40 protein-coding genes, 2 tRNA genes and 1 other RNA gene (1 of these 43 running past the window's edge) are annotated in these 57,671 nt (G+C 72.1%); 29 read left to right on the top strand and 14 right to left on the bottom strand.

The features are described from left to right. From ilvC to B1H55_RS01650, 11 genes are all read left to right on the top strand, one after another. Positions 1-932, top strand: partial view of a ketol-acid reductoisomerase gene (ilvC, locus tag B1H55_RS01700; RefSeq protein WP_077239946.1) — the 3' portion only. The gene continues 100 nt to the left of window position 1, outside the view; 932 of the gene's 1,032 nt are visible here — the last part of the coding sequence; the start codon falls outside the window, past its left edge; it ends in the stop codon at positions 930-932. A gap of 203 nt (positions 933-1,135) precedes the next feature. After that, positions 1,136-2,197 carry a 3-isopropylmalate dehydrogenase gene (locus tag B1H55_RS01695; protein WP_073452373.1) on the top strand — a complete coding sequence of 354 codons (1,062 nt, stop codon included), beginning with the start codon at positions 1,136-1,138 and terminating at the stop codon, positions 2,195-2,197. 100 nt (positions 2,198-2,297) lie between these two features. After that, positions 2,298-3,473, top strand: coding sequence for a branched-chain amino acid aminotransferase (locus B1H55_RS01690; protein ID WP_073452449.1), 1,176 nt, complete (start codon positions 2,298-2,300; stop codon positions 3,471-3,473). A 37-nt stretch (positions 3,474-3,510) separates the two neighbouring features. Beyond that, positions 3,511-6,693 (top strand): bifunctional glycosyltransferase/CDP-glycerol:glycerophosphate glycerophosphotransferase, encoded by a 3,183-nt coding sequence (locus B1H55_RS01685; protein ID WP_073452371.1) that lies wholly within the window; start codon positions 3,511-3,513, stop codon positions 6,691-6,693. A 60-nt stretch (positions 6,694-6,753) separates the two neighbouring features. Further along, positions 6,754-8,046 (top strand): LCP family protein, encoded by a 1,293-nt coding sequence (locus B1H55_RS01680; RefSeq protein ID WP_231952571.1) that lies wholly within the window; start codon positions 6,754-6,756, stop codon positions 8,044-8,046. An 87-nt stretch (positions 8,047-8,133) separates the two neighbouring features. After that, positions 8,134-9,480, top strand: coding sequence for a UDP-N-acetyl-D-mannosamine dehydrogenase (wecC, locus tag B1H55_RS01675; RefSeq protein ID WP_073452369.1), 1,347 nt, complete (start codon positions 8,134-8,136; stop codon positions 9,478-9,480). 163 nt (positions 9,481-9,643) lie between these two features. Next, the gene (gene tagD / locus B1H55_RS01670) at positions 9,644-10,036 is read left to right on the top strand and encodes a glycerol-3-phosphate cytidylyltransferase (RefSeq protein ID WP_073452368.1); all 393 of its coding nucleotides are present in this window, start codon (positions 9,644-9,646) and stop codon (positions 10,034-10,036) included. A 44-nt stretch (positions 10,037-10,080) separates the two neighbouring features. Then, a complete protein-coding gene (locus B1H55_RS01665) occupies positions 10,081-13,782 on the top strand; it encodes a bifunctional glycosyltransferase/CDP-glycerol:glycerophosphate glycerophosphotransferase (protein WP_073452366.1) in 3,702 nt (1,233 codons plus the stop codon). 50 nt (positions 13,783-13,832) lie between these two features. Further along, positions 13,833-14,927: an XcbB/CpsF family capsular polysaccharide biosynthesis protein gene (locus B1H55_RS01660; RefSeq protein ID WP_077239949.1), complete on the top strand. Its 1,095-nt coding sequence runs from the start codon at positions 13,833-13,835 to the stop codon at positions 14,925-14,927. A gap of 11 nt (positions 14,928-14,938) precedes the next feature. Further along, positions 14,939-16,009, top strand: coding sequence for an XcbB/CpsF family capsular polysaccharide biosynthesis protein (locus B1H55_RS01655; RefSeq protein ID WP_073452362.1), 1,071 nt, complete (start codon positions 14,939-14,941; stop codon positions 16,007-16,009). Then, positions 16,006-17,886 (top strand): glycosyltransferase family protein, encoded by a 1,881-nt coding sequence (locus B1H55_RS01650; RefSeq protein WP_096519483.1) that lies wholly within the window; start codon positions 16,006-16,008, stop codon positions 17,884-17,886. The genes B1H55_RS01655 and B1H55_RS01650 overlap by 4 nt, the downstream gene beginning before the upstream one ends. A 71-nt stretch (positions 17,887-17,957) precedes the next feature. Here the strand turns inward: B1H55_RS01650 and B1H55_RS01645 are convergent, their stop codons facing one another. The 7 genes from B1H55_RS01645 to B1H55_RS01615 are packed head-to-tail and all read right to left on the bottom strand — an operon-like array spanning position 17,958 to position 27,108. Then, on the bottom strand, positions 17,958-18,722 hold the full coding sequence (locus B1H55_RS01645) for a DUF6270 domain-containing protein (protein ID WP_080461533.1): 765 nt from the start codon (positions 18,720-18,722) through the stop codon (positions 17,958-17,960). Continuing rightward, complete coding sequence (locus B1H55_RS01640) at positions 18,719-19,759, bottom strand: ABC transporter ATP-binding protein (protein WP_073452356.1); 1,041 nt, start codon at positions 19,757-19,759, stop codon at positions 18,719-18,721. The genes B1H55_RS01645 and B1H55_RS01640 overlap by 4 nt, the downstream gene beginning before the upstream one ends. Next, entirely contained in the window at positions 19,743-20,615 is an 873-nt protein-coding gene (locus tag B1H55_RS01635; protein ID WP_073452354.1) for an ABC transporter permease, read from the bottom strand. The genes B1H55_RS01640 and B1H55_RS01635 overlap by 17 nt, the downstream gene beginning before the upstream one ends. Continuing rightward, the gene (locus tag B1H55_RS01630) at positions 20,612-22,474 is read right to left on the bottom strand and encodes a glycosyltransferase (RefSeq protein ID WP_080461532.1); all 1,863 of its coding nucleotides are present in this window, start codon (positions 22,472-22,474) and stop codon (positions 20,612-20,614) included. Before B1H55_RS01630 ends, B1H55_RS01635 begins: the two co-directional genes overlap by 4 nt. Continuing rightward, the gene (locus tag B1H55_RS01625) at positions 22,467-23,798 is read right to left on the bottom strand and encodes a glycosyltransferase family 4 protein (RefSeq protein ID WP_080461531.1); all 1,332 of its coding nucleotides are present in this window, start codon (positions 23,796-23,798) and stop codon (positions 22,467-22,469) included. Before B1H55_RS01625 ends, B1H55_RS01630 begins: the two co-directional genes overlap by 8 nt. Then, a complete protein-coding gene (locus tag B1H55_RS01620) occupies positions 23,795-24,946 on the bottom strand; it encodes a glycosyltransferase family 4 protein (RefSeq protein WP_073452352.1) in 1,152 nt (383 codons plus the stop codon). The genes B1H55_RS01625 and B1H55_RS01620 overlap by 4 nt, the downstream gene beginning before the upstream one ends. Next, positions 24,943-27,108 (bottom strand): polysaccharide biosynthesis protein, encoded by a 2,166-nt coding sequence (locus tag B1H55_RS01615; RefSeq protein ID WP_073452350.1) that lies wholly within the window; start codon positions 27,106-27,108, stop codon positions 24,943-24,945. The genes B1H55_RS01620 and B1H55_RS01615 overlap by 4 nt, the downstream gene beginning before the upstream one ends. 341 nt (positions 27,109-27,449) lie before the next feature. On the opposite strand from B1H55_RS01615, the gene cimA reads away from it, so the two are divergent. Then, positions 27,450-29,135, top strand: a complete 1,686-nt coding sequence (gene cimA / locus B1H55_RS01610) for a citramalate synthase (protein ID WP_077239953.1) — start codon at positions 27,450-27,452, stop codon at positions 29,133-29,135. On the opposite strand, the gene B1H55_RS01605 is transcribed toward cimA, so the two are convergent. The 3 genes from B1H55_RS01605 to orn form a co-directional block, all read right to left on the bottom strand. Further along, positions 29,122-29,514 (bottom strand): DUF6463 family protein, encoded by a 393-nt coding sequence (locus tag B1H55_RS01605; protein ID WP_231952570.1) that lies wholly within the window; start codon positions 29,512-29,514, stop codon positions 29,122-29,124. The two genes, cimA and B1H55_RS01605, sit on opposite strands and share 14 nt — an antisense overlap. Positions 29,515-29,586: 72 nt before the next feature. After that, positions 29,587-29,659, bottom strand: a tRNA-His gene (locus B1H55_RS01600). 159 nt (positions 29,660-29,818) lie between these two features. Then, positions 29,819-30,445 carry an oligoribonuclease gene (orn, locus tag B1H55_RS01595; RefSeq protein WP_073452444.1) on the bottom strand — a complete coding sequence of 209 codons (627 nt, stop codon included), beginning with the start codon at positions 30,443-30,445 and terminating at the stop codon, positions 29,819-29,821. A gap of 141 nt (positions 30,446-30,586) precedes the next feature. Between orn and B1H55_RS01590 the strand changes: the two genes are divergently transcribed. Then, entirely contained in the window at positions 30,587-33,409 is a 2,823-nt protein-coding gene (locus B1H55_RS01590) for a serine/threonine-protein kinase (RefSeq protein ID WP_077239955.1), read from the top strand. A gap of 6 nt (positions 33,410-33,415) precedes the next feature. Here B1H55_RS01590 and B1H55_RS01585 read toward each other — a convergent pair whose 3' ends face one another. Next, a complete protein-coding gene (locus tag B1H55_RS01585; protein ID WP_073452342.1) occupies positions 33,416-36,361 on the bottom strand; it encodes an ATP-binding cassette domain-containing protein in 2,946 nt (981 codons plus the stop codon). Between the two features lie 186 nt (positions 36,362-36,547). Here B1H55_RS01585 and B1H55_RS01580 point away from each other — a divergent pair. The 4 genes from B1H55_RS01580 to B1H55_RS12630 all read left to right on the top strand — a co-directional run bounded on the left by B1H55_RS01580 (position 36,548) and on the right by B1H55_RS12630 (position 40,685). Further along, a tRNA-Arg gene (locus tag B1H55_RS01580) sits at positions 36,548-36,620 on the top strand. 102 nt (positions 36,621-36,722) lie between these two features. Next, on the top strand, positions 36,723-38,327 hold the full coding sequence (locus tag B1H55_RS01575; protein WP_073452340.1) for a GTPase domain-containing protein: 1,605 nt from the start codon (positions 36,723-36,725) through the stop codon (positions 38,325-38,327). Continuing rightward, positions 38,324-39,829, top strand: a complete 1,506-nt coding sequence (locus B1H55_RS01570; protein ID WP_073452338.1) for a GTPase — start codon at positions 38,324-38,326, stop codon at positions 39,827-39,829. The genes B1H55_RS01575 and B1H55_RS01570 overlap by 4 nt, the downstream gene beginning before the upstream one ends. A gap of 148 nt (positions 39,830-39,977) precedes the next feature. Then, positions 39,978-40,685: a single-stranded DNA-binding protein gene (locus B1H55_RS12630; RefSeq protein ID WP_077239956.1), complete on the top strand. Its 708-nt coding sequence runs from the start codon at positions 39,978-39,980 to the stop codon at positions 40,683-40,685. Here B1H55_RS12630 and B1H55_RS01560 read toward each other — a convergent pair. After that, positions 40,676-41,209, bottom strand: a complete 534-nt coding sequence (locus B1H55_RS01560; protein WP_077239957.1) for a TY-Chap domain-containing protein — start codon at positions 41,207-41,209, stop codon at positions 40,676-40,678. The genes B1H55_RS12630 and B1H55_RS01560 overlap by 10 nt on opposite strands. A gap of 209 nt (positions 41,210-41,418) precedes the next feature. Between B1H55_RS01560 and ftsE the strand changes: the two genes are divergently transcribed. The 5 genes from ftsE (at position 41,419) to ssrA (ending at position 45,514) form a co-directional block, all read left to right on the top strand. Further along, entirely contained in the window at positions 41,419-42,108 is a 690-nt protein-coding gene (ftsE, locus tag B1H55_RS01555) for a cell division ATP-binding protein FtsE (RefSeq protein ID WP_073452333.1), read from the top strand. A 12-nt stretch (positions 42,109-42,120) separates the two neighbouring features. Then, the gene (gene ftsX, locus B1H55_RS01550; RefSeq protein WP_073452331.1) at positions 42,121-43,038 is read left to right on the top strand and encodes a permease-like cell division protein FtsX; all 918 of its coding nucleotides are present in this window, start codon (positions 42,121-42,123) and stop codon (positions 43,036-43,038) included. 3 nt (positions 43,039-43,041) lie between these two features. Next, positions 43,042-44,322 (top strand): M23 family metallopeptidase, encoded by a 1,281-nt coding sequence (locus B1H55_RS12975; RefSeq protein ID WP_073452329.1) that lies wholly within the window; start codon positions 43,042-43,044, stop codon positions 44,320-44,322. A gap of 138 nt (positions 44,323-44,460) precedes the next feature. After that, a complete protein-coding gene (gene smpB / locus B1H55_RS01540; RefSeq protein ID WP_073452328.1) occupies positions 44,461-45,003 on the top strand; it encodes an SsrA-binding protein SmpB in 543 nt (180 codons plus the stop codon). A gap of 140 nt (positions 45,004-45,143) precedes the next feature. Then, positions 45,144-45,514, top strand: a transfer-messenger RNA (tmRNA) gene (gene ssrA / locus B1H55_RS01535). 182 nt (positions 45,515-45,696) lie between these two features. Here the strand turns inward: ssrA and B1H55_RS01530 are convergent. Further along, positions 45,697-47,679, bottom strand: a complete 1,983-nt coding sequence (locus B1H55_RS01530) for a solute carrier family 23 protein (RefSeq protein WP_077239958.1) — start codon at positions 47,677-47,679, stop codon at positions 45,697-45,699. 131 nt (positions 47,680-47,810) lie between these two features. Next, the gene (locus B1H55_RS01525) at positions 47,811-48,542 is read right to left on the bottom strand and encodes a FadR/GntR family transcriptional regulator (RefSeq protein WP_167370536.1); all 732 of its coding nucleotides are present in this window, start codon (positions 48,540-48,542) and stop codon (positions 47,811-47,813) included. A gap of 174 nt (positions 48,543-48,716) precedes the next feature. Here B1H55_RS01525 and B1H55_RS01520 point away from each other — a divergent pair, with 174 nt between their 5' ends. From B1H55_RS01520 to B1H55_RS01490, 7 genes are all read left to right on the top strand, one after another. After that, on the top strand, positions 48,717-50,351 hold the full coding sequence (locus B1H55_RS01520; protein WP_073452322.1) for an ABC transporter substrate-binding protein: 1,635 nt from the start codon (positions 48,717-48,719) through the stop codon (positions 50,349-50,351). Positions 50,352-50,578: 227 nt separating this feature from the next. Further along, on the top strand, positions 50,579-51,544 hold the full coding sequence (locus B1H55_RS01515) for an ABC transporter permease (protein WP_073452321.1): 966 nt from the start codon (positions 50,579-50,581) through the stop codon (positions 51,542-51,544). Next, positions 51,544-53,682 (top strand): dipeptide/oligopeptide/nickel ABC transporter permease/ATP-binding protein, encoded by a 2,139-nt coding sequence (locus tag B1H55_RS01510; protein WP_077239960.1) that lies wholly within the window; start codon positions 51,544-51,546, stop codon positions 53,680-53,682. The genes B1H55_RS01515 and B1H55_RS01510 overlap by 1 nt, the downstream gene beginning before the upstream one ends. Continuing rightward, the gene (locus B1H55_RS01505) at positions 53,682-54,530 is read left to right on the top strand and encodes an ATP-binding cassette domain-containing protein (protein WP_080461529.1); all 849 of its coding nucleotides are present in this window, start codon (positions 53,682-53,684) and stop codon (positions 54,528-54,530) included. Before B1H55_RS01510 ends, B1H55_RS01505 begins: the two co-directional genes overlap by 1 nt. A gap of 53 nt (positions 54,531-54,583) precedes the next feature. Then, positions 54,584-55,504 (top strand): dihydrodipicolinate synthase family protein, encoded by a 921-nt coding sequence (locus tag B1H55_RS01500; RefSeq protein ID WP_077239961.1) that lies wholly within the window; start codon positions 54,584-54,586, stop codon positions 55,502-55,504. A gap of 107 nt (positions 55,505-55,611) precedes the next feature. Continuing rightward, entirely contained in the window at positions 55,612-56,658 is a 1,047-nt protein-coding gene (locus B1H55_RS01495) for an ROK family protein (RefSeq protein WP_077239962.1), read from the top strand. An 89-nt stretch (positions 56,659-56,747) separates the two neighbouring features. Continuing rightward, positions 56,748-57,479 carry an N-acetylmannosamine-6-phosphate 2-epimerase gene (locus B1H55_RS01490; RefSeq protein WP_077239963.1) on the top strand — a complete coding sequence of 244 codons (732 nt, stop codon included), beginning with the start codon at positions 56,748-56,750 and terminating at the stop codon, positions 57,477-57,479. The last annotated feature ends 192 nt before the right edge of the window (positions 57,480-57,671 follow it).

The following is a 57,671-nucleotide window of genomic DNA, read 5'->3' as shown; positions in this document are numbered from 1 at the left end:
CCCTCAGCCTGCGCGACTCCGGGGTCGAGGTCGTCGTGGGTCTGCGCGAGGGCTCGAAGTCCGTCGTCAAGGCCGAGGAGGCGGGGCTCGCCGTCAAGCCGATCGCCGAGGCCGTCGCCTGGGCGGACGTCGTCGTGGTCCTCGCCCCCGACCAGGTCCAGGCCACCCTGTACTCCCAGGAGATCGAGCCGAACATCAAGCCCGGCTCCGCCCTCCTGTTCTCCCACGGCTTCAACATCCACTACGGCTACATCAAGCCCGGCGCGGATATCGACGTCATCATGGTCGCCCCCAAGGGCCCTGGCCACACGGTGCGCCGCGAGTTCGAGGCCGGCCGCGGAGTGCCCGTGCTCGTGTGCGTCGAGCAGGACGCCACCGGCGGGGCCTGGCCGCTCGTGCTGTCCTACGCCAAGGCCATCGGCGGCACTCGCGCCGGCGCCATCAGGACCACCTTCCGCGAGGAGACCGAGACCGACCTCTTCGGCGAGCAGACCGTCCTGTGCGGCGGCATCTCCAAGCTCATCGAGTACGGCTTCGAGACGCTCGTCGAGGCCGGCTACCAGCCCGAGATGGCCTACTTCGAGGTCTGCCACGAGATGAAGCTCATCGTGGACCTCATCAACGAGGGCGGCATCTCCAAGCAGCGCTGGTCCTGCTCCGACACCGCCGAGTACGGCGACTACGTCTCCGGCCCGCGCGTCATCACCCCGGACGTCAAGGAGCACATGAAGGAGGTCCTCGGCGATATCCAGAACGGCTCCTTCGCCAAGCGCTTCATGGATGACCAGGCCGCCGGCGCCCCGGAGTTCAAGAGGCTGCGGGCCGAGGGCGAGGCCCACCCGATCGAGGCCACCGGCCGCGAGGTGCGCTCCATGTTCGCCTGGCGCGCCGAGGTCGACTCCGACTACACCGAGGGCTCCGTCGCCCGCTGACCCGCCCATCCTCGCGAGACCGGTCGATAACGTCATCGAGACCGGTCGAAGTGGCGATCGAGACCGGTTCCACGCCGAGGCCCGCGGGGCCCGCCGAGATCATCGGCGGGCCCCGCAGCGCATTCCCGGCGCGCTCAGCCCCCGCGAGGCCGCAATATGAGATGCGCGCGGAGCTGGAACGAGACAGACCATAGGGTCCGACCATGACGCAGACCATCAGGCTCGCAGTGATCCCCGGCGACGGCATCGGCAAGGAGGTCGTCCCCGAGGGCCTCAAGGTCCTCGACGCCGCCCTGGCGGGCACCGGCACGACCATCGAGCGCACCGACTTCGACCTCGGCGCCGAGCGGTGGCACACCACCGGCGACACCCTCACCGACGAGGACCTCGCCGCCATCAAGGAGCACGACGCCATCCTCCTGGGCGCCGTCGGCGACCCCTCCGTGCCCTCCGGCGTCCTGGAGCGCGGTCTCCTGCTGCGCCTGCGCTTCGAGCTCGACCACTACGTCAATCTGCGCCCCGCCAGGCATTACCCGGGCGTGCCCACACCGCTGGCCGAGCCCGGGGACATCGACTTCGTCGTCGTGCGCGAGGGCACCGAGGGCCTCTACTGCGGCAACGGCGGTGCCGTGCGCGTGGGAACCCCCCACGAGATCGCCACCGAGGTCAGCGTCAACACCGCTTTCGGCGTCGAGCGCCTCGTGCGCTACGCCTTCGAGCAGGCCAACGCCCGCCGCCAGCACCTCACCCTGGTCCACAAGCACAACGTCCTCGTCCACGCGGGCCACCTGTGGCGGCGCACCGTCGAGGCCGTCGGCGCCGAGTACCCCGGCGTGAGCGTCGACTACTGCCACGTCGACGCCGCCACCATCTACATGGTCACCGACCCCTCCCGCTTCGACGTCATCGTCACCGACAACCTCTTCGGCGACATCCTCACCGACGAGGCCGGGGCCATCACCGGCGGCATCGGCCTGGCCGCCTCCGGCAACATCAACCCCGACCGCGCCCTCCCCTCCATGTTCGAGCCCGTCCACGGCTCCGCGCCCGACATCGCGGGCCAGGGCATCGCCGACCCCACCGCCACGATCCTGGCCGTCGCCCTCCTGCTGGAGCACATCGGCGAGCCCGATGCCGCCGCCCGGGTGAGCGCCGCCGTCGACGCCGACATGGCCGCCCGGGCGCGGGCCAACGAGGACGGCGGCCCACTCGCCCGCTCGACCAGCGAGATCGGGGACGCGATCGTCGCGGCGCTGCGGGCCTGAGCCTCTCGGTGCCGCGCCTACGGCCTCTGCGCGGCACCTCGAGCGAGACGGCATATGAGATCCCCTGTCCGGTCAATGAGAACCGACGTAGGGTGTGGCCATGCCTGAGACCACCGCTGCGACACCCTCCTCCCCGATCGACCTCCCCACCACCCCGCTGGCCCGCGCAGCGGAGGTCCCCGTCCCCGCCGCGGATGAGCTCGCCGGCCGCTTCGCGCTCACGCCCAACCCCGCCCCCGCCGACGAGGCGGAGCGGGCGGAGAGACTCGCCAACCCCGGGTTCGGCTCCAGCTTCACCGACCACATGGCTCACGCCCGCTGGATCGCCGGGCAGGGCTGGACCGGTCACGGCATCATCCCCTTCGGCGAGATCAGCCTCTCCCCGGCGGCGGCCGTCCTCCACTACAGCCAGGAGGTCTTCGAGGGCATCAAGGCCTACCGCCACGCCGACGGCTCCGTGTGGACCTTCCGCCCCCGGTACAACGCGGCCCGCATGGCTGCCTCCGCCCGCCGCCTGGCCATGCCCGAGCTGCCCGAGGAGGATTTCATCGCCTCTCTGGTCGATCTCGTGCGCGCCGATGCCGCCTGGGTCCCCACCGGCGATGGCGAGTCCCTCTACCTGCGGCCCTTCGCCTTCGCCTCCGAGCCCTTCCTCGGGGTTCACCCCGCCCGCGTCATCGACTACTACGCCATCGCCTCGCCGTCGGGCGCCTACTTCACGGGCGGGCTGACACCCATCAGCATCTGGGTCTCCAGCGACTACCACCGCGCGGGCCGCGGCGGCACGGGCGCCGCCAAGACCGGTGGTAACTACGCGGGCTCCCTCCTGCCCCAGCAGATCGCGGCCGAGCAGGGCTGCGACCAGGTCTGCTTCCTCGACGACGTCACCCAGACGAACATCGAGGAGCTCGGCGGCATGAACCTCATGGTCGTTGACGCCGATGGCACCGTGCGCACGCCCCGCCTGACCGGCACGATCCTCGAGGGATCCACCCGCTCGGCGATCCTGCGCCTCCTGTCGGACGCCGGGCGCGCGGTCGTGGAGGACACGATCAGCCTGGCCGGCCTGCTCGACTCCATCCGCTCCGGCGCCGTCACCGAGGTCTTCGCCTGCGGGACCGCGGCCGTCGTCGTGCCGCTCGGGCGACTCAAGGGCGAGGACTTCGACGTCGAGCTCTCCGGTCACGAGGTGACCAGCGAGATCCACGAGCGCCTCACCGCCATCCAGAACGGCACGGCGCCCGACCCCTACGGCTGGATGTACCGGCTCGTCTGAGCCGCGTCCGGCCCGTGAACCCGGCCCGCCCCTGATCGTGCCCGGTCCAGCGATCATCCGGCGCCTCCTCCGGCGGTGGAGGCACCCCGCGCTCAGCTTCATCCTGGTCCCCCCGGGGGGACCGGAGGCGGCCCGGGCCGCGATCCGCTCCTGCCTCAATCAGTCCCTGCGCGAGATCGAGGTCATCGTCGCCGCGGGCGGGATCGCCGACGGCGCCGCCCCGGCCGGGTCCGTGCGCGAGACCGCCGAGGCGCTCGCCTCCCGGGACTCCCGCGTCCGCGTCGTCGACGGCGGCGCCCGGGCGGCCCTGGAGGCCGCCCGCTCCCGCTGGGCCCTTCTCATGGGCGGTGAGGATCGGATCGAGCATGACGGGCCCGCCGCCCTCATCGACTCCCTGAGACGGTCGGGCTCCGACCTCGCCGTCGGGGGGAGCCGAGTGCTCGACGGCGACTGGACGGCCGAGCCCCCGGGCCCCGCGGGCCGCGGTCTGCGCCTCGATGATGCCCTTGGCCTCCTGGACGCCCCGGTGCCCGGCCGCCTCGTGGCCCGAACGAGCGCCTGGCGGCGCCTGGCCGACGACGCTCTGGTCGACCCCCGGGAACGCGCCGGCGCCGCCCTCGGTCTGCTCCTGGCGGCGCGGCGCATCGACGTCGTCGATGTTCTCGTCGACTCCCGCGCCGCGACGGAGCCGCTCAGCCGGGACCGTCGGCTGGAGGCCCTGGCCCGCACGGCGGACCGCCTGCCGACACTGCTCGACGGCGCCCCCGGACCCGTGCGCGACCGCGTCCTCGGGGCGCTCCTGAGGGACGGGCTCCTGCCTCTCGCCCTCTGCGCGCCGACGGCGGGGGACGGGTGGATCCGATCCCTTCGCGCCCTGGCCTCCCGGCTCATCCCCGGCGCGGCCGACCCGGCCTGGGCGATGCTGCCCCTCCTCGACCGGGCACTGCTGTGGACGCTCGCCCGCGGCCCCCTCGACGAGCTCTGGGAGGTCCTGGGCTCGCGCGCTGAGGACACCGCCTGCCTTCCCCTCATCCCCGACGCCCGTGCCCTAACCGGCCTGGCGGCCGACGCCCCCGTCCTGGGCCGCCTCACCGGCCTGCCCGCGGAGCTGCTCGCCATCCGGCCCATCGACCTGCGCGTGGAGGCCCGTGCCACGAGCCTCGCGTGGCGCGACGCGGGCACCCTCGTCATCGAGGGCTGGGCGCGCGTGCCCGGTCTCGATCCAGCGCTGGCCGGGGCGCCCCGGATCGAGTTGGTCGGCGGGCGGGCCGGCGCGGGAGGCGCCGATGACGGCGAGGGCGGGAGGACCGCCTCGAGCGCCGTCGAGATCGAGACGCGCTGCGCCCCCGAGGCCGATGAGGAGGCCCAGGACCCCTGGCGCGGCTACAGTGCCGCCGGCTTCCGTGCCGCACTGGCCCTGGGCGAGCCGCCCGAGGTCGGAGCGCTGCTGCGCGTCTCGCTGAGCGCGGGCGCCGAGGAGATCTCGACCCGCCTGGCGGCCCCGGTCTGGATGAGCGGCTCCTCGCGCTCGGGCCGTAGCGCCGCCTGGCGCGATGCGGACGGCCTGCTGCGCGTGGGGCCCGGCAGGGCCGCGCCCGCCGCGCGCCCACCGGGGGAGAGCGACGGGATCGCCCGGATCGCCCGCGCCTGGATCGAGGGGGAGCGCGTCTGGATGGAGGGGCCCGGCGGCGACTGGGTGGAGGAGTCCTCGGCCCGCCTGCTCCTCGCATCCTCCCGGGGGCCGGTGGCGGCCACCATGAGCCCCGCGCCCGCGCCGGGCAGGGGAGGTCCCGTGCCGGAGGGCGACGACGGCGCCGCCCCGGCGTGGCGCGCATGGATCCCGCTCGACGACCCGGGGATCCCCCTGGGAGCCTCCTGGCTCCGATGGGCGCTGCCCGACGGGGCGGGCGCGGACTGCGCCCCCGCGGCCGGGCTCGCCCCCGCGCTCGAACTGGCCGGCCACGCCCGCGGCGCGAGGCTCGGGATCGAGTCCGGGCGCGTCTCGCTGAGCCTGCTGGCGCCCCTGGCGCCCGAGGAGCGGACGCGGCGCGGCCGGCGCTTGCTCATCGAGAAGGACTTCGGGCCGCTGGTCGACGGCGTCCTGCTGGAGTCCTTCCAGGGCCGCAGCGGCGGGGACAGCCCCGGCGCCATCGCCGCCGACCTGGCGCGCCGGGGGACGGGCGCCCCGCTCTGGTTCTCCGTCGTCGATGGGACGGTGCCCGTGCCCCGTGGCACCGCGCCGCTCATCCGCGGCAGCGAGGAGTGGTTCCGCGCGCTGCGCACGGCCCGGGTCATCATCACCAACGACTGCCTCCCGATCTGGTGGGAGAAGCGCCCCGGCCAGCGGGTCCTGCAGACCTGGCACGGGACGCCGATCAAGCGCCTCGGCCACGACGCCGCCCCCGGGGCGACCAGCCTCACCTACCTGCGCATGATCACCGCCCAGGCCCCCCAGTGGGACCTGCTGCTCGCCCAATCGGCCGCCGCCGAGGAGCGCCTGCGCTCGGCCCTGGGCTACACGGGAACCACCTGGGTGGGGGAGTACCCCCGCAACGCGCCCCTGGTCGCCGATGAGCGCGCCCGGGCGGAGACCCGGGGTCGGACCCGCGCCGAGCTGGGGATCGCGGGCGATGTGCCGGTGATCCTCCTGGCCCCCACGTGGCGCGAGGACCTGCGCGAGGGGGCGTCCCCGATGAGCCGCGTCGTCGACGCCGCGCGAATCGCGCGGGAGACGGGCGCCGTCGTCCTGGCGCGCGGCCACCGCATGAACCTCCTCACCCTCGGCGAGGCGGACGGCGCGCACGGGGCCACCGGCGGACCCGGTGAGACCGGCGTCCCCCCCGGCGTCCTCGATGTCAGCGGCCACCCGAGCGCCGAGTCCCTCATGCTCGCGGCGGACGTCCTGGTGACCGACTACTCCAGCATCATCATGGACTTCGCGCTCACGGGCCGACCGGCGATCGCGCATGTGCCCGACCTGGAGGACTACCGGCGCCGCCGGGGCCTGTACGGCCAGTGGCCCGACGATGCCCCCTGGCCCGTCACCCGCGACGACGCCGGGCTCGTCGCCGAGCTGCGCCGGGTCCTGCCCGCGCGTCCCGGGCCCGGCGGTGAGCGGGCCACGGCCCCGCCCCCGCAGCGGTGCGGCCCCGATCCCGTCGAGCGGACTCTGGAGCGCCTGCGCGCCTGGGTGGCGCAGCCCTTGGGGCATCTGCCCTGATGACACACCAGCCGGTCTCGCGGGCTGGTGGAAAACCGCCCTGTGTGATGCCATAGCCCCATGAACGAGACCCCTGATCTCGTCCCTGCCGCCGATGACAGCGCGAGAAATCCGGATGCGCCGAGCGACACCGACGATTCAAGCGCCGAGGCGCCCCGGCCGGGCGAGCGGATGAGTCCGGTCGAGCCGGGCGCCGACGACGCCCCGGAGCCCGGCGGGACCGCCGATCCCGAGGAGGCGCCCACCGACGGCGGGACTGATGAGGGCGTCGCGCTCCTCACCGCCGCCGCATCGATGCCCGCGGCCGACGACGAGGCGGGCGAGGCGGCCCCGGCGCGCCGCCGCGGGCGCCGCTGGCGGATCGCGCTCGTCTCCGTCCTGGTCCTCCTGCTCGTCCTGGTCACGGGCGTCGGCGCCTTCGGATGGTGGCTGCGCCATCGCGTGGACTCGGCCATCGAGAGGATCCCCGACCCCTTCGTCGGCCTCACCGAGCGTCCCACCGCCGCGGACGTCGAGGGCGACGCCCCGGTCAACATCCTCGTCATGGGGTCGGACTCCCGGATCAGCGCCGGCGATCCCTCCCAGTGGGAGCAGGGCGGCCAGCGCACGGACGCCATGATGATCATCCACGTCAACGGCAACCGCCGGGGCGTCTCGGTCATCTCCATCCCCCGGGACTCCTGGGTCCCCATCCCCGGGCACGGCACGGGGAAGATCAACTCCGCCTTCTCCTACGGCGGGCCGGCCCTGGCGATCCAGACCGTTGAGAACCTCACCGGCGTGCGCATCGACCATTTCGCGGTGGCCGACTTCGAGTCCTTCGCCACCCTCACCGACGAGATCGGCGGGGTGACGCTCCGCCTGGAGAAGCCGACCACGCTGGCGGGCACCGAGTTCGCCGCGGGGCCCCAGCACCTCAACGGCGCGCAGGCCCTGGCCTTCACCCGGGAGCGCTACAGCCTCTCCCACGGGGACTTCTCCAGGATCCAGCGTCAGCAGGCATGGATGCGCGCCATCGTCTCCCAGGTCCTCAACGGCGGCCTCATGTCCGATCCCGCCGGGCTCTACAGCTTCCTGTCCGTGGCGGCCGGGACCATGTCGGTGGACGAGGGCTTCTCGATCGACGAGATGCAGTCCCTCGCCCTGAGCCTGCGGGGCCTGGGGTCGGGCGGCATCACCTACGTGACCGCCCCCTACCAGGGGACGAGCACGAGTGAGGACGGCCAGTCGATCGTCCTGCTGGACCAGGCCGCTGACGCCCCGCTCTTCGAGGCGGTCGCCGACGACACCGTCTCCCAGTACCTCGCCGAGCACGCCGACGCCGTCCCGCAGCTGCCGTCCGCCGTCGAGTGAGACAGATCGCGGCCTCGCCGACCACGGGCGGTCGGAGCAGGACAGGCGGAACGATCCGCCCCATGGGCATTCGGATGGAGTGAGACAGTGACGACGACGCGAACCCTGACCCCGGCCAACCCGTCCGATGGCGCCCCGATCAGCACCGTCGCGGTGGTCGGCCTGGGATACACCGGCCTGCCCACCGCCGCCGCCCTGGGCGGCGCCGGCCTGAGGGTGATCGGCGTGGACACCTCCGCGCCGAGAGTCGAGGCCGTGGGCAGGGGGGAGCCGCCCTTCGTCGAGGAGGGCCTGAAGCAGGCCATCGCTGAGCAGGTCATGAGGGGCCGGCTCACCACGCAGCGGGCGATGCCGCGGGCCGACGCCTACGTCGTCGCCGTCCCCACGCCCCTGGCCGCCGGCCACCGGGCGGACCTGAGCAGTGTCGACGCCGCAGGGGCGGCCATCGCGCCAGTGCTCGCCGGGGGCGAGCTCGTCATCCTGGAGTCGACGTCGCCGCCGGGCACCACGGCGCGCCTGGCCCGCGCCATCCAGGCGGCCCGCCCCGACCTGGTCGTCCCGCTGGCGGAGCGGGACGACCAGGCCGCCGCGAGCGGCCCCGGCCCGGTGCGGCCGGGCCGCGCGGCCGTCGACGTCGTCCACTGCCCCGAGCGGGTGCTGCCGGGGCGGGCGATGGCCGAGATCGTCGAGAACGACAGGATCATCGGCGGGCTCACCGCCCGGGGGGCGCGGCGGGCCCGCGACCTCTACGCCGCCTTCTCCGCCGGAGGGATCCTGCTCACCGACGCGCGCACCGCGGAGCTGGCCAAGCTGGCGGAGAACGCCTACCGCGACGTCAACATCGCGTTCGCCAATGAGCTCGCCGTGATCTGCGCCGACCAGGGCGTGGACCCCTGGGAGCTCATCGAGCTGGCCAACCGGCACCCGAGGGTGTCGATCCTCAAGCCCGGCCCCGGCGTGGGAGGGCACTGCATCGCGGTGGATCCCTGGTTCATCGTCGAGGCCGCCCCCGAGCGGGCGCGGCTCATCCGGGCCGCCCGCGAGGTCAATGACGCCGCGCCCGGGCGCGTCGTCGAACGGGTGCTGGACGCCGTCAGGGGCCAGGAGGCGCCCACCATCGCGGCACTGGGGCTCGCGTTCAAGGCCGACGTCGACGATCTGCGGGGATCGCCCGCCCTGGCCATCGTCGAGGCGCTGGCGCGGGCGCTCCCGCGCGCGAGGATCATCATCGCCGAGCCGCATATCGACGCCCTGCCGGAGTCCCTGTCCGGCCTGCCCGGCGTGAGCCTGGCGCCCGTCGCGGACGCGGTGGCCCAGGCGGGCGTCGTGGTGCTCCTCGTGGACCACCGGGAGATGCGCGGGCTCGACCAGGCGGCGCTCGCGGGCAGGGCCGTCATCGACACCCGAGGACTCTGGCGCCGGCGGCAATCCTGAAAGTTCGCTGAGAATTACCAGGTCAAATGCTGTTCCTGTGAGGTTGTCCATGGAATTGCGACCATTGAACGGGTGACAGGATCGGAATGATCGACCATACTCGGTGTCGAATCGTGATCTTCGGTTCTGAAGGTGCTCTGGCCTCTCCCTGAGGAGTTCTTCGATGCGTCGCGTCATCACATATGGGACATTCGATCTCCTGCACTACGGGCATATCGAGCTGCTCCGACGCGCGAGGGCCCTGGGCGACTATCTCGTGGTCGCACTGTCGTCTGATGAATTCAACGCCGGGAAGGGCAAGAAGGCCTACTTCTCCTATGAGGAGCGCCGGGCGATGCTCGAGGCCATCCGCTATGTCGACCTGGTGGTCCCCGAGAACAACTGGGAGCAGAAGGTCGATGACCTCGTCAAGTACGAGATCGACACCTTCGTCATGGGTGACGACTGGACGGGACGGTTCGATGAGCAGCTCGGCGGTCTCTGCGAGATCGTGTACCTGCCCCGGACGCCTGAGATATCGACGACGCAGATCAAGAGCGACATGACCCAGTCCTGATCCCCTGCTGACGATCCCGCTAACACTCGCACGAAGGAGGCCTGATGGCCGCGGATAGCCCCGAATCCTCCGCGACAACCGCGTTGAAGCCGATCTGGCGCGCCGTTGTGCCCAAGTCCGTGCGGCGAGCGCTCTACCACCGGCGCCACCAGACCGCCGAGCAGCACCAGGAGCCATCGCACCTGCCGCCCGTGCTCGCGGCGGCCGCCTCCACCGAGCCGGTCCAGCACTCCATGACCACCGGCCCCAAGCTCTCCGTCGTCATCCCGGTGTACAAGGTCGAGGAGTACCTCGACGCCGCCGTCGAGTCCGTGGTCAAGCAGACCTACAAGGATATGGAGATCATTCTCGTCGACGACGGCTCGCCGGACCGCTGCGGCCAGATGTGCGACGACTGGGCCGCCCGCGATGCCCGCATCCGCGTGGTCCACAAGCCCAATGGCGGGCTCTCCGACGCGCGCAACGCGGGAATGGCCGTCGCCACCGGCGACTTCATCGGCTTCGTCGACTCCGATGATCTCCTGGACCCCCGTGCCTATGAGCGGCTCATGGGTGCCCTGGAGCACAGCGGATCGGATATCGCCACGGGCAACGTGCTCCGATTCCAGGGCGAGAGGAAATGGCAGGGCTGGAACCAGGGCTACTCCCATGACCCGTCCCTCTACCCCGAGCTCGCCCCCGGGTCCAGGGTGGCCACCGGCGTCCAGATCCAGGAGCACCCCGAGCTCATGTTCGACACGACCTCCTGGAACAAGGTCTACCGGCGGTCGCTGCTGGCGGCCAACGGCATCGACTTCCCCGTCGGCAAGCTCTACGAGGATATGTTCCCCGTGGCCCGCGCCTACGCGGCGGCCTCGGCGATCGACGTCGTCTTCGACTCGGTCTACCTCTACCGGGAGCGCGAGGACCGCTCCTCCATCACCCAGAAGCGCGGGGAGCTGAAGAACCTCGTCGACAAGATGGAGATGGTGGACCGCACCTGGGACCTCGTCGCCGACCAGGACAACTCCGAGGTCCTGCGCGACACCCTCCTGTTCAAGCTCCTCGAGGGCGACCTGCCCGTCTACGCCCCCTACCTCGGGCACGACCCCCAGTTCGACCAGGCCTACATCTCCACCCTCGCCCGCTACTGGCCGTATGTGACCCCGGACCTCCTGGCCCGCATCCCCCTGGGGCGCCGGGCCCTCGTGGCCTGGCAGGCCCGCGGCGAGATCGCCATGGCCGACCGCGCCGAGGCGTGGATCAACCGCCATTTCTTCGACATCCCCATCGTCGAGGACGAGCGCGGCATCCACGCCGATCTCAGCGTCAACACCGAGATGCTCGCCCCCCTCATCGAGGGCGGCTACGACTCGATGACCCGCTACGCCAAGCCCCGCTGCACGGTCACCGAGGCCCAGATCCGCGACGGACTGCTCACCGTCGAGGGCTACGCCTTCCTCGACATCCTGCCCACGGGCAGCGAGCAGGTCATCTCCTTCGAGCTGCGCTCCACCGACGGCCTGACCGCGCCCATCGAGCACCGCCGGGTGCGCAACGAGTGGGCCAACGGCTCCTGGCCCGCCGGCATCGGGGACCGCGAGGACTGCGGCTTCATCATCTCCGAGCCCCTGGCCGCCCGTCTGCCCGCCCTGCCGGAGGAGCCCGGCGCGTCGCGGACCTGGAGCCTGTGGTACTCGGTGGCCTCGCGCACCCACGCCTCCGAGTTCGAGGAGATGCGCCCCGTGTGGCGCGGCGGGGCGATCCGCCTGGGGGACACCGCCATCTCCGACGACGGCTGGAGCGCCTCCATCGACTGGTCCTCCTGGACCAGGCCCCTGACCCTGGACCAGCGCCGCTTCTCCTTCATGGCCACCGGCGTCGTCGAGCGCGACGCCAGCCTCGCCACCGTCATCCGCTCCGTCGACGGCTCGCCGATCCGCGAGGCCCGCTACATCCGCGACCACGACTCCACCACACTGCCCGCGGTGCTCAAGGCCGCCGCCGACGGCGCCGTCGAGGCCTCGATGTCCATGTCGAGGGTCCCCGGCCGCGACGTCCCCAAGGGGGCCCGCAACGGCTGGCACCTGGAGGTCAGGAGCGCCCGCGGGGACTGGGAGCGGGTCGTGCCCGCCCAGGGCCTCGTGCGGGAGAGCGCCGACCGGGCCTGGTCGGTCCGCGGTGACTCCGACGGCTCCCTGTGCCTCGTCGACGGCGCCTCCTCCCTCATCGTCGATGAGATCACCTATGAGGACCACGCCTGGCGCCTGACCGGGCGCTGCCCCGCGGAGGTCGATCCCGCCTCCACGGTCTCCATGTGGAGCGATCAGGGGGCCTTCGAGCACTGCTCCTTCGAGATCCCCTCGCCCGGCCGCTTCGCCGTGACCATCCGCCCCTGGAAGAAGGGCTGGTACGCCGACCGCGAGATCGCCTGGAGGACGGGGGAGTACCACTTCTGGCTGCGCGTGGACGGCCGTGACTCCAAGTACCGCATCCGGGCCAACTCCTCCCTGCTCCAGACCACCCTCCAGATGAACATCTGGGACGGCACCCTGCACTCGCGCTTCCACATCTCCGCCGACTCCCTGGACATGACCATGAGGGTCGACGAGGGTCTGCTCCACACCGAGCGCGGGCGCCACAACCGCTTCCGCCTCATGGGCGAGTGGAGGACCGCCACGGGCGTCGAGCCCATGGACGCCGCCGTGTTCGCGTCCTTCATGGAGGGGCACGCCGCCGACTCGCCCCTGGCCCTCTTCGAGGAGCTCAAGAGGCAGGACACCGGCCTGGACCTGTACTGGGCCGTCAACGACGGCTCGGTCATCGTGCCCGACGGCGCCACCCCGCTGCTCAAGGGCTCCGCGAAGTGGTTCGAGGTGCTCGCCCGTGCCCGCTACGTCGTCAACAACGTCGGCGGCATCGAGGGCTACGGGAACCGCCCCTTCCAGCGCTACCTGCAGACTTGGCACGGCACGCCGCTCAAGCACATCGGGCGCTCCCACATCGAGGAGACCCCCTGGGCCTACGCCGTCGGCGCCCTGCGGGGCCGCGAGGAGAGCTCGGAGTGGGACGGCCTCGTCTCGCCCAACCCCTTCTTCTCCTCCATCGCCGCCCGCGAGTTCTTCTACGACGGCCCGATCCTGGAGATCGGCTACCCCCGCAACGACCGCCTCGTGCGGGCCGACGAGGCCGAGCGCACCCATTTGCGCTCCCGCTTCGGCCTGCGCGCCGACGCCCGCGTGCTGCTGTACGCCCCGACCTTCCGCGAGACCGGCGCCGGCGGCCAGGTCTCGGCCATGCGCGAGCTGCTCGACCTGGACCGCCTGGCCGACGAGCTCGGCGAGGAGTGGACCATCATCCTGCGCGGGCACAACTACAACCGCCGGGCCTCGGCCAAGGACGCCAGCCGGGCCCGGATCCTCGACCTGACCGAGCACCACGACATCAACGACCTGCTCATCGTCTCCGACGCGCTGGTCACGGACTACTCCTCGGTCATGTTCGACTACCTGTGCACCGGCAAGCCCGTGTTCAACTACGTCCCCGACCTGGAGGACTACACCGCCTCGCGCGGCATGTACATGACCGTCGGGGAGTGCGCGGTGGGCCCCCTCCTGCACGAGCAGGACGCCCTCCTCGCCGAGCTCCGGGGCATCGACGCCTACAACGAGCGCTACGGGGACCGCTACCGCCAGCGGGCCGAGTTCTTCGTCCCCTGGGACGACGGGCACGCCTCCGAACGGGCGCTCGGCGCCCTCATGACCTGACCGACCGACAAGCAGCGACATCCCAGCCGCGCCCAGCACGAGGAGGAACAGTGGGAGTCTTCGACGACGTGGGGACCGTCCGCCAGGAGGCGGGCAGCAGGACCGTGACCGTGGACCTGCCCTCGCTCATGGCCTCGCCGCAGGCGATCCTCAGGCCCGCGACCATGGCGCCGCCGGACCGCCTGAGGGTCACCGACGAGCGCCTGAGCGCTGTCACCACCCTCATCGCCCTGGCCCGCCAGGACCCGGGAATCAGGGCGGCGCTCAAGGCGATCACCGCGGAGGGCTACCTCGTGGCCGGCGCCGGCGACGGCGAGGGCGTCCTCGTGCGGCGCGGCTGCGTCGGCTCCTTCTGGGACGAGGTGCGCACCGGCGAGTGCTCCCTGACCCGCTCCGGCGTCGCCTACTCCTACCACGAGCCCGAGTGGGGCGCGCCCGCCCGCTACCTCGTCGTCGTCTTCTCCGGCATGCACTCGGACTGGAACCACCCCGGGCTGGACCGCTACATCTTCCCCCAGTTCCGGCACATCGGGTCCCTCACGCCCCCCGGCACCGCCGTGCTGAGGCTGGGCGACCTCGGCGGCATCTCCGGCTCCTTCTTCATGGACACCGCCGACGCGCCGTCGAACTGCGATGACATCTCCGAGCTCATCGTGGCCGCCATCCGAAGGCTCGGCCTGCCGCCCCAGCGCGTCTGCCTCATCGGCCCCTCCAAGGGCGCCACCGGCGCCGCCATCCATGGGCTGCGCCTCCACCTGCCCTTCATCGCCGTCGACCCGATCGTCGACGACACCTTCTACCGGGAGGAGCGCGACGACCAGCACTTCACCGGCGCCCCCATCTTCCCCAGGCGCGTCGAGGAGGTCCTCGCCGAGCTCATCGACGAGCCCGGCTCAGCCTCCCCGCCGCCCGGCGTCGTCCTGACCGCCCGGGGCTCGGAGATCTCCTCCGACGCCCTCGCCTTCGCCCGGGACCTGCGGCGCCCCTGCGCCGTTCACGAGTCCGATGACCCCAGGGTCGGCGCCCACCCCGACGTGGCGCGCGCGGTCCTCGGGCCAGCCATCGCCGCGCTCAACGCCCTCCTGCTGGGGATCCCGGTGGGGAGCACGATCGCGGCCCAGTCCACCAGCGCCCGCCAGAGCTGAGAGGTACCGAGATGGATTACCTAGACGGTGTTGAGCTCCTGCCCCGCCGCCCCCACAAGGGCGTGTGGGACGTCCCCCTCGACGACTTCGCCTCCGATCCGGTCGGCTTCCAGGCCGCCCTGGCCGAGCAGGACCCCGACTTCATCCGGGTCGCCGACGCCGCGATCACCGGCTCCGGGGGCCCCATCGGCGTGGGCCGCTCCGACGCCCGCCTCCACGCCCTGCACAAGCTCCTGGCGGGCAAGGGCTACTTCATCTGGGAGGGCGGCGACGGCGTGGCCAAGTACATCGCCCGCGGCCGGATCCGCAGCTTCTGGGAGCCCATCACCTCCGGTGAGATCTCCATGACGAAGGACGGCGTCCTCTACCAGATGATCCTGCCCGAGGGCGGCAACGCCCTGCGGCGCCTCGTCGTGGTCTTCTCAGCGATCCACACGAACTACAACGAGGCCTCCCTGTGGAGGTACTTCCCCCACCACTACCAGCACCTGCGCGGGCTGACCCCCGGGGACACCGCGATCCTGCGCATCGGCGACCTGGGAGGCGTTGTCGGCTCCTTCTACGGCGACACCCTCGACGCCCCGGGCAACGCCGCCGCCATCAGCGCACTCATCGCCCGGGTGATCCGCTCCTTCGAGATCCCGCCGGCGCAGGTCTGCCTCCTGGGCTCGTCCAAGGGCGCCACCGGCGCCGTGCGCCACGGGGTGGCCCTCGGCCTGCCCTTCGTGGCCGCCGACCCCGTGCTGGGGGACCAGTACTACGAGCGCTCCCGAGATGACGCCCACTTCACGGGCCCGGAGGTCTTCACCTCCACCAAGGACAGCGTGTTCGCCCAACTCCTGGCCTCCGAGCGCCCCACCGGGGCCAGGGGGGTGTTCCTCACCTCCCCGCAGTCGCCGCAGCACGACATGGTCGTCCAGTACGCCCAGAGCCTGGGGCGCCCCACCCTCCTCTTCGACTCCTCGGATGTCAGGATCGCCGACCACCCATGGGTGCCCGGAGTCGTCCTCGGCCCGACCTTCATGGCCGTCAACGCCCTCATCCTGGGCTGGTCCCTCCCCGAGGGCACCATCGAGCTGTGAGCCTGCGGCGCGCGCTGTGGCACCTGCGTCACGGCGGCCCGGCGGGCCTGAGGGAGCACCGCCGCCGCCGGCGCGCCGCCCGGCCCACCGCGAGCCACCGGCGCTCGCGCCCCGCCGTCGCGCGGGGCGTGGCGGGCATCCCCGACTGGGCCCTGCCCGAGGCCGCCGCACCCCGGCACGAGGTGACCGCGGGGGTCATCGCCGACGAGTTCACCTCCCTCGCCCTGCGCTACGAGTGGCGGGCCGTGCCCCTGGAACCGCGCCGCTGGCGCGAGCAGCTCGCTGAGAGCGGCCTCGACCTCATCTTCGTGGAGTCCGCCTGGCACGGGAATGACGACGCCTGGATCTACCAGGTCCTGGGCGACTCGGCCCCCTCCAAGGGGCTGCGCGCCCTGATCGCCGCCGCGCGGGCAGCGGGCATCCCCACGGTCTTCTGGAACAAGGAGGACCCGGCCCACTACGACGACGCCATCGCCACGGCCGCCCTCTTCGACCACGTCTACACCACGGACTCCACCCTCGTGCCGCGCTACCGGGCCGAGCTCGGGCACGACCGCGTCGGCGTCCTGCCCTTCGCCGCCCAACCGTCCATCCACAATCCCATCCGCCTGACCGGCCCCGATGGGCGCCCCGTGGAGCGTCGCGGCATCGCCTTCGCCGGGATGTACTTCGCCCACAAGTACCCCGAGCGCCGCGAGCAGATGGACATCCTGCTCGGCGCCGCCGCCGACGCCGGACGCCGCACCGGCCACGACCTCGTCATCTACTCGCGCTACCTGGGGGACGACGATCGCTACCAGTTCCCCGCGCCCCACGACGCCGCCGTGCGCGGCAGCCTCGACTACGTCCAGATGCTGGCCGCCTACCGCGCCCACCAGGTCTTCCTCAACGTCAACTCCGTGGTGACCAGCCCCTCGATGATGGCGCGGCGCATCTTCGAGATCACCGCCTGCGGAACGCCCGTCGTCACCATGCCCAGCCCCGCCACAGGTGCCTTCCTGCCCGCCGGGAGCCTCGCCATCGCCCGGGACCGCGTCGGCGCCGAGCACGCCATGCGGGCGCTCTGCGCCAATCCCGAGCTCGGCGACCGCATGACGCACCTCGCCCAGCGCGAGATCTGGGCCCGCCACACCTACGCCCACCGGGTGGACACGGTCCTGGCCGACCTGGGGATGCCCGAGCGGCGCCGCCGGACCGCCTCCATCGCCCCCCTCGTGGCCACCAAGCGGCCCCATCGCCTGGTGGCGGCCCTGGAGTCGCTCGCCGCCCAGCAGGGGGTGGAGATCCGCCCGGTCATCCTGACCCACGGCTTCGAGGCCGATGACGCCGCCCGCGCCTGCGCCCGCGAGCTCGGCCTGGAGGCCACCTGGATGAGCGCGCCGGCCGGCGCGAGCCTCGGCGCCAACTACGCGGCCATGCTCCAGAGGGTCGAGGCCGATCTCATCGCCAAGATGGACGACGACGACCTCTACGGACCCCACTACCTGTCCGAGGCGCTCGCGGCCATCGACTACTCGGGCGCAGGGATCGTCGGCAAGCACGCCCACTACGCGCATTTGGCGGGCAGCGATCTCACCGTCCTGCGCTTCCCCGAATGGGAGCACAGGTACACCTCCTTCGTCTCCGGCCCGACGATCGTGGCCAGGGCCGACCTCGCGCGCGCCGTCGGCTTCCCCGACGCCTCCCGGGGCGAGGACACCGCCCTGCTGCGCGGCGCCCTCGATGCGGGCGCGCGCGTCTACTCCACCTCCCGGTTCGGCTTCGTCCAGCGCCGGGGCGATGCCGCCGATCACACCTGGGCCATCGACGACGCCGAGATCCTGGCGACCTCGCGCATCAGCCATTGGGGGGCGCCGGGCGCCACCGAGCTGCCCTGAGGGACCGTCCCGAGGCGCCCTGGGCATGGGGGACGGGGCCCGGCCAGCGCCGGGGCCGCCCCGTCGATCCCTCAGCCGCGCGCCGCGAAGGCCTCGACGCCGTCGGCCACCCAGTCGTAGAAGGCGCCGATGTAGTGGAAGGGGGCCGCCCCCCAGCGGTGGGCGTCATCGGCCACGACGAGCTCATCGGGCACCTGGAGCACGCGCGTGCCCAACTCGTGCGCCCGCTCGTAGTAATCGATCATCGCCCAGTTGGCCCCCAGCGCGCTCATGCCCCAACTGCGCACGGTGGAGCGCCCCTGCGCGGTGCGCGCGGCCCAGGGCGCCTGGAGGAGGATCGTCCGCTCCAGCAGGCCGACCCGCTCGAGCATGGCCCCGAGGCGCGGCAGGGCGGCGGCGAAGAGCTCCTGGTGCTCGTCGGTGCCCAGCTCGACGAGGCGCCCGCCCAGCGGCCCGTAGAAGTCCCGGCCCAGGCGCAGACTCGCCGTCAGGCCCTCCGTGGAACGGGTGAGCCAGTGCCCGGGGGAAGCCTCGATGACGCCGAGGCGCTCATCGGTGAGGTCCCACAGCAGCACGTCCGTGGTCGCCGCCAGGCCCGCCAGCTGGGCCTCGGCGTCGCCGGCGGCGTCGGAGGCGAAGCAGCGCCGCGCGAAGGCGCTCTCCAGCGCGTCGGCGTCGATGGCGCGCACGTCCACGGCATTGCCCGTGGAGATGATGGACTGCCTGGCGACGTAGCGGGCCACCCGCCAGCCCCGCTCCTGGAGCACCGCGGCGGAGTCCCTGCCCACGCAGGATCCGAGGATCGCCAGGGATCGAGCGGGGGCGGGGGCGGTCACTGGGAGGCGTCCTTACGGTGACGGGGCGCGTAGACGCCGATGCGGCGCGCGGCGCGGGGGGATGCCGGGGAGGAGGCGGGCGCGGGGACCGCCGGCCCGCTCATCCTACCGTCACCGGCGGGGCCGGGCGCCGAGGGACTCGCGGGGGCGGAAGCGGCGCGGGGCGCCCACTTGCGCCGGCAGCGCGCCAGGATCTCCTCCGCGACGGCGTGCTCCCCCTTGGCCACGTTCCAGGACCACCAGCGGTAGTCGTGGGCGATCTCCGGGCCGGGCCCATCGCCGATGAGCCGGCCGTCCATGAGCCAGATGGCGCGCGTGCACATCTCCTCGATGGTCTGGGCGGCGTGGCTGACGATGAAGACCGTGCCCGCCCCCGCGCGCAGCTCGGCCATCCGGCTCTCGCTGCGCTCCTTGAAAGCGGCGTCGCCGGTGGACAGGGCCTCGTCGATGAGCAGGATGTCCGGGCTGGCGGACACGGCGATCGCGAAGCGCAGCCGCGAGGCCATCCCCGAGGAGTAGGTGCTCATGGGCCGGTAGATCGCCTCGCCGATGCCCGCCAGGGCGACGATCCCCGGCAGGGCGGCGCGGGCCTGCTCCGGCGTCATCCCCATGGCCAGGCAGCCGAGGATGACATTGCGCTCCCCGGGCAGGTCCGGCACGAGGGCGGCGTTGACGCCCAGGAGCACGGGCGTGGAGCGCGCCAGGACCCTCCCGGAGCGCGGCGTCTCCAGGCCCGCCACGATGCGCAGCAGGGTGGACTTCCCCGAGCCGTTGCGCCCCAGGATCCCCAGGGACTCGCCGGCCCGCGCCACGAAGGAGACCCCCTTGAGCGCGTCCACGGTCACGCGCGGGCGCTGCCCGAGGGCCCTCATCGCGATCCGGCGGGAGGGACTGAGGGCGCGCATGGCCGAGGCGTCCGCCGAGGGCGCCCGGTAGCGCACATGGAGGTCGTCGACGACGACGGTCACGGGTGAGGCCGCGGGCATGCCGGCGGAGGGCGCCCCGCGGGAGGGGAGGGGCTCAGCGCTCGACGCCATAGGACTCCTCCCTCGCCCAGAAGAAGACGTACCCGACGCCCACGGTGACGAGCACCCACAGTCCCATGACCGCCCAGTCGCGCCCCGGTGGCACCCGCTGGTAGAGGATGACGTCGCGGTACATGGTCAGCAGCTTGTAGCCGGGGTTCCAGTCGACGACGAACCTGGCGGCGGGCCGGTGCATCATCTTGTCGAAGGAGAAGAACACCCCCGAGCCGAAGTACCAGAACTGCGCCACGAAGGGCCACACGTTGCGCATGTCCGGCAGCTGCGCCGTGATCCTGGAGGTGAAGAGCGCCAGGCCCAGGGCGAAGAGGTTCTGCAGGGCGAAGATCGGCACGATGAGGATCCAGTGCCATGAGGGCCAGGCATGCGGCGGCAGGATCATGACGATGATCAGCAGCGCGGCCAACGGCGGCAGCGTGTCCAGGGCACCTCGGATCATGAAGGAGATCGGCAGGGCGACCCGCGGGAAGGAGAAGGAGCGGATGAGGTTCCTCCCCGCGCTCATCACCTGCCCCCCGCCAGTGATCGCCCGCTGGAGCGTGGGGAACATGGTGACCCCCACCAGCAGGTAGCCCACGAAGTTGTCGATGCTCCTGTTCGTCTCCAGCAGCAGTCCGAAGACCGCGAAGAACACGAGGGCGTCGAGCATCGGCTTGACGATGAGCCAGATATTGCCCAGGAGGGTCCCCCGCTGGGTCCCCAGGGCGCGGGCACGGGCGTCGGCCCAGATGAAATGACGGCGCCGCCAGGTCTGGCGGATGTACGCCGGCAGGGGCGGGCGCTTGCCGACGGGCCTCAGCCCCGTCATATCCGACCTCTCGAGCCAGGGCGCCGGAGGACTGATACTCATCGCACCTCCTCATGAATCGTGCGGACGGCGCCCCCATTCTCCTCCCAGGTGGGCAGGCTGCTCCCGGCCGACGGCGTGATGTGGGCCGCTCGCGCCGACGCATCGTCGGCCCCGGCCCGGGCGAGCAGCCCGATCCGCGCCGCCAGCGCGCCGGCATCCCCCGCGGGGAAGAGGAGGCCGCCGCCCCGGGTGACCTCCACGAGCGCGGGCAGGTCCGAGGCGATCACCGGGCGTCCGAGCGCCTGCGCCGTCAGCGGCTTCAGCGGTGTGACCATCCGGCACACCGGCGTGTCCCGCCGGGGCGCGCAGAAGGCGTCGAGCGCCTGGTACCAGCCCAGGGCCTCGCCCGCCGGGACGCGGCCGGGCAGGACGCAGGCCTCCTGCCCCGGGCCCAGCAGGTCCAGCTCCTGGGCCAGGGCGAGCAGCCCGGGCCGGCTCACGCCGTCGCCGACGATCGCGCAGCGCGCGTCCACGCCCCGGCCCCGTGCGATGGCGACGGCGCGCAGGAGGACGTCGAATCCCTCGTAGTCCACCAGGGAGGAGACGCTCCCCACCCAGAATCCCCCGGTGGGCAGGCCCAGGCGGGCGCGCGCCTCGGCGGGGGAGCGGGGCTCGGCGGCCAGGACCTCCCCCTCCACGGCGTTGGGGATGACCGTGATCCGCTCGGCGGGCACACCCCGGGCCACGAGGTCATCGCGCTGGAGCGACGACAGGACGACGACGGCGTCGGCGCTCCGGGCCATCTCGGCCTCCTTGGCGCGCAGCAGCGCGAATCGCTGGGACGCCAGGGCCTCGGCCTGCTGCTCCGGGGGCCGGGAGGCCACCCACGTGTACTCCAGCATCCCGCGCATCTCGTAGACCCAGGGCAGGCCGTGGCCGCGCGCCACGGCGGACACCACGAGGGCGTTGGCGTAGTTCGTGGTCGTGTGCAGCACCTCGGGGCGGAAGACGGCCACCTCCCGGGCCAGCAGCCGGGCCGTCTGCGCCAGGCGCGCCGCGGGCGTGGGCGCGAGCCGGGAGGGCAGGAGCCGGTGGTACTCCACGCCGTCGACGACGTCGCGCGGGGCCGCCCCCAGGCGCCCCACCGTCACGGGGTACCCGATCCGGGTGACCGCCCGGAGCTCCTCGCCCGCCCGCCGCTGGGCGAGGAGGAGGTGGTGCGAGCGCAAGGCGTAGCCCGACTGGGTGTGCGGTACGGAGTTGGTCAGCAGGTGCAGGACCCGGGGCGCCCCCGAGCGCAGGGGGCCCCGCCAGGAGGGGGAGGGGACGGGGGGCAGAGCGAAACCGGGGGACATCGTCGCCAGCTCGGCCGACAGGCGCGCCCTGGCGGCCCGGATCGAGTGATGGGGGCGCACGGGGCGCGCTCCCGGGGAGGAGGGGGAGTCGGTCAGGACGGCATCGAGTGCTCCGATCGCCTCATCCAGGTGCCCCCGCGACCACAGGTCCCGGGCCCGGATCCTCGCCGGGGCGGCCTCGGCCCCGCCGGGCAGGAGATCGGCCAGCCCCACGGCCACGGCGATCTCCGCCGCCAGCCGCCGCCCCAGGGCGCTGCTCGGGCGGGCCCGGGCGAGGGACTCCACCACGCGCTCGGGGCGGTCGGCGAGCAGGGACGCGAGGGCGGTGCGCAGCGAGCCATCACCGGCGCCGACGCCCACCGCGCCGGCCAGGGCGGCGCGCGCCCCGTGGGGCAGGCGGCGGGCGCTCTGCAGGGCCAGCAGGAGGGGGTCCTCCGCCATGTGCCGCGCGGCGGTGTCGACCAGGAGGCCGATGGAGCGCAGCCGGGCGGCCGCAGGGGAGGCCGATCGCGGGGCGGGGGATGCGGCGGGAGGCACCGACCGGCGGGCTCGGTTCTCAGCCATGGGCGACCTCCGTGAGCAGCGCCTCGTAGTCGTCCACCAGGTCGCCCCGGTCGGCGTGCCGGGCGAGCCACTGCGGTCCGGCGCTCGCCGTGAGGCCGGAGCGGTCGGCCGCCAGAGCGCCCCAGGCGGCGGCCAGCGCCCGGGGGTCCTGCGGGGGCACCACGAGCCCGGCGCTCGCGGACCGGATGATGTCGGCCGCCTCACCGGTGACGGCGCCGCTGATGTGGCGACCGGTGGCCAGGGCCTCGTAGAGCTTGGAGGGGACCGTCATGGACATGGCGGGCCAGTCCTGGAGGCTCACGAGGACCGTGTCCGCCCAGGCGTAGTGCTCGGCCACCGCCTCGGGAGCGACCAGCGGCAGCACCTCCACCGGAGCGCCGAGCCGCTCGGCGGTGGCGCGGATGTGGGCCGCCTGCGCGCCGTCGCCCACGATCCTCAGCCTCAGGCGCGTCCCCCGGGCCTCGGCGATGACCGCCGCCTCCACGGCCGCCGCCAGTCCCTGGCTGCGCCCCACCGTGCCCAGGTACACCACGCGCAGTTCCGGGCGCCCATCATCGCCGTGCCTGCGCCGCGGGGGAGCGGGCAGCCCCCAGTCCGACGGGGCCGCGCTGTTGCGGATAACCTCCACCCTTCTCATGCCCCGCTCACGCAGCGCCTGGGCGAAGGACTCCGTGGTGGCCACAACGGCGTCGGCCCTCCGCTCCAGGGCGGTCACCGCCGGGGCGATGAGGCCCGCGGCGCGGTGGTGCGACAGGCGCGGCGCGGCGCCGACGGCGCCCCCGATGGCGCTGATGGCGCTGATGGCGCCGCCGGCGGTGGCGGAGCTGCCGGCCGCGCCCGCCTCGCCCGGGGCCCCGGCCCAGTGGCGGCTCGAGTCGAGGATGTCCGGCCAGGCGTCGCGCAGTTCTGCGACGACGGGGCGCCGCAGCGCGCGCCCAACCGCCAGCGCGGCGGGCAGGGTCGGCAGTCCGGGGACCGAGCCGATGACGACGTCGGGGCGATGGCGCCCGCTGAAGCGCGCCAGGGCCAGGCGGGCCCCATCCGCGGCCGCGAGCCCCTGATCCGCGCCGCGCCCGCCGATCCCCGTCCCATAGCGCCTGAACGCGGTGCGGTGGACCATCGCCCCACTGCCATCGCGGGCGACGGCGCCCGGGGCGAGCCGGGGGGAGGGATCGAGCAGGGCGCCGACCGGGTAGTGCGGGGCGGGGGCGAGCACAGCGAGGTCATGACCGCGCTCCACCAGGCCCCGGGCCAGCCACTGCCAGCGGTTCTGCGGCGCGCCGGCCTCTGGCGCCCAGTAGTGGGAGAGCAGGAGGATCCTCACTCCTCCCCACCGCCCTCAGGGGCGGTGGCCCGCGAGCCGGAACCACTCCCGCCGCTGCGGAGGCCGGGACGCCCATGATGCTCGCGGCGCGCCGCGGTCACGAGCGAGGGCAGACTCATGTAGCACGCCAGGACCACCAGCATCCCGATGACGCCCGGCGCCCACGCGACGTGCCCGCCCGGTCCCTGCCAGGAGGCCAGCGCCACCGCCGAGCAGGCCGCCGCACAGGCGCTCACGAGGAGCGCCACCGTCCAATGGGGCCACCCGGCGGCGACGAGCCGCTGGTAGACGTGCTCGCGGTGCGGCTCGTACCAGCGCTGCCCGGAGCGGGCGCGGCGCCACAGAGTCAGGCCGGTGTCGGTGGCCAGGACGAGCAGTGGAGCCACCGCGACGAGCAGTGGCAGTCCGGAGGCCAGGCAGAGGGCCGCGCCGAAGGACCAGGCCGCCCCGAGGGCGTAGGAGCCGGAGTCGCCCAGGAAGACCCGCGCGCGGGGCGCGTTGAAGGGCAGGAACCCGGCGGCCGCCCCGCCGAGCCCGGCCATGACGAGCGCCAGCCCTGGGATCCGCGCCGATAGGGCCACATGCGCGTAGTACGCCGCGGTCACGAGGGCGTGCCCGGCGGCCACCCCGTTCGCGCCATCCATGAAGTTCGTGGCGTTGACCATGGCGACGGCGCCCGCGCCCAGCGGGATCACGAGCCACGGCGGGGCCCCCGTGATCGACGTCGTGAGCAGGGCCAGCCCGGCGCCCAGGATCGCCTGGGCGATGAGGCGACCCTTGATCGGCAGGGTGTACAGGTCGTCGCCGAGTCCCAGGATCGCCAGTGCGAGGATCGCGGAGAGCCCCACGCTCACCACCTCGATGAGCCTGCCGGAGCGGACCATCGGCCCCCCTGCCACGGCACCGGCCAGGCCCGCCCCGACGGCCATGACCGCGGCCAGCACCAGGGCTCCCCCGCCTCCGCGGGGCACCGGCCCGGCGTGGAGGGAGCGGCCCACGGGGACATCGATGACGCCGGCCCGCCGCAGCACCGGGATGATGGCGGCGGTCAGGACCGCCCCGGCCGACAGGCCCGTGAGCGCGCCGACGGTCACGCCCCAGGCCCAGGCCCCGGGCGGCTGCGGGATCGAGAGGGCCTGCTGGATCATGCGGAGGCCCCTGCCCGTTCGACGGCGCCCCTGGAGCTCGGAGCCCCACTGCGGGCGGCGGTCGTCTGCCCGCTCGCCCGCGCGCGCGTCCGTCGGGCGGCCGGCCTGACGCCCGGGCCGCCGGTCTGACCGTCCGCGGGGGCGGCCGCCCGGGGGCCCGCGACCGGTGCCCCGGGAGCGGGGGCCTCGCTCGTCTCCGTCATCCACCTGCGCACGAGCCCGCCCTGGTGGCCCCATTCGGAGCGCACACGGAGATCATCGATGTCCTGGAGGATCCCCAGCCCGAGCGCCGCGACATCCACGTGCGAGATGAGCGGGTGCCAGGGACGGCGGTCGACCTCCCCGGCGCCGAACAGCGACTCCGTCATCTTCTCCCCGGGCCGCACCCTCGTGTAGGCCACCCGCGGCTCGTCATAGCCCATGAGGGAGGCGAAGCGCCTGGCCAGGGACTCGATATTGTGCGGTTCGCCCATGTCCAGGACGAGGACCTCGCCGGAGTGCCCCAGTGCCCCGGCCTGGAGGACCAGTTGGCAGGCCTCGTTGATGCTCATGAAGAAGCGCTCCATGCGCGGATCCGTGACGGTCAGGGGCAGTCCGCGCTCCAGCTGGGAGGCGAAGGTGTGGAGCACCGATCCGCGCGAGCCCAGGACGTTGCCGAAGCGCACGGAGATGAAGCGCCGCTCGGCGGGCAGGCTCATCCCCACGGCGGCGGTCAGGCGTTCGGCGATGCGCTTGGAGTGGCCGAGCACGCTGGTGGGATCGGCCGCCTTATCGGTGGAGATGTTGATGAACAGGCGCACGTCATGGCTGGTCGCGGCCGTGAGAAGGTCACGGGTGGCGGCCACGTTGGTCAGGAAGGCCTCCTCGGGGAAGCGCTCGGTGAGGGTGAGGTGCTTGAGCGCGGCGGCGTGGAAGACGATCGTCGGGCGAGCCTCGTCGAAGAGGCCGCTGATGAAGCCGGGGGTGCGCAGGTCCCCGAGGATGAGGTCGGGGGAGTCGAGCATCGCCTCGCCGTCGAGGGACAGCTGGACGGCGTGCAGGGCGGACTCGTCCCTGTCCACGAGGATGAGCCGCTCGGGCCGGTACCTCGCGATCTCATGGCACAGCTGCGCCCCGATGGAGCCACCCGCGCCGGTCACGAGGATTCTCTCGCCAGTCAGGTAGGAGGCGATGGCGTCGACATCGGTGTCGATCGCCCGGCGCCCCAGCAGGTCCGAGATCTCCAGGGGGCGGAAGATCCCGGTGCCCCGCTGGGCGACGGCGCTCGGCGGCGCGGGAGCGAGGGAGGGCGCCAGGCCCATGAGCTCCTCGGTGCCGGGCATGACTCGTATCTCGAGGCCGAGCTCGCGCGCCCGGGTCACGACGCCGTCGACCTGATCCGGCCTGGCGGAGGGCACGGCCAGCAGGACGAGGTCGGCATTGGTCTCCCGGGCCACCTGCGCCAGGGAGCGCCAGGGGCCGAGCACCCGCACGCCGGAGAGCCTCAGGTGCCGCTTGGCGGGGTCGTCGTCGAGCAGGGCGACGGGGGTGTAGGGCGAGGAGGGGTCGTCCTGCATGAGGCTGATGGCCGCCGCCCCGCCATGCCCGGCGCCCATGACGATCGCGCGGCGGGCGCGCCTGCCGATCGGGCGATGTCGCATCTCGACCACGCGCAGGTAGAGCCACCGGCAGGCCAGGTGGAGAGTGAGGGCGGCACCGCCGGAGAGGATGGAGTCGCGCATCGGCAGGAGGAGGCCGGCGGAGATCCCGGAGGCCGCGGACAGGGCGACGGCGATGATGACGTCGGTCAGCAGGACGGAGGGGACCTCATCGATGGTCGCGAAGCGCGCCCTGCCCCGCAGGAAGGCCAGGTAGCCGACGATCTGGAGGACGACCGCCAGCAGTGCCGTCAGCGTGACCCCCATGCCCTCGGGACGGGCGTCGCCCCCCGCCGTCAGGCTGAGGGCGGCCACGATCATCACGGCCAGCCCCCACATCGCGGAGTCGAGGGCGGCTGTCGCGCCGTGGGGCAGGTGCAGGCGCGAGCCGCCGATCTCCCTCTCCCGCCACTGGGGCCCCGCCCCGTCCTCCAGGGGCGGGGGCTCCGACGGTGATGGGGGCGTCGCGGACTGCCGGGCAGCCCGCGCCCCGGGCTCGGTCGGGGCGGCGCCATGCTCAGGCACAGGGAGAGTCCTTCGTTCAGGGGGAAGGGTGCGGCGCCTGCGGAGCCAGTGCGGGAATACAACAGGTCAGGCGTTATATCAGCCGTTATATCAGCACTGAGGCGCCTGAGGCGGCGTCACCCCAGTATCCCCTATATGCGCTGCGCGCGGAGTGGATCCGGTGGAGATCACAGGCTCCTCCTTTCGCGGGAGGCGGTGGCCGCGCCGTGGTCGGCGCGTGGTCCGCCAGGGGTGCTGACCGCGTTTTCATGACAGGATGACCGCTGAAATGCCGCACTGGCCACGACTGATCGCCGTCCTGGTGGCCGAACCGCCGGCCGACGATCGATGAAGGAGGCGCCATGGGACCCGGTAGCGCGGCCCCGACCGCCGGCGGTGACGCCATCGCCATCTACGACACGACGCTTCGCGACGGCGCCCAGCAGCAGGGCGTCTCCTTCACCGTGGGGGACAAGCTCGCCGTCATCGCCCTCCTCGACGAGCTCGGCGCGGCCTACATCGAGGCGGGCTGGCCCGGCGCCATCCCCAAGGACACCGAGCTCTTCGCGCGGGCGGGGGGACTGGAGCTGTCCACCGCCAGGCTCGTGGCCTTCGGCGCCACCCGCCGACCGGGCGTCCCCGCCGCAGAGGATCCTGGCCTGCGCGCCCTCCTGGACTGCGGGGCCGGTGCGATCACACTCGTGGCGAAGTCCGATCCGCTGCACGTCGAGCGGGCCCTGCGCACTACGTGCGAGGAGAACCTGCGCATGGTCGCCGATTCGACGGCCCTGCTGGCGGGGGCGGGTCGGGAGACGATGATCGACCTGGAGCACTTCTTCGACGGCCTGCGAAGGGACGCCGATGGCCACTCCTACGGGATCGAGGCCGCCCTGGCCGCAGCCCGCGCCGGCGCCAGTGCCGTCATCGCCTGCGATACCAATGGCGGCACCCTCCCCGATGCCATCGCCTGCGCCATCGCCCGCCTGCGCCGGGCCCTGGACGCCGCCGGGCACCCCGACTGCGTCGTCGGGATCCACACCCATGATGACTCCGGACTGGCCGTGGCCGGGGCGATGGCGGCGGTGGAGGCCGGCGCCCGCCAGGTCCAGGGCTGCGTCAACGGCATGGGGGAGCGCACGGGCAATGCCGAACTGCTGACCGTCATCGCGAACCTCGAGCTCAAGACCCGCTTCACCGCGCTCCCGGGCGACGAGGCCGAGCGGGCTCGGCGCCTGGCCGAGCTCTCGCGGGTCTCCCGCTCCGTGGGGGAGATCGCCAACCGCGCCCCCTCCACCCGGCAGGCCTATGCGGGGGCCAGGGCCTTCGCCCACAAGGCGGGCCTGCACGCCTCGGCGATCCGCGTCGATCCCGATCTCTACCAGCACATCGACCCGGCGCGCGTGGGCAACACGATGAGCATGCTCGTCTCGGAGATGGCGGGGCGGGCCTCGATCGAGCTCAAGGCCCGCGAGCTGGGCATCGACGCCTCCGGTGATGACGACGTGCTGGGCCGTGTGGCCGAAGCGGTCAAGGCCCGTGAGGCCGTCGGCTACGCCTACGACGCCGCGGACGGCTCCTTCGAGCTGCTGCTGCGCCACGCGCTGGGGGAGCTGCCCGAGTACTTCCGGGTTGAGTCCTGGCAGGCCTCGGTGCGCGCCGCCCCGCTGGGGTCCGACCGCTTCCTGCCGGTCGACGGCTCGACCCTCACCCAGGCCGAGGCCACGGTGCGCCTGAGGGCGGGCGGGCGCCGCTTCGCGGTGCTGGGGGAGGGCAACGGCCCGGTCAACGCGCTCGACGCGGCCCTGTGCGACGCGCTGGCGGAGGTCTACCCGGAGATCCGGACATTCGAGCTGACCGACTACAAGGTGCGGATCCTCGACGCCGAGCGCGGCACGCGGGCGATCATCCGGGTGCTCATCGACCTCACCGATGGCGAGCGCACCTGGTCCACGGTGGGAGTGGGCACGGACATCGTCGAGGCCACGTGGGAGGCCCTCACCGACGGGCATGTCGTGGGGCTGATCCGAGCCGGTGTCAGCCCGCGCTGACGGGTGGGCCCGCCCGGTGGCGCAGGAGCCCCAGGGCCAGGGGGACTGCCAGGAACCAGAATCCTGAGGCGGGCATCGTGATGATGCCCGCGATCGTCAGGGCGGCCAGGCCCGCGAGGACTCCCCATGGAAGCGCCCGCCGGTGGTGCTCGAGGGCGGCGACGGTTCCTCCCAGCAGGAGGAGGGCCGCCCCCGCCACGAGGAACCAGTAGGCGGACGCCCGCTCGGCGCTGGACGCCCAGGTCCCGATCCCGCCCTCGGCGAGAGAGGCCTCGATCAGCGGCCATTGGGATGACAGGCCGACAAGGGTGTGGAGTGCGCCGACCCCCATGAGGCTCCAGCCCACGATGGGTCGTGGCGAGGTGGAAATCGTCTGCATTCCCCGAGGCTACTGTGAACGCGAGGCCTCTGCACGGGTGACCTCACCCCGATGAGAGGACCTCATTGGCGGGGTGGCTGACGGGGCTTGAACCCGCGACCTCCTGGACCACAACCAAGCGCTCTGCCAACTGAGCTACAGCCACCATGCGCAGCGCCCACGATGAGTGGGACCGCGACGAATCGGTACTGTATCGGCTCGCTCAGACCTCCGGCAAACCAGGGGCCGTGGACTGCGTCACGCCCTCGCCCGGCGCTGTCATCCCGACCGCCGTCCGGCTCCGGCGCGCTTCTCGGCGCCGCCCTCAGGCCCGGCCGGCCGCCGTCGTCGGGCTGGCCAGGATCCGGGAGGCGATCGCGCGGCACTCCTCGGAGGAGGGGCCCTCGCCGTCGGGAAACAGCACGGCGCGGTAGTAGCGCAACTCGTCGATGGACTCCAGGATGTCGGCGAGCGCGCGGTGCCCGCCCTGCTTCTGGGGGGCCTGGAAGAAGGTCCTGGGGAACCAGCGCTTGGCCAGCTCCTTGATGGAGGACACATCCACCACCCGGTAGTGAAGGTAGTCGATGAGATCGGGCATGTCGCGCGCGAGGAAGGCCTTGTCCGTGCCCACCGAGTTGCCCGCGAGCTGGGCCGTGCGCGCGGTGGGGACGAGGGAGCGGACGTGGTCGAGCACCACGCGCTGCGCCTCGGCCATGCTCAGCCCGCCATCGAGCTCATCGAGCAGGCCCGAGGAGGAGTGCATGGAGCGCACGTAGTCGCCCATCTGCTCCAGGGCGGCTGCCGGGGGCTTGATGAGCACGTCGATGCCCTCGCCCAGTGGGACCAGCTCGTAATCCGTCACGATGACCGCGACCTCGATGAGCGCGTCGGCGCCCAGGTCGAGGCCGGTCATCTCGCAGTCGATCCACACCAGGGGATCCGAGGTCGTTATCTGTCGGCTCACGGGCCAGCAGTCTAACCCGGCTGGTTCCCCTCGGCGCCACTCCTCCCCAATGGCTCCCCATTGGTCGGCAGCCTGACGTAGATTCGGTCCCAGTGCCAGTCCTCGCCTCGCAGATCACGGAGATCCTCGATGACATCCCCCGATGAGCCGCGTCCGCTCGGCAGTTCCTACGTGCTCAATGAGCGGATCGGGCGCGGCGCCCAGGGGGAGGTGTGGCTCGCCAGCAGGACCGAGAGGGCGGACGACTCCGCTCCTCTGGCGGTCAAGGTCCTGCGGGCCGACCTCATCGAGGACCCCAGCGTCGTCGAGCGCTTCGTGCGTGAGCGCGCCACCCTCATGCGCGTCCACTCGCCCTACGTCATCGCCGTGCGCGACATGGTGGTCGAGGGCACGACCTTCGCGATCGTCATGGATTACGTGCCGGGGCCTGACCTGCGCGAGGCGATCATGTCCACCGGCCCCCTCCCGCCCGCCGCGCTGGCGCGCCTGGGCGCGCGGATCGCCGAGGGCCTCGTCGCCGTCCACGCCGCCGGCGTGGTTCACAGGGACATCAAGCCAGCCAACATCCTGTTGGAGAACTGGCAGGCCGATGCGCGCCGCGGGCGGCACGCCTCCCCGGCCGGGCCGTCGCCCGACCAGGCGCCCTCCGATGCCGCCGCCACGATGACCCCCTCGGCGGTGACCACCTGGGGCGACGGTGGCATCGTCGCCCCGATCCCCAGGATCGCGGACTTCGGTATCGCGCGCATCTGCGATTCGCTGGCCACGGTCACAGGAACCGGCGCTGTCGGAACCCCCCTCTACATGGCGCCGGAGACGATTGCGGGCGCCCAGCCCGCCCCCGCCGCGGACGTCTACGCCCTGGGCATCGTCCTGTACGAGCTCGCCTGCGGAGTCCCGCCCTATGTGGGCCAGCCCGTCCAGGTGCTCGCCCAGCACGCCCAGCGCGACCCGGGCCGCCCCGCGGGCATCCCCGACGACCTGTGGAACCTCATCGCCTCCATGCTCGCCAAGCGCCCCGACCTCCGCCCCACGATGCAGCGGGTCGCGGAGAGCCTGGAGCAGATGGTCCCGGCGCTCCAGGGCCTGCCGGCCACGGCGGCCCTCGCCTCCCCGCCCCCGACCATGCCCTCGGTCATGCCCTACGGCTGGGAGGAGGCGATGGATCCCGCCGCTGGAGGCGGGGGAGCTGCCTCCACCCCGACCACGGCATCCGGCCCTTCCGAATCGGATCCGGCGGGGCATGCGGAGACCCTCGCCGCGAGCGCTTCCACGCCCCCGACCATGGCCGCCCCGTGGCTGTCCCCGGGCCAGGCCGGGCGGGCCGCGCCGACGATCGCCATGGGGAGCTCGCCGGCTTCCGACGGCGCGCAGCGGGCAACGCTCATGAGCTCGGCCGGGACCGTGCCCACCACCGCCGTCATGCCGGGCGGAGTGGGTGCTGCCGGCCCCGGCCAGGGGTGGTCCGGAGCGGTGCCCGGGGGAGGCCCGGGGAGCCCCTCACTGCCGGCCGCGGCCTACTCCCCGCCGGGGTTGGTCGCCGACGGCGCCGCCCCTCCCCGCAGGCGGCGGCGACGCAGGATGGCGCTGGGCGGTCTGGCCGTCCTCCTCGTCCTCTCGCTCGCCGCAGGCGGCGCGTGGTGGTGGCTCCGCAGCGCGGGGACCGAAGGGCGGTCGGCCATGGGGTGGACCTCGGGCATCGCCGCGGGCAGCGGCGCCGATTCCGTCCTGGAGCTCACGGGCATCGACGAGGAGTTCCGGCTGTCCCCCGAGGGATCGGTGATGCTAGCCAAGGGCAGTGGGGTGGGGAAGTTCAACACGTTCTCCCTCTACGACCTGGCCTCCTCCTCCCAGGAGGCCGTCTGGACGGGGGAGTGCAACAGCGCGGTCGCGTTCTGGACCGAGCGCCAGGTGATCTGCCAGAGGAACGGTGCGAGCGCATCCGTCCTGGTGTCCCTCGCTGCTGACGGGACGGCGACGGAGAGCGCCTCCCCCCTGGCCAAGGACCAGACTCCCATGGGCTCGGACGGGACGCGGGCGATCGTCCACAGCGGAAGCTATGAAGGCAACCTCATGGCCCTGGACAGTGCCGGGAACACGGTGTGGACCGTGCGCGGCGAGTATCAGAAGGCGATCATCCGCGATGGCTTCATCGAGGCCTACGACTCGTGGTCGCAGCAGACGGTGGTCCTCGACTCGGCTACCGGGAAGAAGATCGCGAACAGTTCGTCGGGCAGCTCATCGGACTTCGACGGCAGCAATCCGCAGCCGGGGGGCATCGGCATCGACGCCGGGCCGCAGACCGTCTACCACTGCGACGGCACCACGTGCACGGTCTACGACTCGGCCGGCAGCAGTGTCGGCACCGCCACCGACCCCGGCCGGAGCTCCTGGGCGCTCTCCGGCCCCGTGACGCCCAAGCGCCTCCTGGAGATCCTCCAGCGGGCGGGCCAGGAGGGGATCCAGGGGGGCGAGATCGATCTCAAGGGATCCATGAGGCTCCCGAGCCTCCAGGACCCCAATTCTGACGGCAAGACCCTCGTGGCGGGGGCGGACCGCATGGATGTGGTCACCGTCGACTCCGAGGCCTGCACGGCGACGGTCGGCGCCACCTCGCTGTCCATCCCGCCCAAGGAAGTGAACGACAGATGCCGCATCAACCCCGTCGGCTGGACCGCTGACGACAAGGCGATCCTCGTCCAACTCGGCGGCTCGACCCCGGGCATCCCGGACAAGGAAGACATCCTCGGGGCCTACGACCCATCGACCGGTGCTGAGCTGTGGCGCGTCCCGGGCGCCTGGGCGGCGGTGCCCGGCCGGGGCGCCGAGGCGGAGGGCTCGGCGGTCCGGGCGGCGGGCATCGATCCGGCCGGTCTGCGCAACCTCTTCCTGATCTGGCAGGCCAACTCCGCTTTGAACGGCGAGTACGCCCTCTACCGCGCCAACGGCTGAGGCCGCTCAGCGGCGGCCCCGGCGCCACAGCCCCACGTAGCACACGGTCAACGCGACGACGAGGATGACCCCCAGTGCGCCGAGGTCGGCCAGCCATTGCGTCGAGGTGTGATCCCACAGATCGTCGGCGTGAGGGGGGTTGATGGTGTTGAGGTCGACCGTCCCGGCCGTCATCGCGAAGCCCCAGCGCGAGGGCATGAACCAGGCCAACTGCTCGAACACGGCCTTGCCCGCCACGGGGATGATCCCGCCGGAGAGCACGAGCTGGGCCATGATCGAGACGACGAGGATCGGCATGACCTGCTCCGAGCTGGACACATAGGCGGAGATCGCCAGTCCCAGGAGGCCTGAGGCGAAGGCCACCGCCCACAGGCCGACGGCGAGCTCGAGCACGGGTGATCCCATGAGGATCGCGGTTGAGGGGGCCTTGTTGAGGGCCAGGGAGATCCCCACCATGAGGCTGATCTGAACGGTGACGATGAGCGCGAGCACGATCGTCTTGGCCAGCAGGTACGAGCCCGAGCGCAGGCCGACAGCCTTCTCGCGCAGGAACACGTCCCGCTCCCCGATGAGCTCGCGGATCGTCACCGACATCCCGGAGAACGCCGCGCCCGTCACCAGGATGACGAGGAGCTGCAGCGCCTGGTTGGAGTAGTAGATGCAGGGCTGCGAGGCGGTCGGCTCGGGGATCACCGGCATGGAGAAGCCATCGCTGCCCGGGATCGCCTTGGTCAGCAGCCCCATGACCACGGGCAGCGCCAGCATGAACATGAGGTAGGACGGGTCCGCGGCGATGATCCGCAGGTGCCTGCGCACCAGGGTGGACATCTGCCGCAGCGCCGACTGCTTGGGGATCCGCTTCGTGGAGGCGTCCACCTCCCGCTCCTTGGCGGGGGCGGCGCCACGGCGGGTCGAGGGCACGGTCGCCTCGAGGTACTGCCTCAGCTCGGGGGTGTGGTTGCGGATGAGGGCGTACACATCGGCGAAGCCATCGATGGCGGGAGGGTCGGCGAAGTCCCCCTTGGGCGCGTAGAGCTTGAGTCTGCCCTGGCTGGTCAGCTCGGCGTGGCGCTGCCGGAAGTGGGTCAGGATCTGCTGGGGAGGGCCGTAGTACACGGGCTTGCCGCCGGCGGCCAGGATGAGGACCTTGTCCGCCCGGTCGATGTGGTTCTCGTTGTGAGTGACCACGACGACCGTGCGCCCCGTGTCGCCCGGCCGGGTGCCATGCGCGAGGTTCGCCAGCAGGTCCATGACGTCGCGGTCGAGCTGAGGATCGAGGCCCGATGTCGGCTCGTCGAGGAACAGCAGGGAGGGGCGGGTCAGCAGCTCGATCGCCGTCGAGACCCGCTTGCGCTGGCCGCCGGAGAGCTTCTTGACCCGCTTGTCCACGTGCTGGGTCAGGTCGAGGTCCTCCAGCACCTCGGCGATCCTGCGGCGCCGCTCCTCCTTGGCCACGTCCTTGGCGAACCGGAGCTCGGCGGCGTAGTCCATCGTCTGCTGGACCGTGAGCGCCTGGTGGACGACGTCGTTCTGGGGGACCACGCCGATCTTGTTGCGCATGATCGGGTAGTGGTCGTAGACGTCGATCCCGTCGAAGAGCACCTGGCCGTGCTGGGCCTTCTGCTCACCGGTCAGGGCCTTGAGCAGAGTCGACTTGCCCGCGCCGGAGGGGCCGACGACGGCGAGCAGCTCATTGCCGGGCAGGGAGAAGGACACGCCGTCGAGGAGGCGCAGGTCCCCGCCGTTCACCTCGAAGACCAGGTCCTGGCCGATGAGCTCGCCGCCGGTGCCCGCGTTGACCTGCACCTCGCAGGTGCCGTCGGGGTTGACCGCGATGAAGGTCGAGCCGATGCCGACGATGCTCGGCTGCGTCACCAGGACGCGCGGCACCCTCTGGGGCCCCAGGTAGATGCCGTTCGTCGAGCCCAAGTCCGTGATGAGAATGCCCTGCGGCGTCGGCTCGATCCTGGCATGGTGCTTGGAGACGAGCGGGTCGTCGAGGACGAGGGCGTTGTCCGGCGCCCGGCCGATCGTCCCGGCGGCCTTGATGCGGAAGGCCTGGATCGTCTGGCGGCGCACGGGCGCGCGCATGCGGTCCACGTCCTCGGCGGAGGGCGCGGCCGAGGCCGCGGATCCGGACGGGGCGCCGGCGCTCGGCGCTGAGGCGGCCAGAAGCGTCTCCGCGCTCGTCCCATAGGGAGCCCCGGTCCCGGCGGTCCCATCCGCCGCGCCCTCCGGAGCGCCGGCGGCCACTGCGCCCCCCGCGGAGGCCTCGGCGCGATCGGCGCGGCTCTCCGGCGGGGCGGGACGAGGATCGGGGCGGGCCATCGTCTGGTCCGAGTCCCGTGGCGAGGGCTTCTGGCCCGCGGGGGGCTGCTGCGGGCCGGGGACCTGGGTGATCCCCGCGGCGCCGTCGGCGTAAGGGGAGGGCTGCCCGGGCGCCCCGGCCGGCCCCATGGGCATCGGTCCGGGGGCTCCCGCCAACCCCTGCGGGCCCTGCGGGGCGGGGCGTCCCATCGCGGGCGGGTACTGCCCCGGTGGCGGTCCCGCGGGCACCCCCATCGGCGGCATCATGGGCTGCCCGGGCGGCGGCCCCATCGGCATCCCCATCTGGGGCGCCCCGGGGGCGGCGGGAGGGGCGACGGGGCCGCCCACGGGGGTCAGCGCGATCGCCGGCCCGGAGGCATCGCCGAGCTGGACGCGCGTGCCGTGGGTGATGAAGGCCTCCCGCACCGGGACGCCGTCGACCAGCATCCCGTTGCGGCCCTCGCACAGCACGTACCAGCCGGCGGGCTCGGGCCGCACGATGAGGTGGTGGCGCGAGACCAGCGGGTGGTTGACCTGGACCTGGCAGTCGGGCGTGCGGCCCACCCGGAACGGCTCGGTGAAGGTCTTGGGCTCCGCCGGGGCATGGGAGGACAGTGATTGAACGACGAGCGCGATGGGTGGCACGGCGATCCTTCCGGACGGGCAGACTGGTTCACGCGAGGACTGGAGCGGGATGCCGACGCACTGGTGGGCTGCCGCGGTGAGCCGCCTCAGCCGGGCGCCGACACCCCCACGCCACGATACCGGGCGGTCGGGGCGAGGACACGGCGTGCCGTAGGCTGGGATCATCGTCGGGGTGCCCCGGCGCGAGCCTCCATAGCTCAATGGATAGAGCATCGGCCTTCTAATCCGCAGGTTCCCGGTTCGAGTCCGGGTGGGGGCACCGTTGGAATGACGCCGTTCTCCGCGCTCCCGGGGGCGGTGGCCGGATCGCCGCGCCGGATTGGTGGAGCGCGATCAGCCCTGTTGCCCATATTGTTGGATCATGCCCCCTACCGCTCCGTCGGCGTCCCCAGCACCCCATGGGGATGGCCTGCCCTCCTCGGCGCTCAGCCGCGCCCAGCTCATCGAGGTGCTCAACAGCACCGTTGGCGATCTCGAGCGGCTCGATCTGGCGCTGGGCGCTTCCGAGACTGAGGCCGCTCGCCGCCTGCGCCACAGCCTCATCTGCCAGATCCGCGACCACGTCCTGCCCCGCATCGCCGACGCCGAGGTCCCGGCGATCGTCGTCGTCGGCGGCTCCACGGGCGCCGGCAAGTCCACCCTCGTCAACTCCGTGCTCGAGGCGGAGGTCTCCGTCGCCGGCGTCCTGCGCCCGACGACGCGCACCCCCGTTCTCGTGGTCAACCCCGAGGACCGCGAGTCGCTGAGCGGGCACTCCCTGGCCGGCGTGTGCGTGATCCAGGAGTCCGAGGCGGTGCCCGCGGGGCTCGCCCTCGTCGACGCCTCCGACCTCGACTCGGTCCACGAGTCCAACCGCGTCCTGGCCGCGCGCCTCCTGGAGTCGGCCGACCTGTGGCTCTTCGTGACCACCGCCGCCCGCTACGGGGACCAGACGCCGTGGACCACGCTGGAGGCGGCCGCCGAGAGGAAGATGCCCATCGCGATCGTCCTCAACCGCGTGCGCGCCGACGTTCTGACCGAGGTGCGCAGGGACCTCATGATCCGCCTGGACCAGATCGGGCTGGCCGAGGCCCCCTTCTTCGTCATCCCCGACGCCGGGCCCCACGAGGGCCTCCTGCCGGGCGGCGCCGTCGGCGAGATCCGCGACTGGCTGCGACTCCTGGCGGGGCGCCACCGCGCCGCGGGCCTCGTGCGCCGCGGTGGCCGGGGCCTGTGGTCCGCCCTCAAGAACGACCTCGCCTCCCTCGCCGACGCCGTCGATGTCCAGGATGAGGCCGCGCGGCGCCTGGAGGAGGCCACCGCCGCGCTGCTCGTCGATCCCGGCGCCGAGATCCGCTCGGACCTGGAGCGCGGGGAGATCGGCGAGGGCGCGCCCGCCACCCGGTGGGTCACCCTGGCCTCCTCAGGAGCCCCGCTCGCCCCCCTGGCCGCGGGATCGCGCTTGCCCTGGGGCCTGTTCGGGCGCGCGGCCAAGGCGCGCTCCGCGGCCCTGTCCACGCTCGCGGCCGACGCCCAGTCGGCCCTCGCCGCGCGCCTCGAGGCCGCGCTCGTGGCCCTGGCCGACGACGTCCAACGGATCTGGGCGGAGGCGGGGGCGGAGGAGTCGGCGGGGCGCCTCCTGCCGGCCGTGCCGGACTCCGAGGCCATCATCGCCGAATGGGCCGACGCCGTGAGGGCCGCCCCGGGAGCCTCTGCGCGCGGCCTGCGCGGGACCGCGATCGGCGACCTCATCATCGCGGCCGCCGCCGGGGTCGAGGGCGCCAGGGCCGCGACGGACCGGCTGCGCCTGACCGACGCCGTCAGCGCGGCGCGCGCCTCCCTGACCGCCACGTTCGATGCCGCCCTGGCGCGCGTGGCTCCCCCCGGGACAGCCCTCAGGCTCGCACCCGATCCCGCGCTCGCCGCCGCCCTGCGCCTGCGCTCGGGCGAGCTCACTCCCTTCACCCGCCCTGGAGCGACCGCATGACCACCTCTCCCAAGCCCGACCAGTCCCGCACCACCGCCTCCGACGGCCCCACCGCCCAGGGGAACTCCCCGGCGCCGCTCGACGCCGCCCACCTCGACGCCCGGCTCAACCGCCTGCGCGCGGCGATCGACTCCTGCCCCACGGAGGTCCCCGCCTCCCTCGCCCTGCCCGCGCGAACCAGCCTCGAGGAGGTCGGTGAGCGACTCGTTCTGGGCGTGGACCACACCGTCGTCGCCCTCCTGGGGGGCACTGGATCGGGGAAGTCCTCCCTCTTCAATGCGCTGTCCGGGCTGCAGTTCGCCGATGTGGGCGCCCGGCGCCCCACCACGTCGGAGTCGGCGGCATGCACCTGGGGCGACGACGCCATCGCCCTGCTGGACTTCCTGGGCGTCAACGATGAGCGCCGCATCCGCCGCGAGTCCCTCCTCGACGCCGATGACGAGGACGAGCTCGCCGGGCTCGTCCTGCTCGACGTCCCCGACTACGACTCGGTGACCACCGAGCACGCCCTCCAGGTGGACCGCCTCGTGCCCCTGGCCGACGTGCTCGTGTGGGTGGTCGACCCCCAGAAGTACGCCGACGCCGCCCTCCACGAGGGCTACCTGAGGGGCTTGGGGGCCCGTCAGGAGGACATGCTGCTGCTCGTCAACCAGGTCGACACCCTGCCCCCCGGGGGCCAGGAGCGCCTCCTGCGCGACATCCGCTCCCTCCTGGACTCCGACGGGCTCCACGAGGTCCGCGTCATCCCCGTCTCCGCGGTCCGGGGCGACAACCTCGCCCAGGTCCGCGACATCCTCATCGAGCGTGTCTCGCGCGAGTCCAACGCCGCGCGCACCGCCTCCGCCGAGCTCGACGCCATCTGCCTGCGCCTGCGCCCCGCCGCCGCGGCGCACCCCGTGGGCACCTCGCCCGAGCACGAGGCCGCCGCCGTCGAGTCCCTCATCCACGCCTCGGGCGCGCGCGCCGTGGAGGCCTCCATCCGCGAGGGGCTGGCGCGGCCGCTGCCGCGCGCCCTGGCCCGCCCGGAGGCGCCCTCCCGCCCCGCCGTGTCCGCGATCCGCACGACGTGGATGCGCCGCACCACCGAGGGACTGCCCGCCGCTTGGCTGCGCAGCGTCGACGCCGAGGTCATGAGCCCGGAGACCCTGGCTGCCCAGACCGCGGAGGCGGTGGGATCCATCCGCCTGCCCGGGCACCGCTCGCCGGTCATCGAGCTCGGCTGGTGGGGCGGCCTCGTGGCCACCCTGCTGGGGCTCGCCTGGGGAGGGCTCATGATCGCGCGGGGCGGCAACTTCCTCATCCCCGTCGCCCTGCTCGTCCTGGGCGCGCTGCTGTTCCTGTGGTCCGGCGCCCGCCGCATCGCGCGCGCCGACCAGGAGGCCAACGACTACGCCGACCGGGTGCGCGAGAGGCTCTCCGTCGTCGCCGCACGGGGACTGACCACGCCCGCCCAGGGCGTGCTCGCCCGGCACAGCGAGCTCCGCGAGGCCCTGCGCGTCTGACTCCGGCCCCGCGCCACCGGGGAACCACAGGCGCCGCCGCGCTCCTCCCACGGGCCCGCCTGGGGGCGCCCGGCCCGCAGTGCTGCCGTCTCGGGCACTGTGGGAGGGAACCGGCGCCCCGCCGGCTCCCTCACCCGCAGGAGTCATCATGACGCATCAGCTCGACCTCACCATCCAGGGCACCCTGGGCACCAATCCCGTCCTCAGCTTCTCCGGCAATGATGAGCGGCGCCTGGCCTACTGCCGCTTCCGGGTCGCCACCACCACCCGCCATCGCACGCGATCGGGCCAGTGGGTGGACGACGACACCATGTGGTTCACCGCCAAGTGCTGGGGGAATCTGGCGGTCAACGCCGCCGAGTCCCTGCGCAAGGGGGACCCCGTGCTCCTCACCGGCCGCATGACCCAGGAATCATGGGACTCGGGCAAGGGCATCATCATCACCAACGTGCTCAGCCTGGTCGCCGCCGGTCACGACCTCAACCGCGGCTGCACCCGCTTCGCCCGCGTCCGCCGCGACGAGAACGGCAACGAGCTCCCCGACGGCGCCACCACCCCCGCGAGCCCGTCGAGTGCGACCACGCCGGGCACCGCCAGCGCCGGATCGGCGGACGCGGCGGATCCCGCGCCGGGCGCCCCGGGGGTCGCGGGGGCCGCGCCCGGTGGCGGCGCTCCGGCGCAGCTGCCGGCGGACCACTGGGAGGCGCCTGCCGAGCAGTCGGGGAAGTCGGGGAAGCCCGGGCCGGCGAAACAGGCGGCGGACCCTCCCTATGTCGTCGTCGACGACGACGGGGCGGCGCGGGGGGAGGGGGAGCCCGGACGGGACGACGCGCCCGTCGGGGCGCCTCAGGCCTGAGCGATGAGGTGGTCGAGGTCCGCCGGGTGAGGCACCCGCAGCACCTCGATGAGCGCCCGCGTCATCACCTCGGCAGCCCGAGCGGCGGAGTCGAAGGCCTGTCGCATGACCTCCCCGTCGGATTCCCAGCCCAGGTTGCCCAGTGCGTGCCGCATCGCGTCGTCGAGGAGGAACCTTCCCGACTCGTCGACGATCGGCAGGGCCACCTCGACGCCGCCGCCGCGCCCGAGGACGATCATCCCCGGCAGCTCCGGGGAGACCTCGGGCCGGCCCTGGGGGGCGAGGATCGCGCGCAGCCCCCGGCGCCGGCCGAGGGTCTCCCTGGCGGCCGCGGGCGCCGGCGCGGTCAGGAGGATCATCAGCCCGGCCCGGGCGTCGAGGCCGGCCGGGGAGGGACTGCTCCGGGGCCCGCTGAGCGTGGCCAGGAAGGATGCCAGGGATGGCGTGAAGCGCGCCCATGAACCGTGGTCCACCATCGAGGTGAAGGAATCGCTCGCGGCGCCCAGCGCCTCCTGCTCATCCATGGGACCAGGCTAGCGGGTGAGGGACCGCCGGGCGCCTGTGCCGCGAGGGCGGAGGGACGGCGTCGGTGAGGGCCCGGGCGCCCGCGCATCACAGGGATGTCGCCTTGCCCGTCCTCGGGCGTGTCACGGGCCGGATCCGCCCGCATCGTGCGTACCGTGGCTCTGACCGGCGCGCATTGGCGCCTGTGCCTGCCAGGAGCGATCCACCGATGATCCGATTTGACCACGTCTCCAAGGTCTACAAACGAGGGGCCCGCCCCGCGCTCGACGATGTTGATATCGAGATCGAGCGCGGCGAGTTCGTGTTCCTCGTGGGCGCCTCCGGTTCCGGGAAGTCGACCTTCCTCCGCCTGACCCTGCGCGAGGAGCGCCCCACCTCCGGGGCAGTGCACGCCCTGGGCCGGGACCTGTCGCAGATCTCCACCTGGAAGGTCCCCCAGCTGCGCCGTGAGATGGGCTTCGTCTTCCAGGACTTCCGCCTGCTGGAGACCAAGCCGGTCGCCGAGAACGTCGCGCTGGCCGCCCAGGTCATCGGCAAGCCGAGCCACTACATCCGCACCGCCGTGCCCGAGGCCCTCAAGCTCGTCGGCCTGTCCGGCAAGGAGAAGCGCCTCCCGCACGAGCTCTCGGGCGGCGAGCAGCAGCGCGTCGCCATCGCCCGCGCCATGGTCAACCGCCCCAAGCTGCTCCTGGCCGATGAGCCCACCGGCAACCTCGACCCCTCGACCTCCGTGGGCATCATGCGACTTCTGGACCGGATCAACCGGCAGGGGACCACGGTGGTCATGGCCACCCACGATGACGAGATCGTCGATCAGATGCGCAAGCGGGTGATCGAGCTCAAGAGCGGCAAGGTCGTGCGCGACCAGGACCGCGGCGTCTACGGCTCGGACCGCTGAGGAGAACCACTGATGAGATTCCGCCTGATCACCGCTGAGACCCTCAAGGGGCTGTCCCGCAACGTCGCCATGACGATCTCGGTCATCCTCGTCTCCTTCGTCTCCCTGCTGTTCGTCGGCTCCGCCGCGCTCCTGCAGTCCCAGATCTCCGCCATGAAGGGGGAGTGGTACGACAAGGTCCAGGTCAGCGTCTACATGTGCCCGCCCTCCTCGGCACGCGCCGAATGCGCCGCCGGCGAGGCCACGCAGGCGCAGATCGACGCCGTCGAGCAGCTCCTGGGCTCCGAGGCGCTGTCCTCCTACGTCAAGGAGTACATGATCGAGACGAAGGCCGAGGCCTACGCCAAGTTCATGAAGGCCTACGGAAACTCCCCCATCGGGCGCACCGCCACGGAGGAGATGATGCCGATCTCCTTCCGTGTCAAGCTCAACGACCCCGAGAAGTACCAGGTGGTCTCCGAGCAGTTCGCCGGGCGCGATGGCGTCGAGCGCGTCGTCGACCAGCGCTCCACCCTGGAGCCCCTCTTCCTGGTCATGAACCGCGCCACCTGGATCACCGGGGGGCTGGCGGCGATCATGGCCCTGGCGGCGGTCCTCCTCATCTCGACGACGATCCGCCTGTCCGCGATGAGCCGCTCCAAGGAGACGAGCATCATGCGGCTGGTGGGCGCCTCCAACCTCTTCATACAGCTGCCCTTCATTCTGGAGGGCGTCATCGCGGCGCTCATCGGGGCGCTGATGTCCATCGGCGTCCTGTGGCTGGGCGTGTACTACATCGTCGAGCACTGGCTGAGCCGCTCGGTGACCTTCACCAGCGCCTTCATCCGCACCAGTGATGTTCTCTACATCGCCCCCTGGCTCGTCCTGGCCGCCGTCGCGCTGGCCGCGATCTCCTCCGCCGCCTCCCTGTCGAAGTACACGAGGGTGTGACCCATGTCCCGCCGGAGACTCCCCATCCTTCTCGCAGCGGTCCTGTGCCTGACTCCCATCTCCTCCGCCCTGGCGGATGACCGGTCCGACGCCGTCGATGAGCAGAACGAGGCGCAGCGCAGACAGGCCGAGCTCACCTCCTCCCTGGAGGGGGTCTCCGCCGACCTGGGGCAGGCCTACATCGACTTGCAGAACGCCCAGACCAGCCTGACGACCGCTGAGACCGAGCTGAAGACAGCGGAGACGACCCTGAAGGAGAAGGAGCGAGAGCAGAAGACCGCCGCCGATCGCCTCACGATCGCCGAGGACTCCCTGGAGCAGATCACTGCGGAGGCCTCCGCCTCGCAGTCCGCTGCCGACGAGACCTCCGGCTCCGTGGCCCAGCTCGTCGTGTCCGCCTACCAGGGCGACACCTCGGTGACCTCCCTGACCTATGTCCTGGAGTCGGGCTCCGCCGAGGAGCTCAGCTCCCGCGCCGAGACGATGCAGATCGCCTCCGGCGTCCAGGAGTCGGTTCTGTCGGCCGCCGAGGCCAAGCGGGCCCAGGACGCCAACCGCAAGGCGCGCCAGGACGCCGCCACCAGCCGGGTCGCCACCCTCAAGGAAGATGCCGACGCCGCCGCCACCGCTGCCCAGACCGCGCGCAACGACGCCAAGACCAAGCGGGACAACGTCTCCACTCTGGCAGCCCAGAAGGCCAAGGCCGCCTCCGACCTCGAGGCCCGCAAGACCGACCTCGAGGCCCAGCAGGCCCAGGCCGCCAAGGACGCCGATGCCGCGGCGGCCAAGATCGCGGAGATCGACGCCAAGAACCGGGCCGCCTACGCCGCCGGGCAGACGGGAGTCTCCTCGGACTCGATCGCCGCGGACTCCCTGGGGGCGGGATACATCGGCCACCCGATCTCCGGGCCGCTCACCGTCACCTCACCCTTCGGGTTCCGCATCCACCCCGTCACCGGGGTCGGCGTGGGACACCAGGGAACGGACTTCGCCGCCGCCGAGGGCACTCCCCAGTACGCCTCCGTCTCGGGCACCGCCACCTACTGGGATTCCCCGTCCTGCGGAATCGGCATCGACATCAACGCCGGCTACATCGACGGGCACTCCTACGTCATCACGCTGTGCCACCTCTCCGGGCGGGCGATCGCGGACGGCCAGTACGTCAACCGCGGTGACGTCGTCGGCTACACCGGCTCCACGGGCTACGCGACGGGTCCGCACGTCCACTTCCAGGTCGCGCAGGACGGGGTGTACATCGACCCCATGACCCTGCCCGGCTTCTGAGCCCGGGGCGGAGCGCCCAGCGCGCGAACGAGCGCGCGCGGCGCGTAGACTCTCCAGTCCGCGCGCCGCGCCCGACTCCGGCTCCTGCTGGGCCCGGCGGCGCGGCGATCGCATCGGATGAACCGGAGGGAGACGACCATGGCGGCATCGGGTAGGGCGCGACAGGGCTCGTCCAAGAAGCCGACCCCGGGCGAGCGCGCCAAGGCCGCCTCGGACGCCCATAAGACGATCGCCCGGAATAAGAAGGCCGCCCACGACTACTTCATCGAGGACCGCTACGAGGCGGGGCTGGCGCTGACCGGCACGGAGGTCAAGGCGCTGCGCATGGGACGGGCCTCGCTGACCGAGGCCTGGATCGAGATCGATCGCAACGGCGAGGCCTGGCTGCAGGGCGCGCATATCCCCGAGTACCTCCAGGGCACGTGGAATAATCACGCGCCGCGCCGCAAGCGCAAGCTCCTCCTGCACCGCGCCGAGCTCGCCAGGCTCGCCATGCGCGTGGCCGCCAAGGGCTTCACCATCGTCCCCCTGGAGCTGTACTTCATCGGCGGCCGGGCGAAGCTCGAGATCGCCCTGGCGCGGGGCAAGCAGGACTGGGACAAGCGGCAGGCGCTGCGCGAGGCTCAGGACAACCGGGAGGCGCAGCGCGCCATGGCGGCCGCCAACCGGCGCCGGGGCTGAGCGGCGCGGGCCGCGGGGCCCTCTAGGGATGCCCGGACCGTTCTGTCCGGGCACCGCCTGGACCGCCTCTCGGTTCGCCTGCTATGATGAGCAGCCGCCATGGGCTCGCCCAGCGGGTTCGTCGGCGGTACAACTCCATAGGGGATGATCGGTTTCGACGACGGTCATGGGTTCAGGAGAAGCGGGTCGAGGATGCGCAGTCATCTCGTCAACGCTCTGCGCGAACCTATAGGTGCCGATAACACTCGCACCGACTTCGCCCTCGCCGCCTGAGCGAGCCTCGAAGTCCGTCAGCCCGGGGATCGCTTCCGCCCCGGTTCCTGGCGTCATCCAGGGAGCCACTGCTGAGGAACCGTGTCGGTAGGTTCCTCGGGACTCCTCATCGACTGAGCCCGTCGGCGTCCTTGCTCGTGTGAGACGCCGGGGCCGAGAAAATCACTAGCGAGCTGCGCCCGGAGAAGTCCTGTTGCATGCCCGTCGGACCGGGGTTCGATTCCCCGCATCTCCACCAACGATGATGGCCCCTGCACCACGTGGTGCGGGGGCCATCATCGTGCTCGTGCGCGGGTGCTCCGAGTGCGGGAGTCCCTGCGCCCTCACCCCGCAGAAACCGTCTCGCCCCGCCGTTGCGCCCTCAAACAGCGAGTATGAGGGCGCAACGGCGGGATGAGACGGTATGCGGGGCCGGGCGCGTCAGTCGAGCTGCTCGAACTTGCGGGCCCAGGCGCTGCGCACGGGGTTGGCGTCGGCGATCATGGCGTCGAAGCGCTCATCGGCGATGTCGACGATCTCCCCGATCGTTGTGCGGGCCTCGCGCTCGGGGGAGGCCTCGACGCGGTTCCAGCCCCGGGAGATGAGCTGGGACCGGTCGGCCAGGCGCTCCACGCACATGACCAGCGGGCGGTCGAAGCGCTCGTGGTAGGCCTCGGACAGCGCTCGCAGCTCGGCTGCCTCGGCATCGTTGAACTCTCCCAGGGCCAGCGACGCCGTGTCGAGTCCCGCCTGGGGGTCCGCCTCTGCGCCCTCGTCGAGGATGAGGTCGACGATGTCCCGGTAGTTGGCGGTCAGGGTGGCCTGCTCCACGCCGCTGGCCGACAGGACGACGTCCTGGAAGGCCTCGCGCAGTCGTGCGGTGGACTCGAAGGGGATGCCCTCCCACACCCGCTCGGCGGGCCAGGTGGCGCCGGCGTGCATGGGGGAGAAGGCCGCGACGAACCGTTCGCGGTCCATGGCGTTGACCTCCTCCAGGCTGACCGGGCGGCCGTTCACACGCGCCACATCCGGGCCCGTCTGGCGCCCGATGTGGAAGAACAGCAGGTTGAGGACGACCGCGGTGATCGAGCCGATTGTCACGCCCGAGCCGAAGAGGATCGCGAGCCAGGACGGCATCATCCCCGCCAGTTCGGGCTTGAAGGTCACCAGCAGGGCCAGGCCGATGGAGGAGGAGACGATGACCGCATTGCGGTTGTCATGCATGTCCACCTTGGAGAGCGTCTGGATGCCCACCACGGCCACCGAGGCGAACATGGCCAGCGACGCCCCTCCGATGACGGGGGCGGGGATCGCGGCGACGACTGCCCCGGCCTTGGGCAGCAGGCCCAGGAGGATCATGAGCCCGCCCGCGGCGGTGACGACCCACCTCGACTTCACCCGGGTCAGGCGCACGAGTCCGACGTTCTGCGCGAAGCAGGTGTAGGGGAAGGAGTTGAAGACCCCTCCCAGGAATGTGGACAGCCCATCGGCGCGCAGCGCGTTGGCGATGTGGCGGGGCGTGATCCGCCGACCGACCACCTCGCCGGTGGCGAAGACATCGCCGGTGGTCTCCACGGCGGTCACCGCCATGACGATGGCCATGGACACGATGCCGGCCAGGGAGAACTGCGGGATGCCGAAGAAGAAGGGGGTGGTCAGGCCCACCGGGGCCGCGGCGGCCACCCCGGAGAAGTCCGCGTCGCCCAGGGCCAGGGCCACCGCCGTGGCGACGACGAGGCCCACGAGGACGGCGATGGTGGCCATGAAGCCCTTGAAGACCCGCTGCACGAGGATGATGACGCCCAGCGTCCCCAGGGCGTAGAGCAGGCCCTTGATCGTCAGTGCGGCGATCTGCGCGTCGGTGGTGCCCTCGGCGGCGCCCGTGCCCCAGGAGACGATGTCCCCGGCTGAGACGCTCATGAGGGTCGTGCCCATGACGGTCAGCAGCGTGCCGGTGACCACCGGCGGGAAGAACCTCAGCAGGCGGGCGAACCAGGGCGCCGCGAGGAAGGTGAGGACTCCGGCGGCGATGATCGAACCGTACATCGTGGCCAGGCCCGCGGTTCCGCCCCGCCCCCCGGAGGCCGTCATGCCGATCGCGATGAGGGGCGAGACCGCGGTGAAGGTCACGCCCTGGATGAGGGGCAGCCGCACGCCGATCCTCGGCCCCAGGCCCGCCGACTGGATGATCGTGGCGATGCCGCAGGTGAAGAGATCGGCGTTGATGAGATGGATGGTGGTCTCGGCATCCAGGTGGAGGCCGGAGGAGATCACCAGTGGGACGACGACGGCGCCCGCGTAGAAGGCGAGCACGTGCTGGATGGAGAGGATCGAGAGCCTGCCGATCGGCGGCACGGCGTCGACCGGGTCGACGGTTCTGGCAGGAGCGTGCGGTGAGGTGCGCAGGGCGCTGCCCTGTGTCATGCGGTCTCCCGGGAGTGCGGAGCGGGACGAGGACGGCGTCATTGTCCCCTGCCCAGGCCCATGGGGGAAACCGGTCCCGCAGGTCCCGCCGGGGCGGGCCGCCCCGGGACGGCCCGCCCCAGGGCGGGGACTCAGGAGCTCAGGGCCGAGGCGAGTGGGGCGTAGTGCTTGCGGGTCGCCTTGCGGTAGGCCTCGGCGTCGCCCCTTCGCGCTGCCTCGAGCATCTCGCGGTGCGCCTTGGCCGTGATGATGATGTCCTCCGCGGCGGGCGCATCCATGAGCGGAACTGTCAGGGTGTGGACGGCCCAGAAGGCGTCGATGAGGCGGGCCCACAGATGATTGGCGAGGGGCTCCAGGAGCCGCGCATGGAAGGCCCGGTCCTGCTCGGAGAAGGTCTTGCCCTCGGCGGCGAGCTCCTCCATGTCGTCGATGTAGCCGTCGAGGACGGGGTCGGGGCGGCCCTTCCACACCTTGACGACCTCGTCGGCCAGCGCGATGTCCAGGGTGGTGCGCACCTCGACGACGTCGCGCAGGCTCGCGTAGTCATCACCCGGGGCCAGCAGGCCCCGGAACACGAGGGATTCGACCATCGGGCGCATGGAGACCTGGCCGACGAACATGCCGTGGCCATGACGGACCTCCACGATGTCGAGGGCGACGAGCGTGCGAACCGCCTCGCGCACGGAGGAGCGCGATACGCCGAGGTCGGCGCACAGCTTGGACTCGGTGGGCAGCGGGTCGCCCGGCCGGAGGTGGTGCGAGAGTATGTAGTCCTTGATCGCGCTCATCGCGGTGGACGCCTGGGTCATCGGTGCCGGGGACAGGGCGACGTAGCTACTGCGCGGGGCTTCTCCGGGGGCCATGTGTGGCACACCTCACTCTCTCGCTCTTCGGCTCGATGACCGGGCCTTCAGCGGCCAAGGTCCCATAGAGATTCTGACACGGTTCTGTTAACGGTTGGCTGGAAGCGGGTCGAACCTGTTAAAGTCATTCTACCTACGTCGGACATGAGACGTCAGATCTTCAGGAGTCCATCAATGGCGATTTCACTTCCCCGCGCTTCCCGGCGCGACTTCATCAAGATCAGCTCCACCATGGGCCTGGCCGCCGGCATCGCGGCGACGCTCGCCGCCTGCGGTGGTGGGACCGCCAAGAAGTCCAGCACTGGCGCTGGCTCCTCGGCCGCCCCCGATGTCGAGGTGACCAACAAGGACGGCGTCATCACCGCCGGCATCTCCTACGAGCTCGGCACCAACGGCTACGACCCGATGACGACGACGTCGGCCCTGACCGTCGCCGCCAACTGGCACACCATGGAGGGCCTGACCGAGATCCACCCCGCCACCCGCGAGTGCTACCCGGCCCTCGGCGCCGCGCTGCCCGCCAAGGTCAGTGACACGAGCTACGAGGTCGCCCTGCGCGACGGCGCCGTCTTCTCCGACGGCACCGCCGTCACCGTGGAGGACGTCGTCTTCTCCTTCGAGCGGGTCCTCAACCCGGACAACAAGTCCCTGTACGCCTCCTTCCTCCCCTTCCTCGACAAGGTGGAGAAGAAGGACGACAAGACCGTCACCCTCACGCTCAAGTACCCCTTCTCGCTGGTCGCCGAGCGCGTCGCCGTGGTCAAGATCGTCCCGAAGGCCGTCGTCGAGGCCGATGCGAAGGCCTTCGACCAGATGCCCGTGGGCACCGGCCCCTACGTCATGAAGGACAACGGCGCCGCGTCCAAGACCGTCGTCTTCGAGCGCAACGACAAGTACAACGGCCCCAAGCCCGCCCTGGCCAAGTCCATGACCTGGCAGGTCCTGCCCGATGACACCACGCGCACCAACGCGATGAGCAACGGCACCGTCCAGGCGATCGACGCCGTGCCCGCCGCCCAGCTCACCGCCATGTCCGCCCCGGTCAAGGTCAGCGCAGAGCAGGGCTTCGGCCTCCTGTTCGCGATGTTCAACTGCGGCTCCGAGCCCATGAAGGAGGTCAAGAACCGCCAGGCGATCCTCTACGCCCTCGACTACGCGTCGATCTGCAAGAACGGCATGGCCGGCCTGGCCACCCCGGCCACCTGCTTCGTCCAGAAGGAGCACCCCGCCTACCGCGCCGCCAAGGTCGACTACTCCACCGGCGGCGTCGAGAAGGCCAAGGCCCTCCTGGCCGAGACCGGCCTGAAGACCGTGCGCCTGCTGTGCTCCGACCACGGCTGGTTCTCCTCGGTCCGCCCCATCATCAAGGAGAACCTCGAGGCCGCGGGCCTGACGGTCACCTATGAGGAGAAGAAGTCCGCCGACGTCTACAACACCATCGACGGCAAGCCCGACGCCTATGACATCGTCATCGCGCCCGGCGACCCCTCGGTGTTCGGCAATGACGCGGACCTTCTCCTGCGCTGGTGGTACTCCGGCGACACCTGGATCGACGAGCGCATGCACTGGAAGGGCCAGGAGTCGCAGACCAAGGTCCAGGAGATGCTGGACGCCGCTGTGCAGAAGACGGGTGACGAGCAGGTCGCGGCCTGGCAGGAGGTCTTCGACACCATCTCCGAGGTCGTGCCGCTCTACCCGATCTTCCACCGCAAGACTCCCACGGCCTGGAATGGCGACACCCTGGTCAACTTCAAGCCGATCACCCTGACCGGCCTGTCCTTCACCGGGGTCGGCTCGAACAACAGCTGAGTCCCGTGGGCTCATCCGCCTGAGGCGCGCGCGGCGCTCTTCCGCTCGTCGGGGGAGCGCCGCGCCGCGATTGGCGGGATCGCCGCCGATTTGCCATCGAACATCAGACGTCAGACAATATATCTGTGGTCGCCCGACCGACCCCTCGCGCCCCATGAGCGCCGGGGCGGGTCGGCAGGCCAATCACCGCCCACCCGGGCGGGACACCGAAGCAAAGGAGCACTCCAGTGTCCAACCTCATCCGCCTGATCGGACGGCGTCTTCTGGCGCTGCCCGTCATGGTGCTGGGTGTGACGCTGCTCGTCTTCGTCGTCATGTCGTTCTCCTCGGCAGACCCCGCGCGCCTGGCGCTGGGCGAGGCGGCATCGGCGGAGGCCCTCGAGCAGTACCGGATCGACCACCACCTCAACGACCCCCTCCTGACCAGGTTCTGGGACTACCTCGTCGGTCTCGTCCACGGCGACCTCGGCCAGAGCTTCACCGGCGTCGACATCAGCCGACTCATCTCGGACGCCTTCCCCATCACTCTCCAGCTCACCCTCATCGGCCTGGCCGTGGCGATCATCGTCGCCGCGATCCTCGGTGTCGTCGCGGCCCTGTACCGCGACCGCTGGCCCGACCAGATCATCCGCGTCGTCTCCATCGCCTGCCTGGCCACCCCCTCCTTCTGGTTGGCGCTGCTGCTCATCCAGTGGCTCACCGATGTGCCCGGGGGAGCGGGGATCTTCCCGGCGCTCATCACCGACTGGGTCCACTTCTCCGACGACCCCGGCGAGTACGTCCGCCAGGTGTTCCTGCCGGCCCTGGCCATCGCCGTACCCAACATCGGCTCGCTCACCCGGGTCGTGCGCACCGCCATGGTCGAGGAGCTCGACCGCGACTACGTGCGCACCGCCATCGGCGCCGGCATCCCCAAGCGCGTCGTCGTGGCGCGCAACGTCCTGCGCAACGCGCTCATCACCCCGCTGACGGTTCTGGGCCTGCGCGTGGGCTACTCGATGGGCGGCGCCGTCGTCATCGAGATCATCTTCAACATCAAGGGCATGGGCCAGCTCATCCTCGATGGCATCACCCGCAACGAGGTCAACATCGTTCAGGGCGTCTCGATCACTGTCGCGCTGGCGTTCATCGTCATCAACATCATCGTCGACATGCTCTACGTCCTCGTCAACCCGCGAATCAGGAGCGTCTGATGCTGCACCGCCGCACACTCGACAAGGCCGCCAAGCCCGGCCTGCGCTTCCAGGGCTGGAAGGCCCTGCCGCTCGGCTCCAAGATCGCCGTCGTCGTCCTTCTCGCGATCGTGCTCATGGGGATCCTCGCCCCGGTCATCGCCACCTACAACCCCTCCGCCACGGGTCTCGCCGAGGGAACCACCTATCAGGAGGGCATCGGCGAGATCACCACGGTCACCGTGGCCCCCAATGGGGAGCAGTTCTTCGGCACCGACAAGACCGGGCGCGACGTCTTCTCCCGCGTCGTCTACGGCTCGCGCGTCTCCATCGTCGTCGGCCTGTCCGCCACGGCCCTCGCCCTGGCCGTCGCCGTGGTCCTGGGCGCCATCGCCGCCACCGCGCGCAAGTGGCTCTCCGAGATCCTCATGCGCTTCCTGGACATCCTCATGTCCTTCCCGGGCATCGCCCTGGCGGCCGTGCTCGTCTCCGCCCTGTCGCAGAGCCTGCCGATGCTCCCGGTGATCATCGTGTCGATCGCCATCCTCTACATCCCGCAGCTCACCCGCGTCGTGCGCGCCAACATCCTGTCCCAGTTCGGGGAGGACTACGTGGCGGCCTCCAAGGTCATGGGGGCCTCCGTGCCCTGGATCCTGGCCAAGCACGTCGCCCGCAACTGCATCGCCCCGATCATGGTCTTCGCCACTGTGCTCGTGGCCGACGCGATCGTCTTCGAGGCCTCGCTGTCCTTCATCGGCGCGGGCATCAAGTCCGTCAACACCCCCACCTGGGGCAACATGCTCTCCGAGGGCAAGGAGCTCCTCCTGCAGGGGGCCTGGTGGCCGACCTTCTTCCCCGGCCTCATGATCCTCATCACCACCCTGTGCCTCAATGTCCTGTCCGAGGGCCTCACCGACGCCATGGCCTCGCCGCGCATCCGCCGCAAGGTCGACGTCCAGGCCGATGAGGAGGCCATGGAGGCCGTCGAGACCGCCAAGGCCTGGGACGAGGCCGGCGCCGCCGTCGAGGCCCACGCCTCGGTGCCCGCCGGCGCCGCCGAGGGCGGGGAGATGAGCAGCCTCACCGGGATCGTCGAGCCGGCCGCCGAGGACGTGCCGCTGGCCGAGCGCCTCCGGCAACTGGCGGTCGCCGAGCGCGAGCGCGGCGATCGTCTCGTCTACACCGACACGGGGGCCGCCCCGGTCCTGGAGGTCAAGAACCTGTCCATCGCCTTCCCCGCCCAGCACGGGGAGGTCAACATCGTCGACGACGTCTCCTTCTCGGTGCGCCCAGGGGAGACGATGGGCCTGGTCGGCGAGTCCGGCTGCGGCAAGTCGATCTCCTCGATGGCCGTCATGGGGCTGCTCCCCCCGACCGCCCGCATCACCGGCGAGATCCTGTTCAAGGGCAAGAACATCCTCGAGATGACGCCCGAGCAGCACAATGCCCTGCGCGGCCATGAGATGAGCATGATCTACCAGGACGCCCTGTCGTCCCTCAACCCCTCCATGCTCATCAGCGCCCAGATGAAGCAGCTCACCTCCCGCGGGGGAAAACGCACCGCCACCGAGCTCCTCGAGCTCGTGGGACTCGACCCCGAGCGCACCCTGAAGAGCTACCCCCACGAGCTCTCCGGCGGACAGCGCCAGCGCGTCCTCATCGCCATGGCACTGACCCGCGACCCCAGCCTCGTCCTGGCCGACGAGCCCACCACCGCTCTGGACGTCACCGTCCAGAAGCAGGTCGTCGACCTCCTCAACGACCTGCGCGAGAAGCTCGGCTTCGCGATGGTGTTCGTCTCCCACGACCTGGCGCTGGTCGCCAAGCTCGCCCACCGGATCACCGTCATGTACGCCGGCCAGGTGGTCGAGCAGGCCGAGACCACCGAGCTCCTGGTCAACCCGACCCACGAGTACACCCGGGGCCTGCTCGGCGCCGTTCTGTCCATCGAGGCGGGCTCCAACCGCCTCCACCAGGTCCGCGGCACCGTGCCCAGCCCCTCGGAGTTCGTCTCCGGCGACCGCTTCGCGCCGCGCTCCTCCCACCCCACCGTGGGCCTCGAGACCCGCCCCACCCTCAAGCCGGTCGATGGCAACCCGGACCACGTCTTCGCCATCACGCCCGAGCTCGAGGCGATCCTCGCGAAGGAGGCCCACTGATGGCCGCACGCACATCCCCCCGTGGCACCGCCGACGGCGCCCCCGGCGCCTGGACCGAGGCCGATCCCGTGATCGAGTTGAGGAACGCGCACGTCATCCACACCTCGCGCACCGGCAGCCTGTTCAAGCCCGACACCGTCCATGCCGTCAACGACGTGTCCCTGACGGTGCGCCGCGGCGAGACCCTCGGGCTCGTGGGCGAGTCCGGCTGCGGCAAGTCGACGACGGCGCGCGTCATGGTCGGCCTGCAGCCCCTGACGAAGGGCGAGGTCTACTTCAAGGGCAAGCGGATCGGCCACTCGGCCGCGGACCGCAAGGCCCTGGGCCGCTCGGTGTCCGTGGTCTTCCAGGACCCCGCCACCGCGCTCAACCCGCGCATGATCGTGCACGACACGCTCATCGATCCGCTCAACGTCCACGGCATCGGCAGCCCCAAGGAGCGCGAGGCCCGCGTGCGCGACCTCCTGCACCTCGTGGGCCTGCCGCCCAGCGCCCTGGACGTCCTGCCACGCCAGATCTCCGGCGGGCAGCGACAGCGCGTGGCCATCGCCCGCGCCCTGGCCCTGGATCCCGACATCATCGTGGCCGACGAGCCCACCTCCGCCCTCGACGTCTCCGTGCGGGCCCAGGTGCTCAACCTCCTCCAGGACCTCAAGGCCACCCTCGGCCTGGGCCTGGTGTTCATCAGCCACGACATCAACACCGTCCGCTACGTCTCGGACAGGATCGCCGTCATGTACTACGGCCGGATCCTCGAGATGAGCCCGACGGCGGAGATCTTCAACAACCCCCAGGAGAACTACACGAGGACGCTGCTGTCCGCCGTGCCGTCCCTCCTCGAGGGCTGAGCGCGCCGCGCCCACTGCCCGCCCCCATCCCAGCAATCAGGAAGAGAACCTCCATGGACACCCGCTTCACCGGCGTCATCCCACCGGTCATCACCCCCTTCACCGTCGGCGGCGACGTCGACTACGAGGACCTCGACAAGATCATCGACCACCTCATCGACGGCGGCATGCACGGCCTGTTCGTCCTCGGCTCCTCCGGCGAGGTCGCCTACCTCACCGACGCCGAGCGCGATGAGATCGTCAAGAGGACCGTCGCCCGCGCCGCCGGCCGGGTGCCGGTGCTGGCCGGCGCCATCGACACCACCGCCAAGCGCGTCATCGAGCACGCCAAGCGCGCCGAGGCCCTGGGCGCCGACGGCATCGTCGCGACCTGCCCCTTCTACGCCATCAACGATGAGGAGGAGTTCGCCGCCCACTTCCGGGCCATCGCTGCGGCGATCTCGATCCCCGTCTTCGCCTATGACGTCCCCGTGCGCCTGGGCGGCAAGAAGCTCTCCCGTGACCTGCTCGTGCGCCTGGGATCCGAGGGCGTCATCGCCGGCGTCAAGGACTCCTCCGGCGACGACGTCGGCTTCCGCCGCCTCGTGGCCGCCAACGAGAGGGCCGGTCATCCCCTGGCCCTCCTGTCCGGCCACGAGCTCATGGTCGACGGCATGCTCCTGCTGGGCGCCGACGGCTTCGTCCCCGGCTACGGCAACGTCGAGCCGCGCCCCTACCGGGAGATGTGGGACGCCTCCCGCGAGGGCGACTGGCCCCGCGTGCGCGCCATCCAGGACAGGATCGCCGCCGACTTCGAGACCGTCTTCGCCGTCAAGGGCCGCTCCGGCGACGCCACCGGCATCGGCGCCTTCAAGACCGCCATGGTCGAGCTCGGCATCATCAAGGCCAACCACATGGCCTTCCCGATCAAGCCCCTCGAGGGCGCCAACAAGGAGGCCGTCGTGGCCATCATGAAGGAGGAGGGCCTCATCTGAGGCCCGCACGGTCCGGGCCGGACGCCGCGCCCGGCCCGGACCGCCCCCATTTCCGCACCCCCATCGCATCCTCACTGCGCCGCCCTGCCGGCAGCGAAAGGAATCCCATGGCCTCCACCGACGCCGGCGGCGCGACGGTCGCCTCCCACGCGCCCAGGACCACCGGCGGCGCGGGCGCCCCGGTCGTCGTCGGACTCGACCTGGGCGGCACCAAGATGGCGGCCGCACTCGTGGGCGCCGACGGCCGGCTGCTCGGTCCCGTCTCCTCCATCCCCACCCCCGCCCACGAGGGGCCTGACGCCATGCTCGACGCCATCGCCGCCCTCATCGTGGAGGTCGCGCGCGAGGGCGGCGCCGGCAGCGCCCGAGGAGCGGGCGCCATCGGCGGGCCCGCGACCATCGACGCGGTGGGCATCGGCACCGCCGGCGTCGTCGACGTCGAGCGCGGCGAGATCGTCTCGGCCACGGACGCCATCACCGACTGGGCGGGCACCCGCGTCGCGCGGGGCGTTCAGGCCCGTCTTGAGGCCGAGGGCCTGGGGCGCCTGCCCATCCACGTTGAGAACGACGTCGACGCCTACGCGGCCGGGGAGGCCTGGCTCGGCGCCGGGCGCGAGACCCGCTGCGCCCTCATGGTGGCCGTGGGCACCGGCGTGGGCGGCTCCGTCCTCCTCGACGGCGTCCCCCTGCGCGGCGCCCATCACGTCGCCGGGGAGATCGGCCACATGCCCTCGGGGCTCGCCGCGGGGGAGACCTGCACCTGCGGTCGCCCCGGCCACCTCGAGCCCATCGCCGCGGGCCCCCAGATCCACCGCCGCTACCTCGCCGCCGGGGGCGACCCCGCGGCCGTCAACGCCCACGACGTCGAGAGGCGCGCCCAGGCGGGAGACGAGCTCGCCGCGCGCGTCTACCGGGATGCCGCCGTCGCCCTCGCCCAGGCCATCGCCGGCGTCGCCACTGTCCTGGACCCCGAGCGCGTCATCATCTCCGGCGGCCTGGCCAGGGCCGGCGAGCTGTGGTGGGCGCCGCTGTGCGAGGCCTTCTCCGCCGAGGTCATCGGGCCCCTGGCCGGCATCGAGATCGTCCCCGCCGAGCTCGGCACCACCGCCCCCATCATCGGCGCCGCCCGGGGCGCTCTCGCCCTCATCGGCTGAGCGCCGGCGAAGCACCGGACCACTGCCGGCCCGCCGTCGGCCCACTGCCGCGCCGCATCCCATTTCCCGCCCACGAAAGAAGGCCCGTCATGACCGCCACGAATGAGACCAACAACCGCCAGGCCATCCTCGATCGCCTCGAGGGGGGCCTCATCGCCTCCGCCCAGGCCTACCCCGGCGAGCCCATGCGCGACCCCCGCACCATGGACGAGGTCGCCCAGGCCTGCGTGGCCGGGGGCGCCGTCGGCATCCGCGCCCAGGGCCTGGCCGACCTCGCCCTCATCAACCAGCACGTGGACGTCCCCGTCATCGGGCTGTGGAAGGACGGGCACGACGGCGTCTTCATCACCCCCACCCTCACCCACGCCGTCGCCGTGGCCGCCACCGGCAGTCAGATCGTGGCCCTCGATGGCACCCGGCGCCCCCGGCCCGATGGGCTCACGCTGGCCCGGACCGTCGAGGGACTGCGCGCCGCCCGCCCGGGGACCCTCATCATGGCCGACTGCGGATCGGCCGACGACGCCCGCGCGGCGCAGGACGCCGGCGTCGACATCCTGGGCACCACCCTGGCCGGGTACACCGGTGAGCGCCCCAAGACCGATGGCCCCGACCTCGAGCTCGTCGACGAGATCGTCGGCTTCGCCTCCCTGCCGCTCGTCGTCGAGGGACGGGTCCACACCCCGGCCCAGGCCGCCTCGGCGATGGAGCACGGCGCCTTCGCCGTCGTCGTCGGTACCGCGATCACCCATCCCACCACGATCACGTCCTGGTTCGTCAGCGCCGTCGGGCGCCCTGGCGGGGGCGGTGACGCCGCCGCCTGAGAGCTCCAAGCGGACTCCCAGGTGAGAGGCCATAACGATGCCGGTGTGGTCGATGTGATTCGTGGGATGATTGAGGCGCTGATCTGGTGTGTCACACGCCGAAAATCGGCTCAGCAACTGACAAAACGCTTCACTTGCGCATAGCGTTGCGGCCAGTGGCACCACCCAACCGAGGTGCCGCTCCACGACCGA

Origin of the sequence: Actinomyces denticolens (genome assembly GCF_002072185.1) — a bacterium.
Taxonomy (GTDB): Bacteria; Actinomycetota; Actinomycetes; order Actinomycetales; family Actinomycetaceae; genus Actinomyces; species Actinomyces denticolens.
This window is presented reverse-complemented; position numbering and strand designations above follow the sequence as displayed.

Coding starts and splice junctions, on each gene's coding strand:
- B1H55_RS01695 (WP_073452373.1), top strand. CDS start 1,136: ATGACGCAGACCATCAGGCTCGCAGTGATCCCCGGCGACGGCATCGGC.
- B1H55_RS01690 (WP_073452449.1), top strand. CDS start 2,298: ATGCCTGAGACCACCGCTGCGACACCCTCCTCCCCGATCGACCTCCCC.
- B1H55_RS01680 (WP_231952571.1), top strand. CDS start 6,754: ATGAACGAGACCCCTGATCTCGTCCCTGCCGCCGATGACAGCGCGAGA.
- tagD (WP_073452368.1), top strand. CDS start 9,644: ATGCGTCGCGTCATCACATATGGGACATTCGATCTCCTGCACTACGGG.
- B1H55_RS01665 (WP_073452366.1), top strand. CDS start 10,081: ATGGCCGCGGATAGCCCCGAATCCTCCGCGACAACCGCGTTGAAGCCG.
- B1H55_RS01655 (WP_073452362.1), top strand. CDS start 14,939: ATGGATTACCTAGACGGTGTTGAGCTCCTGCCCCGCCGCCCCCACAAG.
- B1H55_RS01640 (WP_073452356.1), bottom strand. CDS start 19,759: ATGGCGTCGAGCGCTGAGCCCCTCCCCTCCCGCGGGGCGCCCTCCGCC.
- B1H55_RS01635 (WP_073452354.1), bottom strand. CDS start 20,615: ATGAGTATCAGTCCTCCGGCGCCCTGGCTCGAGAGGTCGGATATGACG.
- B1H55_RS01630 (WP_080461532.1), bottom strand. CDS start 22,474: ATGGCTGAGAACCGAGCCCGCCGGTCGGTGCCTCCCGCCGCATCCCCC.
- B1H55_RS01620 (WP_073452352.1), bottom strand. CDS start 24,946: ATGATCCAGCAGGCCCTCTCGATCCCGCAGCCGCCCGGGGCCTGGGCC.
- cimA (WP_077239953.1), top strand. CDS start 27,450: ATGGGACCCGGTAGCGCGGCCCCGACCGCCGGCGGTGACGCCATCGCC.
- B1H55_RS01605 (WP_231952570.1), bottom strand. CDS start 29,514: ATGCAGACGATTTCCACCTCGCCACGACCCATCGTGGGCTGGAGCCTC.
- B1H55_RS01590 (WP_077239955.1), top strand. CDS start 30,587: ATGACATCCCCCGATGAGCCGCGTCCGCTCGGCAGTTCCTACGTGCTC.
- B1H55_RS01575 (WP_073452340.1), top strand. CDS start 36,723: ATGCCCCCTACCGCTCCGTCGGCGTCCCCAGCACCCCATGGGGATGGC.
- B1H55_RS01570 (WP_073452338.1), top strand. CDS start 38,324: ATGACCACCTCTCCCAAGCCCGACCAGTCCCGCACCACCGCCTCCGAC.
- B1H55_RS12630 (WP_077239956.1), top strand. CDS start 39,978: ATGACGCATCAGCTCGACCTCACCATCCAGGGCACCCTGGGCACCAAT.
- B1H55_RS01560 (WP_077239957.1), bottom strand. CDS start 41,209: ATGGATGAGCAGGAGGCGCTGGGCGCCGCGAGCGATTCCTTCACCTCG.
- ftsE (WP_073452333.1), top strand. CDS start 41,419: ATGATCCGATTTGACCACGTCTCCAAGGTCTACAAACGAGGGGCCCGC.
- ftsX (WP_073452331.1), top strand. CDS start 42,121: ATGAGATTCCGCCTGATCACCGCTGAGACCCTCAAGGGGCTGTCCCGC.
- B1H55_RS12975 (WP_073452329.1), top strand. CDS start 43,042: ATGTCCCGCCGGAGACTCCCCATCCTTCTCGCAGCGGTCCTGTGCCTG.
- smpB (WP_073452328.1), top strand. CDS start 44,461: ATGGCGGCATCGGGTAGGGCGCGACAGGGCTCGTCCAAGAAGCCGACC.
- B1H55_RS01530 (WP_077239958.1), bottom strand. CDS start 47,679: ATGACACAGGGCAGCGCCCTGCGCACCTCACCGCACGCTCCTGCCAGA.
- B1H55_RS01525 (WP_167370536.1), bottom strand. CDS start 48,542: ATGGCCCCCGGAGAAGCCCCGCGCAGTAGCTACGTCGCCCTGTCCCCG.
- B1H55_RS01520 (WP_073452322.1), top strand. CDS start 48,717: ATGGCGATTTCACTTCCCCGCGCTTCCCGGCGCGACTTCATCAAGATC.
- B1H55_RS01510 (WP_077239960.1), top strand. CDS start 51,544: ATGCTGCACCGCCGCACACTCGACAAGGCCGCCAAGCCCGGCCTGCGC.
- B1H55_RS01505 (WP_080461529.1), top strand. CDS start 53,682: ATGGCCGCACGCACATCCCCCCGTGGCACCGCCGACGGCGCCCCCGGC.
- B1H55_RS01500 (WP_077239961.1), top strand. CDS start 54,584: ATGGACACCCGCTTCACCGGCGTCATCCCACCGGTCATCACCCCCTTC.
- B1H55_RS01495 (WP_077239962.1), top strand. CDS start 55,612: ATGGCCTCCACCGACGCCGGCGGCGCGACGGTCGCCTCCCACGCGCCC.
- B1H55_RS01490 (WP_077239963.1), top strand. CDS start 56,748: ATGACCGCCACGAATGAGACCAACAACCGCCAGGCCATCCTCGATCGC.